Annotated in this window: 64 protein-coding genes (2 of these 64 only partly in view); 16 read left to right on the forward strand and 48 right to left on the reverse strand. The window is 66.3% G+C overall.

The window, feature by feature from the left end; genetic code table 11:
- From rplO to rpsL, 25 genes are all read right to left on the reverse strand, one after another.
- Nucleotides 1-438 carry the 5' portion of a 50S ribosomal protein L15 gene (gene rplO / locus AC3WT0_RS03735; protein WP_492751576.1) on the reverse strand. It extends 90 nt beyond the left edge of the window, so 438 of the gene's 528 nt are visible here — the first part of the coding sequence; its start codon is at nt 436-438; the stop codon falls past the left edge of the window.
- Nucleotides 439-483: 45 nt separating this feature from the next.
- Entirely contained in the window at nt 484-660 is a 177-nt protein-coding gene (gene rpmD, locus AC3WT0_RS03740) for a 50S ribosomal protein L30 (protein WP_492751579.1), read from the reverse strand.
- 6 nt (nt 661-666) lie between these two features.
- Nucleotides 667-1,368, reverse strand: a complete 702-nt coding sequence (rpsE, locus tag AC3WT0_RS03745; protein WP_492751580.1) for a 30S ribosomal protein S5 — start codon at nt 1,366-1,368, stop codon at nt 667-669.
- Nucleotides 1,369-1,370: 2 nt separating this feature from the next.
- Nucleotides 1,371-1,724, reverse strand: coding sequence for a 50S ribosomal protein L18 (rplR, locus tag AC3WT0_RS03750; RefSeq protein ID WP_492751581.1), 354 nt, complete (start codon nt 1,722-1,724; stop codon nt 1,371-1,373).
- Nucleotide 1,725: 1 nt separating this feature from the next.
- Complete coding sequence (gene rplF / locus AC3WT0_RS03755) at nt 1,726-2,259, reverse strand: 50S ribosomal protein L6 (RefSeq protein ID WP_492751583.1); 534 nt, start codon at nt 2,257-2,259, stop codon at nt 1,726-1,728.
- On the reverse strand, nt 2,259-2,654 hold the full coding sequence (gene rpsH / locus AC3WT0_RS03760; protein WP_492751585.1) for a 30S ribosomal protein S8: 396 nt from the start codon (nt 2,652-2,654) through the stop codon (nt 2,259-2,261). Before rpsH ends, rplF begins: the two co-directional genes overlap by 1 nt.
- A gap of 12 nt (nt 2,655-2,666) precedes the next feature.
- The gene (gene rpsN / locus AC3WT0_RS03765) at nt 2,667-2,972 is read right to left on the reverse strand and encodes a 30S ribosomal protein S14 (protein ID WP_492751587.1); all 306 of its coding nucleotides are present in this window, start codon (nt 2,970-2,972) and stop codon (nt 2,667-2,669) included.
- Between the two features lie 42 nt (nt 2,973-3,014).
- On the reverse strand, nt 3,015-3,596 hold the full coding sequence (rplE, locus tag AC3WT0_RS03770) for a 50S ribosomal protein L5 (RefSeq protein WP_492751589.1): 582 nt from the start codon (nt 3,594-3,596) through the stop codon (nt 3,015-3,017).
- On the reverse strand, nt 3,589-3,909 hold the full coding sequence (rplX, locus tag AC3WT0_RS03775; RefSeq protein WP_492751590.1) for a 50S ribosomal protein L24: 321 nt from the start codon (nt 3,907-3,909) through the stop codon (nt 3,589-3,591). Before rplX ends, rplE begins: the two co-directional genes overlap by 8 nt.
- A complete protein-coding gene (rplN, locus tag AC3WT0_RS03780; protein WP_492751592.1) occupies nt 3,909-4,277 on the reverse strand; it encodes a 50S ribosomal protein L14 in 369 nt (122 codons plus the stop codon). Before rplN ends, rplX begins: the two co-directional genes overlap by 1 nt.
- Before the next feature lie 51 nt (nt 4,278-4,328).
- Nucleotides 4,329-4,595 carry a 30S ribosomal protein S17 gene (gene rpsQ / locus AC3WT0_RS03785; protein ID WP_492751593.1) on the reverse strand — a complete coding sequence of 89 codons (267 nt, stop codon included), beginning with the start codon at nt 4,593-4,595 and terminating at the stop codon, nt 4,329-4,331.
- A gap of 12 nt (nt 4,596-4,607) precedes the next feature.
- The gene (gene rpmC / locus AC3WT0_RS03790; RefSeq protein ID WP_492751595.1) at nt 4,608-4,808 is read right to left on the reverse strand and encodes a 50S ribosomal protein L29; all 201 of its coding nucleotides are present in this window, start codon (nt 4,806-4,808) and stop codon (nt 4,608-4,610) included.
- Nucleotides 4,808-5,242: a 50S ribosomal protein L16 gene (gene rplP / locus AC3WT0_RS03795; protein WP_492751597.1), complete on the reverse strand. Its 435-nt coding sequence runs from the start codon at nt 5,240-5,242 to the stop codon at nt 4,808-4,810. The genes rpmC and rplP overlap by 1 nt, the downstream gene beginning before the upstream one ends.
- Nucleotides 5,243-5,254: 12 nt before the next feature.
- Nucleotides 5,255-5,950, reverse strand: coding sequence for a 30S ribosomal protein S3 (rpsC, locus tag AC3WT0_RS03800; protein WP_492751599.1), 696 nt, complete (start codon nt 5,948-5,950; stop codon nt 5,255-5,257).
- Nucleotides 5,951-5,953: 3 nt separating this feature from the next.
- Complete coding sequence (rplV, locus tag AC3WT0_RS03805; protein ID WP_492751601.1) at nt 5,954-6,331, reverse strand: 50S ribosomal protein L22; 378 nt, start codon at nt 6,329-6,331, stop codon at nt 5,954-5,956.
- Between the two features lies 1 nt (nt 6,332).
- Entirely contained in the window at nt 6,333-6,611 is a 279-nt protein-coding gene (gene rpsS, locus AC3WT0_RS03810; protein ID WP_492751602.1) for a 30S ribosomal protein S19, read from the reverse strand.
- Between the two features lie 3 nt (nt 6,612-6,614).
- Nucleotides 6,615-7,451, reverse strand: a complete 837-nt coding sequence (gene rplB / locus AC3WT0_RS03815; RefSeq protein WP_492751604.1) for a 50S ribosomal protein L2 — start codon at nt 7,449-7,451, stop codon at nt 6,615-6,617.
- A 4-nt stretch (nt 7,452-7,455) separates the two neighbouring features.
- The gene (locus AC3WT0_RS03820) at nt 7,456-7,773 is read right to left on the reverse strand and encodes a 50S ribosomal protein L23 (RefSeq protein WP_492751606.1); all 318 of its coding nucleotides are present in this window, start codon (nt 7,771-7,773) and stop codon (nt 7,456-7,458) included.
- On the reverse strand, nt 7,766-8,392 hold the full coding sequence (rplD, locus tag AC3WT0_RS03825) for a 50S ribosomal protein L4 (protein ID WP_492751608.1): 627 nt from the start codon (nt 8,390-8,392) through the stop codon (nt 7,766-7,768). Before rplD ends, AC3WT0_RS03820 begins: the two co-directional genes overlap by 8 nt.
- Nucleotides 8,393-8,394: 2 nt before the next feature.
- Nucleotides 8,395-9,150: a 50S ribosomal protein L3 gene (gene rplC, locus AC3WT0_RS03830; protein ID WP_492751610.1), complete on the reverse strand. Its 756-nt coding sequence runs from the start codon at nt 9,148-9,150 to the stop codon at nt 8,395-8,397.
- Nucleotides 9,151-9,402: 252 nt separating this feature from the next.
- Complete coding sequence (gene rpsJ / locus AC3WT0_RS03835) at nt 9,403-9,714, reverse strand: 30S ribosomal protein S10 (RefSeq protein WP_332706586.1); 312 nt, start codon at nt 9,712-9,714, stop codon at nt 9,403-9,405.
- 99 nt (nt 9,715-9,813) lie between these two features.
- The gene (tuf, locus tag AC3WT0_RS03840) at nt 9,814-11,004 is read right to left on the reverse strand and encodes an elongation factor Tu (protein WP_492751614.1); all 1,191 of its coding nucleotides are present in this window, start codon (nt 11,002-11,004) and stop codon (nt 9,814-9,816) included.
- 78 nt (nt 11,005-11,082) lie between these two features.
- Nucleotides 11,083-13,176: an elongation factor G gene (gene fusA, locus AC3WT0_RS03845; protein WP_492751616.1), complete on the reverse strand. Its 2,094-nt coding sequence runs from the start codon at nt 13,174-13,176 to the stop codon at nt 11,083-11,085.
- A 93-nt stretch (nt 13,177-13,269) separates the two neighbouring features.
- Nucleotides 13,270-13,740, reverse strand: a complete 471-nt coding sequence (gene rpsG / locus AC3WT0_RS03850) for a 30S ribosomal protein S7 (RefSeq protein ID WP_492751618.1) — start codon at nt 13,738-13,740, stop codon at nt 13,270-13,272.
- A 15-nt stretch (nt 13,741-13,755) separates the two neighbouring features.
- Entirely contained in the window at nt 13,756-14,127 is a 372-nt protein-coding gene (gene rpsL / locus AC3WT0_RS03855) for a 30S ribosomal protein S12 (RefSeq protein ID WP_492751620.1), read from the reverse strand.
- Nucleotides 14,128-14,402: 275 nt separating this feature from the next.
- Between rpsL and dctA the strand changes: the two genes are divergently transcribed.
- Complete coding sequence (dctA, locus tag AC3WT0_RS03860) at nt 14,403-15,710, forward strand: C4-dicarboxylate transporter DctA (protein WP_492751622.1); 1,308 nt, start codon at nt 14,403-14,405, stop codon at nt 15,708-15,710.
- Here dctA and AC3WT0_RS03865 read toward each other — a convergent pair.
- The 8 genes from AC3WT0_RS03865 to AC3WT0_RS03900 all read right to left on the reverse strand — a co-directional run bounded on the left by AC3WT0_RS03865 (nt 15,682) and on the right by AC3WT0_RS03900 (nt 24,122).
- On the reverse strand, nt 15,682-16,269 hold the full coding sequence (locus tag AC3WT0_RS03865) for a phosphatase PAP2 family protein (protein ID WP_492751623.1): 588 nt from the start codon (nt 16,267-16,269) through the stop codon (nt 15,682-15,684). The genes dctA and AC3WT0_RS03865 overlap by 29 nt on opposite strands.
- Nucleotide 16,270: 1 nt before the next feature.
- Entirely contained in the window at nt 16,271-17,548 is a 1,278-nt protein-coding gene (locus tag AC3WT0_RS03870) for a Xaa-Pro dipeptidase (RefSeq protein ID WP_492751625.1), read from the reverse strand.
- On the reverse strand, nt 17,545-18,282 hold the full coding sequence (locus tag AC3WT0_RS03875; protein WP_492751627.1) for a sulfotransferase-like domain-containing protein: 738 nt from the start codon (nt 18,280-18,282) through the stop codon (nt 17,545-17,547). Before AC3WT0_RS03875 ends, AC3WT0_RS03870 begins: the two co-directional genes overlap by 4 nt.
- A complete protein-coding gene (locus tag AC3WT0_RS03880) occupies nt 18,279-19,205 on the reverse strand; it encodes an aminotransferase class IV (protein WP_492751628.1) in 927 nt (308 codons plus the stop codon). The genes AC3WT0_RS03875 and AC3WT0_RS03880 overlap by 4 nt, the downstream gene beginning before the upstream one ends.
- Nucleotides 19,206-19,248: 43 nt before the next feature.
- Nucleotides 19,249-20,664, reverse strand: coding sequence for a hypothetical protein (locus tag AC3WT0_RS03885; RefSeq protein ID WP_492751630.1), 1,416 nt, complete (start codon nt 20,662-20,664; stop codon nt 19,249-19,251).
- Between the two features lie 95 nt (nt 20,665-20,759).
- Nucleotides 20,760-21,308, reverse strand: coding sequence for a hypothetical protein (locus AC3WT0_RS03890; RefSeq protein ID WP_492751632.1), 549 nt, complete (start codon nt 21,306-21,308; stop codon nt 20,760-20,762).
- A 76-nt stretch (nt 21,309-21,384) separates the two neighbouring features.
- Entirely contained in the window at nt 21,385-22,782 is a 1,398-nt protein-coding gene (gene lpdA, locus AC3WT0_RS03895; protein WP_492751634.1) for a dihydrolipoyl dehydrogenase, read from the reverse strand.
- A 35-nt stretch (nt 22,783-22,817) separates the two neighbouring features.
- Nucleotides 22,818-24,122, reverse strand: coding sequence for a pyruvate dehydrogenase complex dihydrolipoamide acetyltransferase (locus tag AC3WT0_RS03900; RefSeq protein WP_492751635.1), 1,305 nt, complete (start codon nt 24,120-24,122; stop codon nt 22,818-22,820).
- A 156-nt stretch (nt 24,123-24,278) separates the two neighbouring features.
- Here AC3WT0_RS03900 and AC3WT0_RS03905 point away from each other — a divergent pair, with 156 nt between their 5' ends.
- Nucleotides 24,279-24,734, forward strand: coding sequence for a universal stress protein (locus tag AC3WT0_RS03905; RefSeq protein WP_492751637.1), 456 nt, complete (start codon nt 24,279-24,281; stop codon nt 24,732-24,734).
- A 14-nt stretch (nt 24,735-24,748) separates the two neighbouring features.
- Here the strand turns inward: AC3WT0_RS03905 and AC3WT0_RS03910 are convergent, their stop codons facing one another.
- The 6 genes from AC3WT0_RS03910 to AC3WT0_RS03935 all read right to left on the reverse strand — a co-directional run bounded on the left by AC3WT0_RS03910 (nt 24,749) and on the right by AC3WT0_RS03935 (nt 28,905).
- Nucleotides 24,749-25,597 (reverse strand): RcnB family protein, encoded by an 849-nt coding sequence (locus tag AC3WT0_RS03910; protein WP_492751639.1) that lies wholly within the window; start codon nt 25,595-25,597, stop codon nt 24,749-24,751.
- Nucleotides 25,598-25,691: 94 nt separating this feature from the next.
- Complete coding sequence (locus AC3WT0_RS03915; RefSeq protein WP_492751641.1) at nt 25,692-26,192, reverse strand: GAF domain-containing protein; 501 nt, start codon at nt 26,190-26,192, stop codon at nt 25,692-25,694.
- 14 nt (nt 26,193-26,206) lie between these two features.
- Nucleotides 26,207-26,614 (reverse strand): alternative ribosome rescue aminoacyl-tRNA hydrolase ArfB, encoded by a 408-nt coding sequence (arfB, locus tag AC3WT0_RS03920; RefSeq protein ID WP_492751643.1) that lies wholly within the window; start codon nt 26,612-26,614, stop codon nt 26,207-26,209.
- Entirely contained in the window at nt 26,607-27,329 is a 723-nt protein-coding gene (locus AC3WT0_RS03925; protein ID WP_492751645.1) for an RluA family pseudouridine synthase, read from the reverse strand. Before AC3WT0_RS03925 ends, arfB begins: the two co-directional genes overlap by 8 nt.
- Nucleotides 27,330-27,504: 175 nt before the next feature.
- Nucleotides 27,505-28,107, reverse strand: coding sequence for an NAD(P)H:quinone oxidoreductase (gene wrbA / locus AC3WT0_RS03930; RefSeq protein WP_492751646.1), 603 nt, complete (start codon nt 28,105-28,107; stop codon nt 27,505-27,507).
- Between the two features lie 90 nt (nt 28,108-28,197).
- Entirely contained in the window at nt 28,198-28,905 is a 708-nt protein-coding gene (locus AC3WT0_RS03935) for a pirin family protein (RefSeq protein WP_492751648.1), read from the reverse strand.
- A gap of 107 nt (nt 28,906-29,012) precedes the next feature.
- On the opposite strand from AC3WT0_RS03935, the gene AC3WT0_RS03940 reads away from it, so the two are divergent.
- The 7 genes from AC3WT0_RS03940 (at nt 29,013) to AC3WT0_RS03970 (ending at nt 36,058) form a co-directional block, all read left to right on the forward strand.
- Nucleotides 29,013-29,915, forward strand: a complete 903-nt coding sequence (locus AC3WT0_RS03940; protein WP_492751649.1) for a LysR family transcriptional regulator — start codon at nt 29,013-29,015, stop codon at nt 29,913-29,915.
- 111 nt (nt 29,916-30,026) lie between these two features.
- Nucleotides 30,027-30,740, forward strand: coding sequence for a response regulator transcription factor CtrA (ctrA, locus tag AC3WT0_RS03945; protein WP_492751651.1), 714 nt, complete (start codon nt 30,027-30,029; stop codon nt 30,738-30,740).
- 123 nt (nt 30,741-30,863) lie between these two features.
- Entirely contained in the window at nt 30,864-31,895 is a 1,032-nt protein-coding gene (locus AC3WT0_RS03950; RefSeq protein ID WP_492751652.1) for a sterol desaturase family protein, read from the forward strand.
- Between the two features lie 84 nt (nt 31,896-31,979).
- A complete protein-coding gene (locus tag AC3WT0_RS03955) occupies nt 31,980-33,464 on the forward strand; it encodes a circularly permuted type 2 ATP-grasp protein (RefSeq protein ID WP_492751653.1) in 1,485 nt (494 codons plus the stop codon).
- Nucleotides 33,464-34,399, forward strand: coding sequence for an alpha-E domain-containing protein (locus tag AC3WT0_RS03960; protein WP_492751654.1), 936 nt, complete (start codon nt 33,464-33,466; stop codon nt 34,397-34,399). The genes AC3WT0_RS03955 and AC3WT0_RS03960 overlap by 1 nt, the downstream gene beginning before the upstream one ends.
- Entirely contained in the window at nt 34,399-35,199 is an 801-nt protein-coding gene (locus AC3WT0_RS03965) for a transglutaminase family protein (protein ID WP_492751655.1), read from the forward strand. The genes AC3WT0_RS03960 and AC3WT0_RS03965 overlap by 1 nt, the downstream gene beginning before the upstream one ends.
- A 112-nt stretch (nt 35,200-35,311) precedes the next feature.
- Nucleotides 35,312-36,058, forward strand: a complete 747-nt coding sequence (locus tag AC3WT0_RS03970; RefSeq protein WP_492751656.1) for a proteasome-type protease — start codon at nt 35,312-35,314, stop codon at nt 36,056-36,058.
- A gap of 21 nt (nt 36,059-36,079) precedes the next feature.
- Here the strand turns inward: AC3WT0_RS03970 and AC3WT0_RS03975 are convergent, their stop codons facing one another.
- The 3 genes from AC3WT0_RS03975 to AC3WT0_RS03985 form a co-directional block, all read right to left on the reverse strand.
- Nucleotides 36,080-36,607 carry a PEPxxWA-CTERM sorting domain-containing protein gene (locus AC3WT0_RS03975; protein WP_492751657.1) on the reverse strand — a complete coding sequence of 176 codons (528 nt, stop codon included), beginning with the start codon at nt 36,605-36,607 and terminating at the stop codon, nt 36,080-36,082.
- 123 nt (nt 36,608-36,730) lie between these two features.
- A complete protein-coding gene (locus AC3WT0_RS03980) occupies nt 36,731-37,516 on the reverse strand; it encodes an arginyltransferase (protein ID WP_492751658.1) in 786 nt (261 codons plus the stop codon).
- Nucleotides 37,517-37,643: 127 nt separating this feature from the next.
- Nucleotides 37,644-38,885 carry a threonine ammonia-lyase gene (locus AC3WT0_RS03985; RefSeq protein WP_492751660.1) on the reverse strand — a complete coding sequence of 414 codons (1,242 nt, stop codon included), beginning with the start codon at nt 38,883-38,885 and terminating at the stop codon, nt 37,644-37,646.
- 16 nt (nt 38,886-38,901) lie between these two features.
- Between AC3WT0_RS03985 and AC3WT0_RS03990 the strand changes: the two genes are divergently transcribed.
- The 3 genes from AC3WT0_RS03990 to AC3WT0_RS04000 are packed head-to-tail and all read left to right on the forward strand — an operon-like array spanning nt 38,902 to nt 42,282.
- Nucleotides 38,902-39,807, forward strand: coding sequence for an NAD(P)-dependent oxidoreductase (locus AC3WT0_RS03990; protein ID WP_492751853.1), 906 nt, complete (start codon nt 38,902-38,904; stop codon nt 39,805-39,807).
- Entirely contained in the window at nt 39,804-41,444 is a 1,641-nt protein-coding gene (locus tag AC3WT0_RS03995) for an amidohydrolase (protein ID WP_492751662.1), read from the forward strand. The genes AC3WT0_RS03990 and AC3WT0_RS03995 overlap by 4 nt, the downstream gene beginning before the upstream one ends.
- Nucleotides 41,431-42,282, forward strand: coding sequence for a copper resistance protein NlpE N-terminal domain-containing protein (locus AC3WT0_RS04000; RefSeq protein WP_492751854.1), 852 nt, complete (start codon nt 41,431-41,433; stop codon nt 42,280-42,282). Before AC3WT0_RS03995 ends, AC3WT0_RS04000 begins: the two co-directional genes overlap by 14 nt.
- Nucleotides 42,283-42,336: 54 nt before the next feature.
- On the opposite strand, the gene AC3WT0_RS04005 is transcribed toward AC3WT0_RS04000, so the two are convergent.
- Complete coding sequence (locus tag AC3WT0_RS04005) at nt 42,337-42,951, reverse strand: thioredoxin family protein (protein ID WP_492751663.1); 615 nt, start codon at nt 42,949-42,951, stop codon at nt 42,337-42,339.
- A 55-nt stretch (nt 42,952-43,006) separates the two neighbouring features.
- Nucleotides 43,007-45,073, reverse strand: coding sequence for a protein-disulfide reductase DsbD family protein (locus AC3WT0_RS04010; RefSeq protein ID WP_492751856.1), 2,067 nt, complete (start codon nt 45,071-45,073; stop codon nt 43,007-43,009).
- Between the two features lie 86 nt (nt 45,074-45,159).
- Here AC3WT0_RS04010 and AC3WT0_RS04015 point away from each other — a divergent pair, with 86 nt between their 5' ends.
- Nucleotides 45,160-46,818 carry an alkaline phosphatase family protein gene (locus AC3WT0_RS04015; RefSeq protein ID WP_492751857.1) on the forward strand — a complete coding sequence of 553 codons (1,659 nt, stop codon included), beginning with the start codon at nt 45,160-45,162 and terminating at the stop codon, nt 46,816-46,818.
- 40 nt (nt 46,819-46,858) lie between these two features.
- On the opposite strand, the gene AC3WT0_RS04020 is transcribed toward AC3WT0_RS04015, so the two are convergent.
- From AC3WT0_RS04020 to AC3WT0_RS04035, 4 genes are all read right to left on the reverse strand, one after another.
- Nucleotides 46,859-47,812 (reverse strand): right-handed parallel beta-helix repeat-containing protein, encoded by a 954-nt coding sequence (locus AC3WT0_RS04020; RefSeq protein WP_492751664.1) that lies wholly within the window; start codon nt 47,810-47,812, stop codon nt 46,859-46,861.
- Between the two features lie 325 nt (nt 47,813-48,137).
- On the reverse strand, nt 48,138-48,998 hold the full coding sequence (locus tag AC3WT0_RS04025) for a hypothetical protein (RefSeq protein ID WP_492751665.1): 861 nt from the start codon (nt 48,996-48,998) through the stop codon (nt 48,138-48,140).
- A 10-nt stretch (nt 48,999-49,008) separates the two neighbouring features.
- Nucleotides 49,009-49,971 (reverse strand): diacylglycerol/lipid kinase family protein, encoded by a 963-nt coding sequence (locus AC3WT0_RS04030; RefSeq protein WP_492751666.1) that lies wholly within the window; start codon nt 49,969-49,971, stop codon nt 49,009-49,011.
- Nucleotides 49,972-49,976: 5 nt separating this feature from the next.
- Nucleotides 49,977-50,489 (reverse strand): DUF2141 domain-containing protein, encoded by a 513-nt coding sequence (locus tag AC3WT0_RS04035; protein WP_492751668.1) that lies wholly within the window; start codon nt 50,487-50,489, stop codon nt 49,977-49,979.
- Nucleotides 50,490-50,611: 122 nt separating this feature from the next.
- Between AC3WT0_RS04035 and lptF the strand changes: the two genes are divergently transcribed.
- The 3 genes in view from lptF to AC3WT0_RS04050 are tightly spaced (at most 5 nt apart) and all read left to right on the forward strand, a layout consistent with a single transcriptional unit that may run on beyond the window.
- Entirely contained in the window at nt 50,612-51,817 is a 1,206-nt protein-coding gene (lptF, locus tag AC3WT0_RS04040; RefSeq protein ID WP_492751669.1) for an LPS export ABC transporter permease LptF, read from the forward strand.
- Nucleotides 51,818-51,822: 5 nt separating this feature from the next.
- A complete protein-coding gene (gene lptG, locus AC3WT0_RS04045; RefSeq protein ID WP_492751671.1) occupies nt 51,823-52,911 on the forward strand; it encodes an LPS export ABC transporter permease LptG in 1,089 nt (362 codons plus the stop codon).
- A protein-coding gene (locus AC3WT0_RS04050; protein WP_492751673.1) for a lipopolysaccharide biosynthesis protein crosses the window boundary here: on the forward strand, nt 52,908-53,893 show its 5' portion. The gene runs 520 nt beyond the window's last position; only the first 986 of its 1,506 coding nucleotides appear in the window; it begins with the start codon at nt 52,908-52,910; its stop codon lies beyond the right edge, outside the window. The genes lptG and AC3WT0_RS04050 overlap by 4 nt, the downstream gene beginning before the upstream one ends.

Below are 53,893 nucleotides of genomic sequence, written 5' to 3' on the forward strand. Positions count from 1 at the left end.
ACCGCCGGCCTTCTCGATCGCTTCGCGCGCCGACTTCGAAACGCCGGCGACATTGAACGAGAGCTTGGCCGAATAGTCGCCCTTGGCGAGGATGCGGACGCCGTCCTTGCCGCCACGCGCGACACCCGCCGCCTTCAGCGCGGCATGGTCGATCGTGCCCTTGGCATCCAGCTTGCCGGCGTCGACCAGCTTCTGGATCACGCCCAGGTTCACCTGCGCATAGTCCTTGGCGAAGATGTTGTTGAAGCCGCGCTTCGGCAGACGCATGTGGAGCGGCATCTGACCGCCCTCGAAGCCGTTGATCGAAACGCCTTCGCGGCTCTTCTGGCCCTTCTGGCCGCGGCCCGAAGTCTTGCCCTTGCCCGAGCCGATGCCCCGGCCGACGCGCATGCGGCCCTTACGGGCGCCGTCATTGTCGCGGATGTCGTTGAGTTTCATGTCAGTGCACTCGCTTTCGCTTTTGTCGCGCAGGGAGGGGTCGGCTTAGCCGACCACCTCGACCATGTGCTGAACTTTCTTGATCATGCCACGGACCTCGGGGCTGTCTTCCAGCTCCGAGACCTTGTGCATCTTGTTGAGGCCCAGGCCGACGAGCGTCGCGCGCTGGTCCTTGGTGCGGCGGATGGGCGAACCCGTCTGCTTGACCTTGATCTTCGCCATGATCGATTACTCCGCGATCGCTTCGGCTTCGGCCTGCGCCGCCGCCTTGTCGGCACCGCCACGGCCGAGCAGGTCGGCGATCTTCTTGCCGCGACGCTGCGCCACCGTCTTGGGGCTCGACTGATCCGTGAGCGCCTCGAAGGTCGCGCGGATCATGTTGTAGGGGTTCGACGTACCGGTCGACTTGGTGACGACGTCGGCCACGCCCAGGCTCTCGAACACCGCGCGCATCGGACCGCCGGCGATGATGCCGGTGCCCTGCGGGGCCGAACGGACATAGACCTTGCCGGCGCCGAAGTGGCCCGCACCGTCATGGTGCAGCGTCCGGCCCTCGCGCAGCGGCACGCGGACCATCTTCTTCTTGGCCGAGGCAGTCGCCTTCGAGATCGCCTCAGGCACCTCGCGCGCCTTGCCATGGCCGAAGCCGACACGGCCTTTGCCATCGCCGACCACGACGAGCGCGGCGAAACCGAAGCGCTTACCGCCCTTCACGGTCTTCGAGACGCGGTTGATGTGAACCAGCTTCTCGATCAGCTCTTCGCCGCCTTCCTCCTGGTTGGCGCCGCGACGATCGTCACGACGACCACGGCCGCCGCCTTCGCGACCGCCACGGCCACCGCGACCACCACGGCCGCCGCGCGGGCCACGGCCCTGGGCTTCACCACCCTCGGCGGCGACTTCCGGCTGGATTTCGATCCCGTCAGCCATAATCAGAACTCCAATCCGCCTTCACGCGCGGCATCCGCCAGCGCCTTGACGCGTCCGTGAAACAGGAAACCGCCGCGATCGAACACCACCTGGGTGACGCCCGCCTTCTTCGCGGCCTCAGCAACGCGCTTGCCGACTTCGGCAGCCGCGGCGGAGGTCGCGCCGCTCTGGCCGCGCACATCCTTCTCGAGGGTCGAAGCCGAAGCGACGGTCTTGCCCGCCGCATCGTCGATCACCTGAGCATAGATGTGACGACCCGAACGATGGATCGAAAGCCGGGGGCGACCGCCCGAACGCGCACGGAGCGCGGTGCGGACCCGCTGGCGACGCTTTTCGAAGAGAGACAGCTTTGCCATGTTACTTCTTCTTCCCTTCCTTGCGGAAGATGAACTCGCCGCGATACTTGATGCCCTTGCCCTTGTACGGCTCGGGCTTGCGCCAGCGACGGATCTCCGCGGCGACCTGGCCGACCTGCTGCTTGTCGATGCCGCTGATCTGGACCGTGGTCTGATCAGGGGTCACGATCGTGATGCCTTCCGGCACCGCGAAATCGACATCGTGGCTGTAGCCGAGCTGCAGCTTCAGGTTCTTGCCCTGAAGATTGGCGCGGTAGCCGACGCCGGTGATCTCGAGGGTCTTCGAGAAGCCCTCGGTCACACCGGTGACCAGGTTCTGCACCATCGTGCGCTGCATGCCCCAGAAGGAGCGCGCACGCTTGGTGGCGTTCGACGGCTGCACCGAGATGCTGCCATCCTCGATCGCATAGCTCACGTCGTCGGCGAGCGTCATGGTCAGCGTGCCCTTGGGGCCCTTGACCGACAGCGTACCCGACTCGATGGTGGCGGTGACGCCCGCCGGCACGACGACCGGCTTCTTACCGATGCGGCTCATCAGAAGACCTCCGCGAGAACCTCGCCGCCGACATTCTGCTCGCGCGCTTCCGCGTCGGAGAGAACGCCCTTGGGCGTGGAGACGATGGTGATGCCAAGGCCGTTGCGAACGCGCGGCAGTTCTTTGGAACCCGAATAGACGCGGCGGCCCGGCTTCGAGATGCGCGCGACATGCTGGATCGCGGGCTGGCCCTCGAAATATTTCAGCTCGATGCGAAGCCCGGCGTGGCCGGCCACTTCTTCCTCGCTGTAGCCACGGATGTAGCCTTCGCGCTGGAGCACGTCGAGCACGCGGACGCGCAGCTTCGAGCCCGGCGAAAGGACGCTGTCCTTGCGCGCGCGCTGGCCGTTGCGGATGCGGGTGAGCAGATCACCCAGGGGATCGGTCAATGCCATATCTTCTGACCCTTACCAGCTCGACTTCGTGACGCCGGGGATCAGGCCCTTGTTGGCCAGATCACGCAGCTGCACGCGGCAGAGACGGAACTTGCGGTAGTAAGCACGCGGACGGCCGGTGATCTCGCAACGATTGCGGATACGGGTCGGGTTCGCGTTGCGCGGCAGCTCGGCCATCTTCAGGCGCGCGATCAGGCGCTCGGTCTCGTCGAGCGACTTGTCCGCCGCGACCGCCTTCAGCTTGGCATACTTGCCGGCATACTGCTTAACGAGCTTCTTGCGACGCTCGTTCTTGTTGATCGAACTCAGTTTCGCCATGACTTAAGTTCTCTTTCCTTCAATCTCTACGGGCGCGGCCAATCAGGCCGCCTGCTTCTCGGCTTCACCTTCCTTGGGGAAGGGGAAACCGAAGAGGCGGAGCAGTTCGCGCGCCTCGTCGTCGGTCTTCGCAGTCGTGGTGACGATCACGTCCATGCCGCGGATCTGGTCGACCTGGTCATAGTTGATCTCGGGGAACACGAGCTGCTCCTTCAGACCGCAAGCATAGTTGCCACGGCCGTCGAAGGACTTCGGGTTCAGGCCGCGGAAGTCGCGAACGCGCGGAAGCGCGATCGTGATGAAGCGGTCCAGAAACTCGTACATACGCTCGCGACGCAGAGTCACCTTGGCGCCGATCGCCATGCCTTCACGCAGCTTGAACTGCGCGATCGACTTCTTGGCGCGGGTCACAACGGGCTTCTGGCCGGCGATGCGCTCCATCTCCGAAGCCGCGCTCTCGACCTTCTTGCGGTCCTGGGTGGCGTCGCCGACACCCATGTTGAGCACGATCTTCTCGATGCGCGGGATCTGCATGACGTTCGCATAACCGAACTTCTCGGTCATCGCCTTGGCGATGCGCTCGTCATACATCTTCTTCAGGCGGGGCACATAAGTGTCAGCCATTGATGGTCTCCCCGGACTTGACGGCCACGCGGACCTTCTTTCCGTCCTTGATCTCGAAGCGGACGCGGGTCGGCTTGCCGGTCTTCGGGTCGGCAACAGCCACCTTCGACACGTGCAGCGGCGCTTCGCGACGCTCGAGCCCGCCCTGCGGATTCGCCTGGTCGGGCTTGCGATGACGCACGGCCACGTTGATGCCCGAGACGATCACCTTGCCTTCCTTCGGCAGCGACTTGGTGACTTCGCCGGTGCGGCCCTTGTCCTTGCCGGACAGGACGACGACCTTGTCACCCTTCTTGATCTTCGCGGCAGCCATCACAGCACCTCCGGCGCGAGCGAAACGATCTTCATGTGCTTCTTGCCGCGCAGTTCGCGCACGACCGGCCCAAAGATACGGGTGCCGATCGGCTCCTCGTTCTTGTTCACCAGCACAGCCGCATTGGTGTCGAAACGGATGGTCGAACCGTCGGGACGATGAATGTCCTTCGCGGTGCGCACGATCACCGCACGGTGAACGTCACCCTTCTTCACCTTGCCGCGCGGGGCCGCTTCCTTGACGGAGACGACGATGATGTCGCCCACGCCAGCGAAACGGCGCTTCGAACCGCCCAGCACCTTGATGCACTGCACTCGCTTCGCGCCGCTGTTGTCGGCGACGTCGAGATTGGATTGCATCTGGATCATCGATCCAATTCCTTCTTCTCAAACATCAGCCCCGTCTCCGGGGAAGACGGGTTAAACCTCGACCGCTTCCGGGGTCTTGTGGGTATCGACGCGCTCGATGACCTTCCAGGTCTTCAGCTTCGAAATCGGGGCGGTCTCTTCGATCCGCACCGTATCGCCCGTGTGATAGGCATTGGCCTCGTCATGGGCGTGATACTTCTTCGAGCGGCGGATGATCTTGCCGTAGAGCGGGTGCTTGACCTTGCGCTCCACACGGACGACCACCGTCTTGTCGGTCTTGTCGGACACCACCTGTCCGGTCAGCACGCGCTTCGGCATGTCTCGTCTTCCTTACTTCGCGGCCGAGCGCGTGCGCTCGTTCTGCAGCGTCTTGATGCGGGCGATGGTGCGACGCACCTCACGGACCCGCGACGGCTTCTCGAGCTGGTTGGTCGCGGCCTGGAAGCGCAGGTTGAACGCCTCGCGCTTCAGCTCGCCCAGCTGCTCGTTCAGCTGATCGTCGGTCTTCACCTTCAGATCGTCCTTGGCCATCACTCGGCTCCCAGGTGCGAGGTGTCGCCAAGACGGGCGACGACCTTGGTCTTGATCGGCAGCTTCATCGCGGCGCGGGCGAAAGCCACGGCGGCGATCGGACCGGGAACCCCGTCCAGCTCGAACAGGATACGGCCAGGCTTCACGCGGGCGGCCCAATATTCGGGCGCGCCCTTGCCCGAACCCATGCGAACTTCGGCAGGCTTCGACGAAACCGGCACGTCCGGGAACACGCGGATCCACAAACGCCCCTGGCGCTTGATGTGACGCGTGATCGCGCGGCGCGCGGCCTCGATCTGGCGAGCGGTGATCCGCTCCGGTTCCATCGCCTTCAGCCCGTAGGAGCCGAAGTTGAGCGACGTGCCGCCCTTCGCATCGCCATGGATGCGGCCCTTGAAGGCCTTGCGGAATTTGGTGCGCTTCGGTTGCAGCATCTCTTTGGTTCCTTAACGCGCCGGACGGACGCCGGAGGTCTGAGCCTCCATCATCAGCCGGTCCTGCGCGAGCGGGTCATGACCCAGAATCTCGCCCTTGAAGATCCAGACCTTCACGCCGCACACGCCATAGGCGGTGTGGGCTTCGGCCTCGGCATAGTCGACGTTCGCGCGCAGCGTGTGCAGCGGAACGCGGCCTTCGCGATACCATTCGGTGCGCGCGATCTCGGCACCGCCGAGACGACCACCGCAGGTGATGCGGATGCCCTCGGCGCCAAGACGCAGAGCCGACTGAACCGCACGCTTCATCGCGCGACGGAAAGCGACGCGACGCTCAAGCTGATCGGCAACACCCTGCGCGACGAGCTTGGCGTCGATCTCGGGCTTGCGGATCTCGACGATGTTCAGCGAGACGTCCGAAGAGGTCATCGCGCCCAGCGTCTTGCGGAGCTTCTCGATGTCCGCGCCCTTCTTGCCGATGATCACGCCGGGGCGCGCGGCATAGATGGAGATGCGGCACAGCTTTGCCGGACGCTCGATCACGACCTTCGAGATCGCGGCCTGCGGCAGGTTCTTCATGATGTACTTGCGGATCTTCAGATCCTCGAGCAGCAGCCGGCCATAGTCATGGCCTTCGGCGAACCAGCGGCTGTCCCAGGTGCGGTTGATCTGCAGGCGCAGGCCGATCGGATTGGACTTCTGACCCATGACTTATGCCTCTTCCTGCTCGCGGACGACGATCCGAACCCGGCTGAACGGCTTCAGGATGCGCGTCGACTTGCCGCGGCCGCGGGTCGCGAAGCGCTTCATCGTGATCGACTTGCCGACCGAAGCCTCGGCGACGACGAGCGCGTCGACGTCGAGATTGTGGTTGTTTTCCGCGTTGGCGATGGCCGAGGCCAGAACCTTGCGGACGTCGACCGCCATCGCCTTCGTGGAGAAGGTGAGGATGTTGAGCGCGTCACCGGCCTTCTTGCCGCGGATCAGGCCCGCGACGAGGTTCAGCTTCTGCGCGCTGCCGCGCACCGAAGTGTTGACCGCGAGTGCTTCCTTGTCGCCGACGCGACGGGGTGCTGCTGGCTTGCCCATTTTAGCGCTTGCCCTTCTTGTCGGCGGCGTGACCCGGGAAATAGCGGGTCGGCGCGAACTCGCCGAGCTTCATGCCGACCATGTCCTCGTTCACCGAGACGGGAACGAACTTGCGGCCGTTATAGACGTTGAAGGTGAGACCCACGAACTGCGGCAGGATCGTCGAACGGCGCGACCAGGTCTTGATCGGCGCGGTGCGAGCACCGCCATCCTGTGCGGATTCGGCCTTCTTGAGCAGGTGGAGGTCCACGAACGGACCCTTCCAGACGGAGCGAGCCATCGTTTAGCCCTTCTTCTTCGCGTGACGCGACCGGATGATGAACTTGTCGGTCGACTTGTTGTGACGGGTGCGCGCACCCTTGGTCGGCTTGCCCCACGGGGTGACCGGATGACGGCCGCCCGAGGTCCGGCCTTCACCACCGCCGTGCGGGTGGTCGACCGGGTTCTTCGCGACACCGCGGGTCAGCGGGCGCTTGCCCATCCAACGGCTGCGGCCCGCCTTGGCGAAGTTCTGGTTCGCGTTGTCGGGGTTCGACACCGCGCCCACCGTCGCCATGCAATCCGAGCGGATGTAGCGCTGCTCGCCCGAGTTCAGGCGAACGATCACCATGCCGCGGTCACGGCCGACGACCTGCACATAAGTGCCCGCCGAACGCGCGATCTGGCCGCCCTTGCCCGGCTTCATCTCCACGTTGTGGACGATGGTGCCGACCGGCATCTGGCCCAGCTCCATGGCGTTGCCCGGCTTCACGTCGGTCTTCTTGCCCGCGACGACGCTGTCGCCGACGCCCAGACGCTGCGGCGCCAGGATGTAGGCCAACTCGCCGTCCTCATACTTGACGAGGGCGATGAACGCAGTGCGGTTGGGATCATATTCGATCCGCTCGACCACGGCCGGGGCGTCCCACTTGCGGCGCTTGAAATCGATGATGCGATAGCGCTGCTTGTGGCCACCGGCGATGCCGCGCGACGTGACGTGACCCTTGTTGTTGCGGCCACCGGTCTTGCGCTTGCCTTCGGTCAGAGCCTTGACGGGCTTGCCCTTGTGGAGCGCAGACTTGTCGACGAGGATCAGGCCGCGGCGGGCCGGGCTCGTCGGGTTGTAATGCTTGAGCGCCATCGGATCAGATTCCCGTCGTCACGTCGATGGACTGGCCTTCGGCCAGCGTCACGATCGCCTTCTTCACGTCCGAACGCGTGTAGGGCTTGCCCTTCCAGCGCTTGGTCTTGCCCTTCTGCACCAGCGTGTTCACGCCGGTGACAGTCACGCCGAACAGCGCTTCGATCGCAGCCTTGATCTGCGGCTTCGAAGCACCGCCGGCGACCTTGAAGACCACCGCATTATGCTCGGAGAGAAGGGTCGACTTCTCGGTGATGTGCGGCGCCACGACCACGTCATAATGACGGTTGTCGATCGCGGCCGCGTCCTTCTTCTTAGCCATTGAGGCGCGCCTCCAGCTTTTCGACAGCGGCGCGGGTGAGCACCAGCGTGTCATGCTTCAGGATGTCATAGACGTTGGCACCGACGGTCGGCAGCACGTTGATGCCGATCAGGTTGCCCGAGGCCAGCGCGAAGCTGGTCTCCACGACGTCGCCGTCGATGACCAGCGCGGTCTTGCCGAAGCCCAGCTTGGCGAGATCGGCCGCGAGCACCTTGGTCTTGCCGTCCTTCACGGTCAGCGTGTCCATGACGATCAGCGAACCGGCCTTGGCGTGGGTCGAGAGCGCCATCTTCAGGCCGAGCGCACGAACCTTCTTGTTCAGCGACGGGTTGAAGTCGCGAACGCGGGCGCCGTGAGCCTTACCACCGCCAATGAAGACGGGAGCGCGGCGATCGCCGTGACGAGCGGTGCCGCCGCCCTTCTGGCGACCGAACTTCTTGCCGGAGCGAGCGACATCGGCGCGCTCACGAGTGCCGCGAGCGGTGCCGCGACGCTTCTCGAGCTGCCAGGTGACGACGCGGTGAAGGATGTCGGCGCGGGGCTCGAGGCCGAAAATCTCGTCCTTGAGCTCAATGTCGCCGCTGCCCTTGGCGTCGAGGGTCTGAACCTTGACCTTCATGATCAGCCTTCCTGGGTCTCGGTGGTGGCGTCAGCCTGCACCTCGGCCGGAGCCGGAGTGTTGGCGGCGTCATTGCTGTTGGCAGCCTGCTTGATGCTGGCCGGGTACGGCGCGTCGGCATGGCGCGGCACCTTCACCGCATCCTTGACGATCAGCCAGGCACCCTTGTGACCGGGCACCGAACCCTTGACGAAGATCAGCCCGCGCTCGACGTCGGTGCGGACGACTTCCAGATTCTGCTGGGTGCGCTGACGGTCGCCCATGTGGCCGGCCATCTTCTTGTTCTTGAAAACGCGACCCGGATCCTGGCGGTTACCCGTCGAACCGTGCGAACGGTGCGAGACCGAGACGCCGTGGGTGGCACGCAGACCGCCGAAGTTCCAGCGCTTCATCGCGCCGGCAAAGCCCTTGCCCTGCGTCTGGCCCGAAATGTCGACCAGCTGGCCGGCGACGAAGTGGTCAGCGGCGATTTCCGCACCGACGTCGAGGAGCGCATCCTCGGCGACACGGAATTCGACGAGACGCGCCTTCGGCTCCACTTCGGCCTTGCCGAAGTGGCCGCGCTGCGGCTTGGCGACATTCTTAACCTTCGCGACGCCGGCGCCGAGCTGGACCGCGACATAACCGTCACGATCGACTTCCTTGCGCGCGACAACCTGGAGACCGTCAAGCTGCAGGACGGTGACCGGCACATGGCGGCCATCTTCCTGGAACAGGCGGGTCATGCCCATCTTCTTCGCGATCACGCCTGTGCGCATGATCAAATTCCTTCCAAACAGAGGCTCACGAACCAATCCGCGAGCGTGCCAACGAAAAAGGCCCCGGTCGAAAGACCAGAGCCAGCCCAATGTCCAAAGCCCCCGTCAGGGCCAGTTTTTCCGCTTCGTCATAAAGCGAAAGACGGGGACTCGGTCGCCAGCATGCTGGCCGGTATCCCTACTCTTTCCACCCCGGCCGAAGCCGGAATGAGAGCCGCGCAGCCGAATCAACCGCGCGGGGAAGGCGGCCTCTTAGGCCAGTTTGATCTCAACATCAACACCCGCTGCGAGATCGAGCTTCATCAGAGCATCGACCGTCTGCGGAGTCGGCTGAACGATGTCGAGCATGCGCTTGTAGGTACGCACCTCGAACTGCTCGCGCGACTTCTTGTCGACGTGGGGGCCACGGTTGACCGTGAACTTCTCGATGCGCGTCGGCAGCGGAATGGGGCCGCGAATGAGGGCGCCGGTACGACGGGCCGTGTCGGCGATGTCGCCGGTGGCCTGATCCAGCACACGATGATCGAACGCCTTGAGGCGAATCCGGATATTCTGCGTTTCCATGTCCACTACCGATGCGAAAGAGCCATGCCCGTATGGTCGGGCTTCACAAATTAAGGCCGCCCGACTCCCTTCCGGGAATCGGGCGGCCCAAACGCTATATTACTTCTGGATGCTCGCGACAACCCCGGCGCCGACGGTGCGGCCGCCTTCGCGGATCGCGAAGCGCAGGCCCTGATCCATCGCGATCGGGGCGATCAGCTTCACGCCGAGCTGAACGTTGTCGCCCGGCATCACCATCTCGGTGCCCTCGGGGAGGACGACCTCACCGGTGACGTCGGTGGTGCGGAAGTAGAACTGCGGGCGGTAGTTGGCGAAGAACGGCGTGTGACGGCCACCTTCGTCCTTCGACAGCACGTAGACTTCCGAGGTGAACTCGGTGTGCGGGGTGATCGAACCCGGCTTGCAGAGCACCTGGCCACGCTCGACCTCTTCACGGCCGACGCCGCGGATCAGCGCACCGATGTTGTCGCCGGCCTGGCCCTGATCGAGCAGCTTGCGGAACATTTCAACGCCGGTGACGGTCGTCTTCTTGGTGTCCTTGATGCCGACGATCTCGACTTCCTCGCCAACCTTGACGATGCCGGTCTCGACACGGCCGGTCACGACGGTGCCGCGGCCCGAGATCGAGAACACGTCTTCGATCGGCATCAGGAACGGACGGTCCAGCGGACGCTCCGGCTGCGGGATCCAGGTGTCGACGGCGCGCATCAGCTCGAGAACGGCGTCATGACCGATCGGCGGATCCTTGCCTTCGAGCGCGCAGAGGGCCGAACCCTTGACGATCGGAATATTGTCGCCGTCGAAGTCATACTTCGAGAGCAGTTCGCGGATCTCGAGCTCGACGAGCTCCAGGATCTCGGGATCGTCGACCTGGTCGACCTTGTTCATGAACACGACCATCTGCGGCACGCCGACCTGCTTCGCGAGCAGGATGTGCTCCTTGGTCTGCGGCATCGGGCCGTCGGTGGCCGACACGACGAGGATCGCACCGTCCATCTGCGCGGCGCCGGTGATCATGTTCTTCACATAGTCGGCGTGGCCCGGGCAATCGACGTGCGCATAGTGGCGGTCGGCGGTCTCATACTCGACGTGCGCGGTCGAGATGGTGATGCCGCGCTCGCGCTCTTCCGGCGCCTTGTCGATGTTGGCGTAGTCGACGAACGTCGCGCCGCCGGTCTCGGCCAGAACCTTGGTGATCGCGGCCGTCAGCGACGTCTTGCCGTGGTCGACGTGGCCGATGGTGCCGATGTTGCAGTGCGGCTTGTTCCGCTCGAACTTCGCTTTCGCCATTTTTCCTTACCTTCTTTCAGATCATTTTCTTCGAGCGCGCCGCCCGATGCGGACGCGCCCATAACCACAATTTTCGCGTTACGCCAGCTTCGCCTTCACTTCGTCAGCAACGTTCTGCGGCACTTCGTCATAGTGCGAGAACTGCATCGAGTATTGGGCGCGGCCCTGCGTGAACGAACGGAGCTGGTTAACATAGCCGAACATGTTCGCCAGCGGGACCATGGCCTCGACGGACTGCGCATTGCCGCGCGTGTCGGTGCCCTGGATCTGGCCACGACGGCTGTTCATGTCGCCGATGACGTCGCCCAGATAATCTTCCGGGGTGACGACCTCGACCTTCATGATCGGCTCGAGCAGCTTGATGCCGGCCTTCTGGGCCACTTCACGCATCGCGCCGCGGGCGCAGATTTCGAAGGCCAGCGCCGACGAGTCGACGTCGTGATAGGCGCCGTCCGTCAGGTGAACCTCGAAGTCGATGATCGGGAAGCCGATCAGCGAACCGGTCTCGGCGGTCTCGCGGAAGCCCTTCTCGACCGAGGGGATATATTCGCGCGGGATGTTGCCGCCCTTCACCTCGTCGAAGAACTGGAAGCCCGAACCACGCTCGCCGGGGACCACGGTCACCTTCACGCGGCCGAACTGGCCCGAGCCGCCCGACTGCTTCTTGTGGGTGTAGTCCACGTCCACCTTCTTCGCGAGATATTCGCGATAGGCGACCTGCGGAGCACCGACATTGGCCTCGACCTTGAACTCGCGACGCATGCGGTCGACGAGGATCTCGAGGTGGAGTTCGCCCATCCCCTTGATGATCGTCTGGCCCGATTCGTGATCGGTCGAAACGCGGAACGAGGGATCCTCGGCGGCCAGGCGGTTGAGCGCAATGCCCATCTTTTCCTGGTCGGCCTTGGTCTTCGGTTCCACCGACAGCTCGATGACGGGCTCGGGGAATTCCATGCGCTCGAGGATGATCGGGTTCGCCGGGTCGCACAGCGTGTCGCCCGTCGTCGTCTCCTTGAGGCCCGCGATGGCGACGATGTCGCCGGCGCGCGCTTCCTCGATGTCCTCACGCGAGTTCGCGTGCATCAGGAGCATACGGCCGATCTTCTCCTTCTTGTCCTTCACCGAGTTCAGATACTGGCCCTTGGTGAGGGTGCCCGAATAGATGCGGGCGAAGGTGAGCGAACCGACGAACGGATCGTTCATGATCTTGAACGCGAGCAGCGAAAGCGGCGCCGAGTCCGTGGCCGGACGCGAATCCGGGGTCTCGCCGTCGAGCTTCACGCCCTGCACGTCGGGAATGTCGAGCGGGCTCGGCAGATAGTCGACGACGGCGTCCAGCAGCGGCTGCACGCCCTTGTTCTTGAACGCCGAACCGCAGACGATCGGAACGAAGTCCATCGCCAGCGTGCCCTTGCGGATCAGCTTCTTCAGCGTCGCCGTGTCGGGCTCGTTGCCCTCAAGATACGCTTCCATCGCCTCGTCGTCCTGCTCGACGACAAGCTCGATCAGCTCGTTGCGATACTTGGCGGCCTTTTCCTTCAGGTCATCGGGGATGTCCTGATATTCGAACTTCGCGCCGAGGCTTTCTTCCAGCCAGATGATCGCGCGGTTCTCGACCAGATCGACCAGCCCCTTGAACCCGCCCTCAATACCGATCGGAAGATACAGCACCGCCGGCTTCGCACCCAAGCGCTCGACGATGGTATCGACGCAGTAGAAGAAGTCGGCGCCGGTGCGGTCGAGCTTGTTGATAAAGCACATGCGCGGCACGCCATACTTGTCGGCCTGGCGCCAAACCGTCTCCGACTGCGGCTCCACGCCGGCAACGCCATCGAAGCAAGCAACCGCACCGTCGAGCACGCGCAGCGAACGCTCGACTTCGATGGTGAAGTCGACGTGGCCGGGGGTGTCGATGATATTGATCAGATGCTCTTCACCCTTGCCCTCTTCCGCGCGCCACTTGCAGGTGGTCGCCGCCGAGGTGATGGTGATGCCGCGCTCCTGCTCCTGCTCCATCCAGTCCATCGTCGCCGTGCCCTCGTGCACTTCGCCGATCTTGTAGGACTTGCCGGTGTAATAGAGGATGCGCTCGGTCGTCGTCGTCTTGCCGGCGTCGATGTGCGCCATAATGCCGATGTTGCGATAGCGCTCGAGCGGATGGCTGCGGGCCATTTCGGGTTCCTTAGCGATGTGGGGAGCCGGACGATCCGGCTCCCCATTATGTAGGTAAGAAAATTACCAGCGCCAGCATTGCCAGCGCCGATATTACCAACGGTAGTGGCTGAACGCGCGGTTCGCTTCCGCCATGCGGTGCGTGTCCTCGCGCTTCTTCACCGCATTGCCGCGGTTGGCCGAGGCATCGAGCAGCTCGCCCGACAGACGCGCCGCCATGGTGTGCTCGCTGCGCGCACGGGCCGCATTGATCAGCCAGCGGATCGCGAGAGCCTGCGAACGCTCCGGACGGACTTCGACGGGGACCTGGTAGGTCGCACCGCCGACGCGGCGGCTGCGGACCTCGATGCCCGGCTTCACATTGTTCAGCGCGTCATGGAACACCTGAAGGGGATCCTTCTTGGCGCGGGTCTCGACGGTCTCGAGAGCGCCATAGACGATGCCTTCGGCGACGGCCTTCTTGCCGTCCAGCATCACGCTGTTCATGAACTTGGAAAGGACGATATCCCCGAACTTGGGATCAGGGAGGATTTCCCGCTTTTCGGGACGACGACGACGAGCCATTTCAGCTTATCCTTCTTACTTCGGACGCTTCGCGCCGTACTTCGAACGGCTCTGCTTGCGATCCTTGACGCCCTGCGTGTCGAGCACGCCGCGGAGAACATGGTAACGGACACCGGGAAGGTCGCGAACGCGGCCGCCACGGATCAGCACCACCGAGTGCTCCTGCAGGTTGTGCCCCTCGCCGGGGATGTAGCTGATGACTTCGCGCTGGTTGGTCAGGCGGACCTTCGCAACCTTGCGGAGAGCCGAGTTCGGCTTCTTCGGAGTCGTCGTGTAGACGCGAGTGCAAACGCCGCGCTTCTGCGGGTTCGCCTCCATCGCAGGGACCTTGGATTTGGTCTTCTGCGCTTCGCGGCCCTTGCGGACCAACTGATTGATCGTCGGCATGAAGCCTTCACCTTTTTCGTTACCAGATGATCTGGCGGTTACTTTGCTGGAGCCCGAATCGAACCAACACAAAAGAGCCACGGCGGCGCTCGGCCCCCTTGGCCCTGACATGCTTCCAGCAATGTTCAAGCTCACCCGCCGACTCCCGAGGGGGTCCGCGAGCGATGGCGGCCTATAGCTTTGGAGTCGCGCGGGGTCAACGGGCAGGCGAAGGAGTGGCGCGTCGATCGCACCGGGGCTTCCCATCCGCGCTCTGCTCTGCTCCAAGACAGGACATGTCGCAAGCCGCCGCAATCACTCCGTCCACGCCTGCCCCCCGCCTCCCCTGGTATCGCCATCTCTACGCGCAGGTGCTGATCGCGATCGCGCTCGGCGTGCTGCTCGGGGTGGTCGCCCCCGATACGGCGGCGGCGATGAAGCCGCTGGGCGACGGGTTCATCAAGCTGGTGAAGATGATCATCGCGCCGGTCATCTTCCTCACCATCGTCACCGGCCTTGCCGAGATGCGCGATCTGGGCGGGCTCGGACGGCTGACCGCCAAGGCCTTCGGCTATTTCCTCGTCATGTCGACCTTCGCGCTCGTCGTCGGCCTCGTCGTGGCCAACGTCGTGCGCCCCGGCCACGGCCTCAACATCGATCCGGCGACGCTCGATTCGGGCTCGGTCGCGACCTACGCCGCCAAGAGCCACGACGGCGGCGTGGTCCCGTTCGTCCTCAACGTCATTCCCGACACGCTCGTCGGCGCCTTCACCAGCGGTGAGATATTGCAGGTGCTGCTCGTCTCGGTGCTGTCGGGCATCGCGATGATCCTCGCAGGCGAACGCGCCGCCCCCGTCCGCGCGGGGCTGGAGGCGGTGTCGAAGGTCGTGTTCATCCTCGTCGACCTGCTGATGCGCGCGGCCCCGATCGGCGCGTTCGGCGGCATGGCCTTCACGATCGGCAAATATGGCATCCACGCGCTCGCCAACCTCGCCGGGCTGGTCGCAACCTTCTACGGCACCTCGCTGCTCTTCGTGCTCGGCGTTCTCGGCATCGTCGGCTGGCTGACCGGATTTTCGGTCGTCCGCCTGATCATCTACCTGAAGGACGAACTCCTCCTCGTCCTCGGCACATCCTCCTCGGAAGCCGCCCTCCCCCGCCTGATCGAGAAGATGGAGAAGGCCGGCTGCGATCGGTCGATCGTCGGCGTCGTCGTGCCCACCGGCTACAGCTTCAACCTAGACGGCACCAATATCTACATGACGCTCGCCGCCTTGTTCATCGCGCAGGCGCTGAACGTGCCCCTCACGCTCGAGCAGGAACTGCTGCTGCTCGGCGTCGCGATGCTGAGCTCGAAGGGCGCGGCGGGCGTGACCGGCGCGGGCTTCATCACGCTGGCCGCCACGCTTTCGATCGTCCCCGACGTGCCCGTCGCCGGCATGGCGCTGCTGCTCGGCGTCGATCGCTTCATGAGCGAATGCCGCAGCCTCACCAATTTCGTCGGCAATGCGGTGGCGACCGTCGTCGTCGCGCGCTGGGAAGGCGGGCTGGACCGCGAGAAGCTGAACGCCGCGCTCAGGCCGAAGCAGGCGCCCTCCGGCTAGCGATCGCCCAGCCGATCAGCGCGAAGCCCGTCCCTTCCATCCACCCGGCCAGCACGTCGCTTGGCCAGTGGACGCCCAGGATGATGCGCGACACGCCGACCATCAGCGTGAAGGGCACGGCGAAGATCAGCAGCCGGCGATCGAGCAGCAGCGCGATCGTCAGATAGACGACCGCGGTCTGCGAGGCGTGGCCGCTCGGGAAGCTCAGGTCGCTGACGCTGTCGAGCCAGGGCAATATGTCGGGCCGCGCGCGGGCGAACAGCGCCTTCAGGGCACTGTTCGCGCCGACCAGCGCCAGCACCGTCGCGAACAATATCGCCGCATCGCCCTTGCGCTGCCGCCAGACGAGATAGGCGACGACGGCAAGCGCCACCGGGAAGCGTACGTCGCCGTCGCCGACGGTGGTCACGCCCAGCCAGAAGCCGCTCCATTCGCGCTGCCCGGCAAGCGCACGGATGATCGCCGGGTCGAAACCCGGCGTCCCCGCCAGCGTCACCCAAAGCCCGATCGCCAGCGTCGCTGCGATCAGTGCCAGCCCTGTGACAATGCGACGATCCACCTCAGTCGGCCTGCTTGACCAGCACGCCCCCCTTGATGACCACCGTCACTTTCTCAAGCTGACGGACGTCGCGCAGCGGATCGCCATCGACCGCGATGATGTCGCCGTAACGCCCGGCCTCGATCGCGCCGACATCGTGCGTCTGACCCAGCGCCTCCGCCGCGCTCTTGGTCGCCGCCTGGATCGCCTGCATCGGCGTCATGCCCCATTCGACCATCTTGGCGAACTGCTTGCCATTGTCGCCGTGCGGATAGACGCCGGCATCGGTGCCGAAGAGCATCGGCACGCCGGCCTTCACCGCCTTGCGGAAGGTCTCGCGCTGGAGACGACCGATCATTTTCTCTTTGGCGAGGCTTTCGGGCGTGGTGCCGTTCGCCTCGCCGGTGGCGAGGATATAGTCGTCATTATAGATATCCATGTCGAACCAGACGCGCTTCTTCGCCGCGAGCGCGATCGTCTCGTCGTCGGCAAGGCTGCAATGCTCGATCGTGTCGATGCCCGCCTCGATCGCGGTGCGGATGCCTTCATTGCCGTGCGCATGCGCCGCCACCTTCATGCCCAGCATATGCGCTTCCTCGGCGATCGCCTTCATCTCCTCGAACGAAAGCTGCTGCGCGCCGACGGAATCGCCCATCGAGAAGACGCCGCCCGTCGCGCAGATCTTGATCACCTGCGCACCATATTTGCGCAGCCAGCGCACCTTGGCGCGCGCTTCCTCGGGATTGTCGACCACGGAGGGCGCCTTGCGGTCGAGGCTGGGGGGTAGCCCGGTCTCGTCGCAATGCCCGCCCGTCGCGCCGATCGCATAGGCCGCCGCCGTCATGCGCGGGCCCGGAATATAGCCCTCGTCGATCGCCTGTCGCAGGCCGACGTCCTGAAAGTCGCTCGATCCCACGTTGCGGACCGAGGTGAAGCCTGCATCCAGCGTCTTCTTCGCGTTGGCGACGCCCACCGCGCTCCAGAAGCTGTCGGTATATTGCAGCCCGCGATAGCCGCCGACCTCGGCAAGCCCGGTAAGGTGGACATGCATGTCGATCAGGCCGGGGAGGATCGTCTTGCCGGGCAGGTCGATCCGCTTCGCGCCCGCCGGAATCTGCGGCCTGCCGCCGCCGCGCCCGACGACCGATGCGATCCGCCCGTCGGTGATCACCACCACAGGCTCGTCCACCGTCTTGCCGCCGATCACGTCGATCATCTTCGCCGCCGTCACCACCACGGTCTCGGCCTGGGCCTGCGCGGCGCAGATCATCGCCGCCGCAGCCAACATCACGCGCTTCATTCCTGTCCCCTGCCCACCGCATGCACGGCCATTGCCTGATAGTCCGCCATGCACGCCTCGGCGACGGCCCGCAAGTCGGCGTCGAGCGCGGGCGGCGCGCCTTCCGCGCCTTCGAATCCGGTGCTTGCCTCGACCCTGCCATACCAGTGCGGCGCCCATATGCCGTCGGCGGCATGCCGCCCCGCCGGCCAGCGCAGCATCGCATCGGTCCAGCCAATGCCGAGCGCATCGCACAGCGCCGAAAGCGTCCCCGCCGGATCGCGCAGCACGTCGGCCGAATCGACAACCGCCGGCGCCTTGCCCAGCCGGTCGCACTCGCGCTCGAAGAAGGCGCGCTGGCGCGCCAGCCCCAGATCGTCGGGGCAGACGCTCTCGCGCTTGGCGGCATAGGACGCGACCATCCGCGCCGGATCGCGGATCAGGAAGGCGTGGGTGAAGCCCGGCAGATCATCGGGCACCACCGGACCGACCATATGGTGCGACATATGCTTCTGATACCAGACGGGCTTATCGTCCGGCGCGCCTTCGGACAGCGTCACCGCGACCGTCCACCAGTCGCAGTCCATGTCCGCGACGATCGCGTCGCGCATCGGATGATCGAGCCCGGTCTGCTCAAGGAAGCAGCCGTAGAAAGGCTCGTCGCTCACCGCCGTGTCGGGCCTGCTAGAAAAGCTGCGCATCATCGCCGTCGAGATATTGCGTGGCCCCGACCACATGGCGATGCGCAGCGTCATCGGCGGGATCGCCCCGCAACGTCGGCCGCGACACGTTGTCGGTACAACCCCTGCAGCCGCTCGACCATCGGGCCGCGCCCGTCGCTGATGTGGCGCCCGTCGATCGTCCCGACCGGCGCCAGTCCCGCGAAGGTACCGGTCACGAACGCCTCGTCGGCTCCATAGACGTCGGTCAGCGAGAAATTGCGCTCATGGACCGGGATGCCCGCCTCGCGGCACATCTCGATCACGTTGCGCCGCGTGATCCCGTCGAGGCAATAGTCGCCGGTCGAGGTCCACACCTCGCCCTTGCGGACGATGAAGAAATGCGTCGAGTTGCACGTCGCGACGAAGCCGTGGGGGTCGAGCATCAGCGCCTCGTCGGCCCCCGCCTCGATCGCCTGGATGCACGCGGTGATGCAGTTGAGCTTGCTGTGCGAATTGAGCTTGGGGTCCTGCACGTCGGGGAAGCCGCGCCGGACGTGGACGGTGAACAGCTTCATCCCGCGCGTCGCTGTTTCGGGCGCGGGCCGCTTCCATTCGGGGATGATGACGATCGTCGCGCCCGAGATGACGACGCGCGGATCCTGATAGGGCGTCGATCGCACTCCGCGCGTGACCATCAGTCGGATATGGACGCCCTCGCCGTCCATCGCGTTGGCGTCGAGCGTATCGTAGATGCGCGCCTCGAGCGCCGCCCGGTCGATCCCGATATCGAGCGCGATCGCCTTCGCGCCCTCGTAGAGCCGGTCCATATGCCGATCGAGGAAAGCGACGCGCCCGTCATGGACGCGCAACCCTTCCCACACCCCGTCGCCCAGCATGAATCCCGAATCGAAGACCGAGACGCTCGCCTGCGGACGCGGCACGAGATCGCCGTTGATATTGATGAGCACGCTTTCATTGCGCGGGTCGGGGGAGAAGCTGTGCGTGCCGAACGACATGCCTATCTGGTCGCATCCCCGACGGCCGGGCGCAAGATCATGCTCAACCAAGCATCGCGCGATAGCCCCCGACGATCGGCGGCAGTGTCATACGCGCAACAATCGCGATCGCCGCGACGGCCGATATGGCGACGACGGCGAACACAACCCGCCCGCGCGGCAAAGGCCCGGCGGATGCGAGCAGCACCCAGCCGATCGCCACCGCGATCATCGACCAGAGATGATAGCGCAGGTCCGAAGCGATGCTAACCACCACGAAGCTCGCCTCCAGCGCCAGCGCCGAGACGCCGAGCGCAATCGCCAATGCCCGCGCGGGCGATGCCGCCGTCGCTGCCGCCGTCCACAGCAGCCCCAATCCGGCAACCAGCCAGACCGCCGGCCAGCCCACCGGCGTTTCCGCCAGCCATGCCGCCGCCATCGTCACCAGCATCGCACGCCGGGTGGGGGAGACGAGCCCGATGTCATTGGGCTCGCTCCGTGCCGGCGGCGCCGCGCTCGGCAGCCCGCGCGGCGTCCACAGCCGCTCGCTCATGTTGAGATGCCCCAGCCGATGCCGCGCATAGGCGATCGGGTGCGTCGCGACCGCGACCAGCCAGCTCGCATAGAGATTGCCCCCCGACGCGGCGGGCAGCAGCCGCTGCGCCAGCCAGCCGCAGCGCCCGTCGTCACCCAGCGGATCCCAGTAGAAGGGCGTGTAGCATCGCCCCTCATGCACTTGGGCAAGCTCCGGGCGCGTCACGCCGGGGATGGCGACATCACCGCCATAATGGTCGATCCCGACCAGATCGTAGAGCGGCTGGACGCGGGCGACGCCGCTGCGTTCGGCCCCGATCCGGCCGATCGTCCCGCCGACGAGAATCGCCGCCGCCATCGCCGCAACCACCAGCGCGGCCCTCATCGGCAACGCGCGCGGCCCCGGCCACCCCGCCAGCGCGAAGGCCAGCGGCACGCTCGCAAAGGCGGCGTTCGCGCGCACCAGCGTCGCGTAGATGAGGAGGAGCACCACGATCGCCATTGCCCAGCACCCGATGCGCCGCCCGCCCAGCCGATGCCAGCCGACGATCCCCGTCGCCGCCAACATCGCGCCCAGCATCTGCGAATCCTTGAGCACCGCCGCCTGCCAGGCGAGGAACAGCGGGCAGGCGCCGATCGCCAGCAGCACGACAGCGGCCTTCATCGCCCCCCGCCGCGCCAGCCCCGCCGCGATCAGCCCGATCCCGCCCCAGTAGAGCAGCATCTGCAGCAGGAACATCGGCCCCGTCCCGCGCCAGCCCTGCGCAAAGACCGTCCACAGCCGCGCCATGGCGGGCGGATGCCAGTCGTCATAGCGCCCGCTCAGCACCTGCCCATATTGCGCAACGCTGTCGTAAAGCGCGACCCCGGGCCACCACAGGAAAAGCGCGATCAGGCACAGCAGAGCCGCTCCCGTGAGCACCTTTCCCTGCGTGACGTTCGACATGACAGCGTGATTGCACGCAAAGGGGTGAACGACAACAAGCGCCGCGCTTGCCTATGCGGTGGCTGGCCGGTCCGCTTTCTATGGTCTCGCAGATATCAGGCGTCGTCCCGATACTTGCCATGCTCCTCGGCGGCGGAAAGAAATCGCTCGACATCTCCGCGCCGCAAATTGGTCATCGGCAACGGCGCGCGTTTGATGCGATCGTTGACAACATATTCGACCAGAAGCGACTTGCTGCGCAATGGAAACAGGCTGCCATCCTGAATCGAGACAGCCTCGACGTCATTCCATGTCATCTTGGGCACCCACAGCGACCAATGCCCGCGGATAGCGTCGCCGGTGACGTTCCAGGCCGTTTCGTCCACCCAGCGCCTGATGCCGATGAAGATGCCGAAGCCACCGATCGCAGCGCCTAGAAGATAGGCCCACGCCATTCCGCCCCATGTGGTGGCGTTAACGGCATAGCCAAGCAGCGCGAATCTGAGGCCATAGGAATCGGGTGGCGGCGGATTGAGACCGATATAGCCCAACGCCAGCGTTGCCGCGGCGCTCATGACCACCATGTAGATCATCCAAATCCTGCTGAACCGTACGACGATTGCTTCGTCCGTTGCGCCAGCTTTGCCCTGCCCCTCTTGCGTCATGCCCGATCTGCTCGCACGTCGCCCCCGTAACGACAAGCCTGAACCGCGCTCCGGCTTTCGCCGGAGCGCGGCGCTATCAGATGTGCAGCGGGCGTCCGTAGGCGCTCAGCACGCTTTCGTGCATCGTCTCGCTCACCGTCGGGTGCGGGAAGACGGTGGCCATCAGATCGGCCTCGGTCGTCTCCAGCGTGCGCGCGATAGTGAAGCCCTGGATCAGCTCGGTCACTTCCGCGCCGATCATGTGTGCGCCCAGCAGCTCGCCCGTCTCGGCGTCGAAGATCGTCTTGGTGAAGCCCTCGGGCTCGCCCAGCGCGATCGCCTTGCCGTTGCCGATGAAAGGGAACTTGCCGACCTTGATCGCGCGGCCGCTTTCCTTGGCCTTGGCTTCGGTCATGCCGACCGACGCGATCTGCGGGCGCGAATAGGTGCAGCCCGGGATGCTGCCGGGCGCGATCGGGTGCGGATGCTGACCGGCGATCGCCTCGGCCGCGATCACCGCTTCGTGCATCGCCTTGTGCGCCAGCCAGGGCGCGCCGCACACGTCGCCGATCGCCCAGATGCCCTCGGCCGAGGTGCGGCAATAGCCGTCAATCTCGATATGGCCGTTCTTGGCCTGCTTCACGCCCACCGTCTCCAGCCCGACGCCCTCGACATTGGGGACGATGCCGATTGCGACGATCACATGACTGTATTCCTGCGCGGTGACCTTGCCGTCCTTGTCCTTGATCTCGGCGGTGACGCCCTTGGGCGTGACCTTGAGCGACTGGACCCCGGTCGAGGTCAGCACGGTCATGCCCTGCTTCTTCAGCGCCTTGGCCATGAAGTCCGACACGTCGGCATCCTCCACCGGCACCACGCGATCAAGCATCTCGACGATCGTCACTTCCGAACCCATGTCATTGTAGAAGCTGGCGAACTCGACGCCGATCGCGCCCGATCCGATGACCAGCAACTTGGTCGGCATTTCCTTGGGCGTCATCGCGTGGCGATAGGTCCAGATGCGCTCGCCGTCGGCCTTGGCGAAGGGCAGCTCGCGCGCCCGTGCACCCGTCGCGACGATGATGTTCTTCGCTTCCAGCTCCGCTGTCTTGCCGTCGTTGAGCTTGACCGAGAGCTTGCCCTTGCCGGTCAGCGTGCCCACGCCTTCATAGACCGCGACCTTGTGCTTCTTCATCAGGCCCTTGACGCCGCTGTTCAGCTGGCCCGCGACCTTGCGGCTGCGCTGGACGATCTTGTCGAGCTCGAAGCCCGGCGTCGCGGTCAGGCCGTAATCGGCCGCATGCGACATGTAATGATAGACTTCGGACGTGCGCAGCAGCGCCTTGGTCGGAATACAGCCCCAGTTGAGGCAGATGCCGCCCAGCAGCTCGCGCTCGACGATCGCGCATTTCAGCCCGAGCTGGCTCGCCCGGATCGCCGCGACATAGCCGCCCGGCCCCGAGCCGAGGACGATGAGGTCAAAAGTATCAGCCAAGGTTCCGATCCTTCAAATCCAGGAAACGCAGTGCGTCAGGCGATCATGCCCAGCGGCTTCTCGACGAGGTCGCGGAAGGCCTGCATGAGCTGGGCGCCGACCGCACCGTCGATCGCGCGATGGTCGAAGCTGCCCGTTGCGCTCATTACCGTCGCGATCGCCAGCGCATCGTCGACCACGAAGGGCCGCTTCTCGCCCGCGCCGACCGCAAGGATCATCGCCTGCGGCGGATTGATCACGGCGTCGAACTGCTTGATCCCGTACATGCCGAGGTTGGAGATCGATGCGGTGCCGCCCTGATACTCCTCGGGCTTCAGCTTGCCTTCGCGGGCGCGCAGCGCGAGATCCTTGGCCTCGGTCGCGATCCGCGACAGCGTCTTGGCGCCCGCGTCCTTGATCACCGGGGTGATGAGCCCGCCGTCGATCGCCACCGCCATCGAGATGTCGGCGCGGCTATATTTGATCAGCGTGTCGCCAGCGAAGCTGACATTGGCGTCGCCCACCTGCTCGAGGGCCACGGCCAGCGCCTTGATCAGCAGGTCGTTGACCGACAGCTTCACCCCGCGCGAGGCCAGCCCCGCGTTGAGCTCGCCGCGCAGCTTGAGCAGCGGATCGAGACTGACGTCGATCGTCAGATAATAATGCGGCACCTGCTGCTTGGACTCAGTCAGGCGGCGCGCGATCGTCTTGCGCATGTTCGAGAGCTTGATCGCCTCGTGCGGAATATCGGTCTCGAACGCGGCAGGCGCAGCAGCGGGGGCCGTGGCAGCAGCGGCCGGCGCGGCCACGGGCGCAGCGGCGGCAACGGCAGGCTTGGCGCCCGGCGTCGCACCCTCGACATCCGCCTTCACGATCCGTCCACCGGGGCCGGTGCCGGTCAGCGCGGCGATGTCGACGCCTTTCTGATCGGCGATGCGGCGCGCGAGCGGGCTCGCCTTCACGCGGTCGCCGCTCGCAACAGGAGCAGCGGCCGGTGCAGGCGCGGGGGTCGGAGCGGACGTCGGCGCGGCGGCCGGCACCTCGGCCTTGGGCTCCTCCCTGGCGGCGGGGGCGGCGGAAGGCGCAGGCGCGCTCGCAGACACGGCGGAGGCATCCTCGCCTTCCGCGCCGATCACCGCGATCACCGCGCCGACCTTCACATTGTCGGTGCCTTCCGGGACCAGAATCTTGAGCACGGTGCCTTCGTCGACCGCCTCGAACTCCATCGTCGCCTTGTCGGTCTCGATCTCGGCGAGCAGGTCGCCGGATTTCACGCTGTCGCCTTCCTTCACCAGCCACTTCGCCAGCGTCCCTTCCTCCATGGTCGGCGAAAGAGCGGGCATCTTGAGCTCGATGGGCATGTGTAGAGTCGTCCTCGATCAGATTCCGTAGGGTCGGGTTGCCTCTTCGTCGAAGCCCCCCGGCGGGTCAAGGCCGCCGCTTGCGCAAGTGGTCACGATGCCCCACCTTCGCTTCGCCGCCCGTTGGCAAAGCGGGCGGCTCAGGGGTCAAATGCCATGCGCACCTATCTGGTGGTGATCGACGAGACAGCCGAATCGGAAAGCGCGCTGCGCTTCGCCGCGCGCCGCGCCGCGAAGACCGGCGGCGGCGTCCAGATTCTCGCGGTCGTCGCGCAGTCCGAATTCGTCCAGTGGGGCGGCGTCCAGGCCACGATGGAAGAGGAGGCCCGCGCCCATGCCGAGGCGCTGGTCGCCAGCGCGGCCGGCACGCTCGTCGAGGAGGCGGGCGTCCGCCCCTCGATCACGGTCAGGACGGGCGATCCGGTCAAGCTGGTGCGCGAGGCGCTGGCCGCGAACCCCGAAGTCGCCGCGCTCGTCCTCGGCATCGCGGCAAGCGGCGGCCCCGGCCCCCTCGTTGCGCATTTCACCGGTGCGGAGGCCGCCAACCTCCCCTGCCCGCTCATGTTGATCCCCGGATCGCTGACACGCGAGGCGCTAGACCGGTTGAGCTGACCCCGGCTCGTCGCTCAGCAGCGACAGCGCGGCCGCCGGATCGCCTTGGGCTTGGCGCGCATCACCGGCCGCGCGACGACATATTCCACGACGCGCGTCGTGGTCGTCACCACCGGCTGCGACTGGATCACCACCGTCGTCACCGTCGGCGCAGGATAATACCAGCCGCCGGTATAGACATAGCTGCCGCCATAGCCCGGCGCCGGATAAGCCGGCCCGCCATAGACGGGCTGCGGCGGATAGGCCGGCTGGACAAAGGCAGGCGGAGCGGGCTCGTCATAGCCCGCGCCCGGAACGGGACCGTCATAGCCCCCGTCGAAACGCCCCTGATAGCGTTCGGGCGGCGCGCCGTCATAGCTGCCGGTCCACGTTCCTTCCCATGTGCCGTTATAGATATGCCCGCCCAGCGTGACGCCGTCATAATCATAGGCGTAGCGCTGCGGCGCGGGGCGCAGCGCATCCCAGCCGATCCGCTCCACCCAGTCATAGACGCGCCCCTCGCGGTCGATCAGCACCGCATCGTCATAATAGCGCGACCAGACATAGCCGGCAGGCGGCGGCGCGAGGCCATAGTCGGCGAAGTTGCCGACGATGAAATTGGGCGCGGTCCAATAGGCCGGCACGATCCACCCGCGCGACGGCCGGCGATAGGCCTGCGGGCGATTGCCCCCGTCCCACTGCGCCCCGTCCCAGCGCTGCGCGCGCGGCGGCGGCGCGCGGTCGGCGCCGACCTGCGTCACGATCGGCCCCGGCCCGGTCGCGATCATCGGATGATAAGGCAGGCTCGGCGGCGCCTGCGTCACGGCCCCCGCCGCGCCGCCGCTCGCCAATGCCAGTCCGGCGATCAGCCAGATCCTCCGCATGCGCACTCCCCTGTCGTCGCGCCGCCCGCTGGTCAGGGCGGTTAAAGCCCCATTTAGCATCGCGGGGCAGGCACGCCCAACGTGGAAAGCGGCCTCAGGCCGTCCCGTTACGGGTCACCCGGGACGCGATGAGCGCGACCAGCGCCTCGCAGCCGGCGGCGTCCTCGGCGTCGAAGCGCGCCAGGCTGGGGCTGTCGAGATCGAGCACGCCGACCAGCTCGCCTTCATGCACAATCGGCACGACGAGCTCGCTCGCCGAGGCCGAATCGCAGGCGATATGCCCGGGGAAGGCGTGGACGTCGGGCACCAGTTGCGTCTCGCGCGTCGCGGCCGCGGTGCCGCATACGCCCTCGCCGATCCCGATGCGGATGCACGCCACCTTGCCCTGGAACGGCCCAAGCACCAGTTCACCGTCGACCAGCCGATAAAAGCCCGCCCAGTTGAGGTCGGGCAGATATTCCCAGATCAGCGCCGCCGCGTTCGCCATGTTGGCGACGGGATCGGGCTCGCTCTCGGTCAGCGCGTCGAGCGCGCCGGCAAGCTCGCGATAAAGTTCGGCCTTCGCGCCGTCGGCCTTGATGTCGAACTGATACATGCCCGTGGCTCCATTCAATCCAGCGAGACCTTGCCGCGCCCCTTCTTCACCGAGGCGCGGATCGCCTTGCCTTCCATCCGTTTCTGCTTCGCCGATCGGCTCGGCTTGGTCTTGACCCTGCGGACCGGGGCAATGCGGGCCTTGCCCACCATCTCGGCCAGCCGCTCGCGCGCCTCGACCCGGTTCATGTCCTGCGTGCGGTGCGTGCGCGCGGTGACGACGATCTCGCCGTCCTGCGTCCACTTGCTCCCCGCGATCACCTTCAGCCGCGCATAGACGGGCGGCGGCAGGCGCAGCGCGAAGACGTCGAGGCGCAACTGCACCGCCGTCGCCACCTTGTTCACATTCTGCCCGCCCGGCCCCGAGGACGCGATGAAGCGTTCCTCGATCGCCTCTTCGGGCAGCGGCGGCCAGTCAGCCATCGGACTCGGCGGGGGCGGGCTCGACGCTAGTATCCACCGGCCCGTTCGCGCCTTCGACTGCATAGGCAAAGCCCGCTTTCGCAAAGCTCTCGGGCAGCGCCGCAGCGGCCTCGACCGGTTTCTTGCCTTCGCGCTCCATCCGGATGCGGCTGGCGTGGAGCAGCATCGGCTCGCCGCCCGTCCCGTATACCGGATCGCCAACGATCGGCATGCCCAGCCCCGATGCCGCATGGACGCGCAACTGGTGCGTGCGCCCCGTCTCGGGCCTGAACAGGATCAGCGATCGCCCGCCATGTTCGGCGATCCTGGTCCAGTGCGTCACTGCCGGCTGGCCCTTCTTGGCGAGGATGATCCGCCAGCCCTTCTCGCGCGTGCTGACCTTGGACAGCGACAGCGCGATCGTGCCTTCCGCCTCCGCCGGCACGCCTTCGACGACGGCCAGATATTCCTTCGTCACCAGCCCCGCCTCGAACGCCTGCGCAAAGCGCTTGTGCGCCTTGGGATTGCGCGCAAGCAGCAGGCAGCCGCTGGTGTCGCGATCGAGCCGGTGGACCGGCGTCGGCCAGCGCTGGAATCCGAAGGCCAGCGAGGCGAGGTGATTTTCGACGCTCAGCGATCCGTCGCGCGGCGGATCGACGGGCAGGCCCGAAGGCTTGTCCACCACGATCGCCTCGCCGTCGATGAAGATGACCCTGTCATTCAGCATGGCGCGCATATGGCGAATCCGGGGGACGATAAAAAGCCCTCACACTTCCGCAAACGCAAAGTGCTCCGGCTTTCGCCGGAGCACGGAACGAGATCGCCGTCATTGCGAGGCGGCGAAGCCGCCGAAGCAATCCAGCCGATACCGAACATCACACTGGATTGCTTCGCGTTGCTCGCAATGACGATCAGGCGAACAGCTTGGCCGCCGTGTTGGCGACGCGGGCGCCCAGATAGCGCGCGCCGTCCAGTTCCGATGCGCTCGGCTGGCGGCTGCCGTCGCCGTCGGCGATCGTGGTGGCGCCATAAGGCGCGCCGCCCTTCACGACATCGACGCCCATCTGGCCCTGGAAGCCATAGTCGAGGCCGACGATCGTCATGCCGAAGTGCAGCAGGTTGGTGATCAGCGAGAAGAGCGTGGTCTCCTGCCCGCCATGCTGGCTGGCGGTCGAGGTGAAGACCGCGCCGACCTTGCCGTTCAATGCGCCGCGGAACCACAGGCCGCCGGCCTGGTCGAGGAACGACGCCATCTGGCTCGAAAGGCGGCCGAAGCGCGTCGGCGAACCGACGATAATCGCGTCATATTCGGCGAGCTTCTCGACGCTTTCGATCGCGGGGTGCGCGGTGTCGGTCTTGAAGCCTGCGGCGGCGACCACCGCCTCGGGGGCGGTTTCGGGAACGCGGCGGATATCGACCTCGGCGCCGGCGCTCTTCGCGCCCTCGGCGATCGCGTCGGCCATCTGCTCGATATGGCCGTAGGACGAGTAATAGAGAACCAGAACCTTAGCCATTGTCAGTCTCCTTGGATGAACGGCTTGAGAAGAAGGGTGGCCCCGCGCGCCGGGAGGGGGGGACATCGCGCGCAGGGCCGGGGGAACTATTTATTCGGCGTCGACGAGCACCAGCTCGGCATCTTCATCGGCCTTGATCGTGACGGTACGACCGCCGCCAAGCGCCGCGCCGTCGCGGGCCTTGAACGCCTTGCCGTCGACCAGGATCTTGCCGGTCGCCGGAACGAGATAGGCATGGCGGCCCTCGCCGACTTCATAGTCGAGGGTCTCGCCCGCCTTCAGCGTCGCGCCCAGCACGCGGGCATCGGCGCGGATCGGGAGAGCGCCGCTCTGCTCGATGTCTTCCGAAAAGCCGCTCGCCAGCGTCACGAACTTGCCCGAACGGTCGCCCTTGGGGAAAGGCTTCGCGCCCCAGCTCGGCGAACCGCCACGACGCTTCGGCTCGATCCAGATCTGGAAGATTCGGGTAGTTTCCGGCTCCAGATTATATTCCGAGTGGCGAACGCCGGTGCCGGCGCTCATCACCTGAACATCGCCGGCCTCGGTGCGGCCCTTGTTGCCCATGCTGTCCTGGTGCGTGATCGCGCCGTCGCGGACATAGGTGATAATCTCCATGTCGGCGTGGGGGTGCGCCGGGAAACCGCTGTTCGGCGCGATCTCGTCGTCGTTCCAGACGCGGATCTTACCCCAGCCCATGCGGGCCGGATCATAATAGTTGGCGAACGAGAAATGGTGGCGGGCGTTGAGCCAGCCATGGTCGGCGTGGCCGAGGCTTTCGAAGCTGCGTTTCTCAACCATGTTCAATCTCCTGTGCGCGGCCGCTGCGGCCACCGCTTGCTTGAGACCTAGATAGCGCGCATGATCGAAACAGAAATAGAAACGTTGGAAACGGATCGTTTCACTTTATGCGACTTCCCGATCTCGAAGCCTGGGCGATTTTCGCCACCGTCGTCGAACAACGCAGCTTCACCGCCGCCGCCGATGCGCTCAGCCTATCCAAGGCAACTGTGTCCAAGGCGATAACCCGGCTGGAAACCCAGCTCGGCACACAGCTTTTTCACCGCACCTCGCGGACGCTGACGCTCACCGCCGCCGGCCGCGCCCTCGCCCCGCGCGCCGGCGGGATGCTGGCCGAGGCGCGCAATGCCGAGGAAGCGGCGCACGACGAGGCGGCGGCGCCCAGCGGCCTCGTCACCGTCGCCGCGCCGATGACTTTCGGCCTCCAGCGCGTCAGCCCCGCCATCGCCGAATTCCTGAAACTCCATCCCAACATCACGATCGACCTGCGCCTCAGCGACGCCAAGATCGATCTGGTCGCCGAGGGGATCGACGTCGCGCTGCGTATCGCGTCGCTGCCCGACAGCTCGCTGCGCGCACGCCGTGTCGGATCGGTGAAGGCCTATATCGCGGCCGCGCCCGCCTATCTCGATCGCAAGGGCCGCCCGCATCACCCTGCCGAACTGGGCGAGCATGATTGCCTTGGCTATTCGCTGCTCCCCACCCCCAATCTCTGGCGCTTCATTGGCCCCGGCGGCGCCGAAGCCGCCGTCCGCCCGCGCGGCCCGTTGATCGCGAACAGTGGAGAGGCGCTGCTTCCCTCGCTGCGCGCCGGACTGGGCATCGCGATCCTGCCCGACTTCATTATCGGCGAGGATATCGAGAAGGGCATTTTGGAGCCGATCCTGACCGACTGGTCGCCGCCGCCGGTCGCGCTTCACCTCGTCACGCCCCCCGGCGCGTTGCGCCCCGCGCGGGTCGAAGCGCTGATCGCCTATCTCCTCACGGCGTTTACCGACTGTCCGCGCTGACCCGCTGACTTAACACGATATTAACGTTTGTCGTTCACACGTCGAATGGTTAATGAATGTCCGGGGGCATCCGAGGGCGATCCGCCATGATGCCGTAGAGGGGGACTGCAAATGCGCGTGTTGCTGATCGAGGATGAGCCGACGACCGCCAAGGCGATCGAGCTGATGCTGTCCTCCGAGGGGTTCAACGTCTATACGACGGATCTGGGCGAGGAAGGCCTCGATCTGGGCAAGCTCTATGATTACGACATCATTCTGCTCGACCTGAACCTGCCCGACATGCACGGCTATGACGTGCTGAAGCGGCTTCGCACCGCGAAGGTTCAGACTCCGGTGCTGATCCTGTCGGGCATCAACGAGATGGACTCCAAGGTCCGCTCCTTCGGCTTCGGCGCCGACGATTACGTCACCAAGCCTTTCCACCGCGACGAGCTGGTCGCCCGCATCCACGCGGTCGTCCGCCGCTCGAAGGGCCATTCGCAGTCGGTCATCCGCACCGGCAAGCTGGCGGTGAACCTCGACGCCAAGACCGTCGAGGTCGACAGCGCCCGCGTGCACCTGACCGGCAAGGAATATGCGATGCTGGAGCTGCTTTCGCTCCGCAAGGGCACCACGCTCACCAAGGAAATGTTCCTCAACCACCTCTATGGCGGGATGGACGAGCCCGAGCTGAAGATCATCGACGTTTTCATCTGCAAACTCCGCAAGAAGCTGAGCCTCGCCTGCAGCGGCGACAATTATATCGAGACCGTCTGGGGCCGCGGCTATGTGCTGCGCGATCCGGACGAGGAGTTCGCGGCTGAGCCGATCGCGGCGGTCGCCTGATCCCCTGTCCAAAGCGTCCAAAGCAGGAGGCCGGCGAGAGATCGCCGGCCTTTTTGCATCCGCGCCGGCGCTTAACGCTTTGCTCAACCCTCCCCGCTAGGCTCCGCGCTTCAGACAAGCGCCATGCAGTTCCTGACCGCCTCTCCTCTCCACACCGCGCGGCTGATCGCCGAGGGTGCCGTCGCGCGGATCGCAGACAAGCTTCTGTCGCCGGCGTCGCTGCTGTCGGTTCAGGCGCTTGGCTGCGCGCTGCTGATCGCGCTGATCTTCACGCTCTCGCGCAGGCGGCGCGCGCGGCCGCTGCGCCCGCGCGTCATTCTCCGGGCGCTTTTTCCGCGCCGCCTGGTCACCAGCCGGTCGGCACAGGCAGATATCAAGCTGTTCCTGTTCAACGCCTTTGCCGCGACGAGCCTGTTCGGATGGGCGATCGTCTCGACCGCCGGCGTCTACAGCGCTGCCGGCGCGATACTGACGACGGCGTTTGGACAGATGCCCGCCGCCCCGATCCCGCACTGGTTGGGCATGGCGATCACGACCGTCCTGCTCTTCCTGGCCTATGAATTCGCCTATTGGCTCGATCATTTCCTGTCGCACAAGGTGCCGCTGCTCTGGCATTTCCATAAGGTGCATCACAGCGCGGAGTCGCTTTCGCCGCTCACCAACTACCGCATCCATCCGGTCAACAGCCTCATCTTCATCAATATCGTCGCACTGGTGACGGGGAGCACCGGGGCCGCGCTCGCTTTCCTTCTGGGCGGCGATCCCGGCCTGCTGACCATCGGCGGCGCAAACCTGCTGCTGGTCCTGTGCGGCTGGATGCTCACGCATCTGCTGCATACGCATTTGTGGATCGCGTTTCGCGGGATCGCGGGCCGGCTGCTTCAGAGCCCGGCGCACCATCAGCTTCACCATTCCTCGGCCCCCGCACATCGCGACTGCAATTTCGGCGCGAGCCTCGCGCTCTTCGACTGGCTGTTCGGCACGCTCGTCCTCCCGCCGCACAAGCGCCCCGCGCTCGCCTTTGGCGTCACGGGCGAGCCAGGCCGGCACGATCTGTCCGGCATCTTCCTCACGCCTTTCGCCGACGCCGCGCGCATGATCGCGCGCGCTTTGCCGCCCCCCGCCGCCGGACGCAAAAGCCGCCTCCAGCGCTGAAGCTGCCGCCCACGCCCCTTGTGCGCCGCAAAAAAACGTCGCAGTCTGGGGCCATTGGATGGTGCTGGTCGTTCGGGAGCGTGAATGGCGGGACGTAGGGCGTTCGACGAAATCTGGGGCTCGGGCAAAAGCGCGGCGCCCCGACCGCAATTCGCTTCGCTCGCGCGGTGGATGGAGGAAACCTCGACGACCGAGCTTCTCCGCCGCCAGCAATCCGCCGAGCAGACCTTCCGCCAGCTCGGCATCACCTTCGCCGTCTATGGCGATGCCGACGCCGCCGAGCGCATCATTCCCTTCGACATCGTCCCGCGCGTCTTCACCGCGTCCGAATGGGCGCGCCTTTCCGCCGGCCTCGTCCAGCGCGTCGAGGCGATCAACGCCTTCCTCGCCGACATCTACGGCCCGCGAAAGATCCTCGCCGACGGCGTCCTGCCGCCCGACCTGATCCTCGGCAATCCGCAGTTCCGGCCCGAGATCGCGGGCGCGCGCCCGCCGCACGGCATCTACGCGCATATCTGCGGCATCGATATGGTCCGCACCGGCCCCTACGACTTCTTCGTGCTCGAGGATAATGCGCGCACCCCCTCGGGCGTGTCCTACATGCTCGAGAATCGCGAGGCGATGATCCGCCTCTGTCCCGAGCTTTTCCGCCAATATCGCGTCGCCGCCGTCGACAGCTATCCCGATCTTCTGCTGGAGACGATGCGCTCGGTCGCGCCGCCGCACACCGGCGCCGATCCGGTCTGCGTCGTGCTCACCCCCGGCCATTTCAACTCGGCCTATTACGAGCACAGCTTCCTCGCCGACACGATGGGCGTCGAGCTTGTCGAGGCCGCCGACCTTGAGGTTGACGAGGACATGGTCTGGATGCGGACCATCTCGGGCCGGGTGAAGGTCGACGTCATCTATCGCCGCGTCGACGATGACTTCCTCGATCCGCTCGTCTTCCGCCCGGATTCGATGCTCGGCGTGCCGGGGCTGATCGCCGCCTATGCGGCGGGCAACGTCACGATCATCAACGCACCCGGCACCGGCATCGCCGATGACAAGGCGATCTACAGCTATATGCCCGAAATCGTGCGCTATTATTCGGGCGGGGACGCTGCGCTCCCCAATGTCGAGACATGGCGCTGCCGCGAGCCCGACGCGCTCAGATATGTGCTCGAACATCTGCCCGAGCTGGTGGTGAAGCTGGTCGACGGATCGGGCGGCTACGGCATGCTCGTCGGCCCCACCGCATCGAAGCAGGAGATCGAGGATTTCCGCGCCGCGCTGGTCGCCGAGCCGCAACGCTACATCGCCCAGCCCACTCTCGCCCTCTCGACCGTACCGACGCTGACGCAGGACGGCATCGCGCCGCGCCACGTCGATTTCCGACCCTTCGTCCTTACCGGATCGAAGGGCGTGAAGATCGTCCCCGGCGGTCTCACCCGCGTCGCGCTGCGCGAAGGGTCGCTGGTCGTCAATTCCAGCCAGGGCGGCGGCACCAAGGACAGCTTCGTGCTGCTCGACGAAGGCGAATGTCCGCCCACCTTGCCGCCCGACGCGCAGATGCAGGTGCAGCAATAATGCTCTCGCGCACCGCATCCTGCCTTTACTGGCTTGGCCGCTATGTCGAGCGCGCCGATTTCACCGCCCGCCTCGTCGAGGCGACCGTCCGGCTCGACGCCCTGTCCGCGCGCCCGGCCGGCGATGCCGCATGGCAAAGCGCGCTGATCGTCACGGGCGCCGACGAAGCCTTCGCCGCGACCGGCGAGACGCTGACCGCGCACAGCGTCGCCCGCTTCCTGACGCTGTCCGACACGCATCCGGGATCGATCGTCAGTTGCCTGTCGATGGCGCGCAACAATGCCCGCGCCGTCCGCACCGCGCTCACGCGCGAGGCGTGGACGGCGATCAACCGCGCCTGGCTGGTGTTCAGCAACCGGTCGAGCCCCGGCGGCGCGCAGGCGACGCTCAACCTCGTCGAGCAGACCAAGGCGGAGACGCGCGGCTTCGAAGGCGCGATCCACCGCATGATGCGCAATCAGGCGAGCTGGTTCGTCCAGCTCGGCTCGGCGATCGAGCGCGCCGACAACACTGCGCGTCTGCTCGACGTCAAATATCACTTGTTGCTGCCGGCGGGCGAGACGGTCGGCGGCACCGTCGACCGCGATCAATGGACGACGATCCTCCAGACCGTCTCGGCCGTCACCGCCTATCGCTGGCTCTACCGCGAGGGCCTGCGCCCGGCCGACGTCGTCGAGCTGCTCGTCGTCCGGCGCGAATTGCCGCGCTCGCTCGCCGCCGCCTGCGAGGAAGTCGTCAATCTGCTCAACGCCCTCGCCAAGCGCATGGGGCTGCAGGGGGAGGCCGACCGCATGGCGCGCGCGCGCCTCTCGCATTTCGCGCGGCTCACGGTCGACCATATCTTCGCGCAAGGCTTCCACGAATATCTCGGCGCGTTCATCGACGAGAATGCCGAGCTCGATGGTGCGATCGCCCGCCAGTTCCGGTTCTTCTGATGCGCATCGCGGTCGATCATCGCACGAGCTATTTCTTCACCGAGCCGCAGGCGCGCGTCGTCCAGTTGCTGCGCATGACGCCGCAGGATCATGAAGCGCAATCGGTGATCGACTGGCGGATCGACGTCGATTGCGACACGCGTCTGCGCGAGCATCTTGACGGCTACGGCAATGTCGTGACGATGCTCTATATCGACGGGCCGATCGATCGGCTCGACATCACCGTGCATGGCGAAGTGCTGACCGAGGATCGCAACGGCATCCTTGCCGACACATATGAACCACTGCCGCCCTCGCTTTATCTCCGTCTCACCCCGCTCACCACCTATAACGACCAGATCTGCGACTTCGCCCGCACTCATGCGCGCGGCGGCGACCGGATCGAGAAGCTCCACGCGCTCAACAGGGCGATCCGCGTCCACGCCGCCTTCGTAGATTGCCGCGTCGATCCCGACCGCACCGCCGCCGATGTTTTCCGTCAGCGCCGGGGCGTGGCGCGGGATTTCGCGCATCTCTTCGTCGCCGCCGCGCGCGGCATCGGGGTTCCGGCGCGCTATGTCTCGGGCCATTGCCTCAGCCTCGGCGCGCCCGCCCGCATGACCGCCCATGCCTGGGTCGAGGCCTATCTGGACGATCTCGGCTGGGTCGGGTTCGATCCGGCGGTCGGCCATAGCCCCGACGAGACCTATGTCCGCGTCGCCTGCGGGATCGACGCGACGCACGCCATGCCGATCAGCGGGTCGCGCATCGGCGGCGGCGCGGAGCTGCTCGACGTCGACGTGCGCGTCGAACCGGCTTAGTTCCCCGTTCGTGCTGGGCGCAGTCGAGACGCGTCTCCCGGCTTCGCTCGCGGCGAACGCTTCGCTATAGACGGCCCGTGATCGGGCAGCCGTCCATAATCGGGGAAAGCCAATGACCTATTGCGTCGGACTGCGCCCTGCCTCCGGGCTGGTGATGATCGCCGATACGCGCACCAATGCGGGCGTCGACAATATCTCCACCTATCGCAAGCTGCATGTCGTGGCGGAAGGCGAGGATCGGCTGATCGTGCTGGCCGCGGCGGGCAGCCTCTCGGTCACGCAGGCCATGCTGGCCTTGCTCGACGAAGGGCTGGCGCCCGAACATCCCGACGAGTGCCCGCGCACACTTGCCACCGTGCCGACCCTCTTCCGCGCCGCCCAGCTTGTCGGCGAAGCCGTCTCGCTCGCGCGCAAGCCCATCGACCTGACGCTCGAGGGCACCGGGATCAACGCCGATGTCACGCTGCTCCTCGGCGGCCGTATCGGCAATGCGCCGCTCGGCCTTTACCTCGTCTATGGCGAGGGGAATTTCATCGAGTACAGCGCCGACAGCCCCTTCCTCCAGATCGGCGAGCGCAAATATGGCAAGCCGATGCTCGATCGCGCGCTCGACTGGAATACGCCGCTGGACGAGGCGGTGAAGATCGGCCTCATCTCCTTCGACGCCGCGATGCGCTCAAACCTGTCGGTCGGCCGTCCGCTCGATCTCGTCGCCATCCCCGCCGATCGCGCCCGCCCCGTGGTGAAGCGCCGGATCGAGGAGGACGACGATTATTACAACCTGCTTTCGCACCGCTGGGGCGAACTGCTCAACGAAGCCCGCGACGCGATCCCCGACCCGCCTTTCATGAGGGGCTGAGGCGGGCGCACCGCGCGCGGGTCAGACCCATGCCACCTTGACCTTCACACGCCGCCGCATCGCAGCGCCAGCTAACCCAAACCCACCGATCATCATCGCCCAGGTCGCGGGCTCGGGCACGGCGGCATAGCCATCCTCCATCGAAATCACGATATTGCTGTAATAACCCGAAACTGGAACCCACGCGTCGGGGATCGCGGGGTTCGGCGTCGCAAGCTGCCAAATACCGAGCACCCAATAGCCGTAATCCCAATTCCACACTGCGAGATTGGGTTCGAAATGATAGGTTTGTGCTGCCTGCACCGTTTCGCCGGGCTGCGGCTGCCAGAAGAAATATCCAATGCTCATGCGTCCATCGATAATGGCAGTATAATCGAACGAGAGCAGTCGGACATTCTTGCCTGGTCTATAATTGGGCGTCCCCATTTCCACGACGCCGCCCAACAACGTCGGCGTATTATCGTAAAGGGTCAGAATAGTTGCTGCCGCACCAGCCGGTGAGGAAGTCGCAACTACGCCGGCGGCAAACACAGTAAATGCGAATCGCACCTTGCCTCTCCCCTGTTCCGAAGAGAATGATGTCATGACGTCATTACTGTCCGGAGACTCCAGCGCCCTATCTCCATTTCGGACAAGTCTCTGGCGGCGCTGATCGATTTCGGCTCGGGCCGTTCAGCCGACGCTGCTTGCGGCGAGCGCGACCCCGTCCTTTTCCTGCGCCTCGGGCGGCGTGAAGCGTTCCCATCCGCCGGCGTTCAGTCGCTCGATCGGCTGGAAGCGCGTCTTGTAGGCCATGCGCGGCGAGCCATCGACCCAATAGCCGAGATAGACATAGGGCAACCCCGCACGCCGCGCGCGGAAGATGTGATCCATGATGATCAGGTTGCCCATGCCGGGGCGCACATCGGCGTCAGGCTCGAAGAAGCTGTAGATCATCGACAGCCCGTCGCCCTGATGATCGGTGAGGCAGGCGCCGACCAGCCGGCCCTGCCGCCCGTTTTCCGCCGGCTCGCGATATTCCATCACATAGCTGCTGACCGGCGTCTGCTCGACCATGTCGGCATAATCCATCTCGTCCATGCCGGCCATGCCGCCACCCGGGTGCCGCGCATCGAGATAGCGGCGGAGCAGCGCGAACTGCTCTTCGGTCGACCAGGGCCGGCAGGCCGCGACCTCGAGATCGGCGTGGCGGCGGAGCAGCTTGCGCTGCGTCGCATTGGCGCGGAACTGGTTGGCCACCACGCGCACCGAGACGCAGGCCTGGCAATCGACGCAGCTCGGGCGATAGGCGACGCTCTGGCTGCGGCGGAATCCGATGCGCCCCAGCGCGTCGTTGAGCTCCGAGGCATGCGGCCCGCTCAGCTCCGTGAAAACCTTGCGCTCGTTGCGCCCCGGCAGATAGGGGCACGGCGCAGGGCTCGTCACGAAGAAGCGTGGAAATCGAAACGGCGCGGTCACCTGACGTCAAAGCCCCGAATGTCGCTCAACAGGAAGATGACTCCCTATGCGCGCGGCTTTCAAGGACGAAAAGCGGGTTTACCATCAAAGGAGGTTAAGAGGCGCGGTTACCCGCCCTCCGCCGCCCCTAGGCCAGCTCGACAAGGCTCACTTCATAGCCCGAATCGCGTAGCGCATCGATCAGTCGATTGAGATGCTCGCGGTCGCGCGTCTCGCATTCGATGTCGGTGATCAGGCCCTTTGCCGGCAGCGTGGTGAAGACGCGCTGGTGATAGACCTCGATGATGTTCACCTGCTGCTCGTGGAAGATGCGCGCAACATGATAGAGCGCGCCCGGCCGGTCCTGCAGGCGGACGCGCAGGCGCGCCAGCCGGCCCGATCGGGCGAGATCGCGCAGCAGCACGTTGGCGAGCAGCCGCGTATCGATATTGCCGCCGCACAGCACGATGCCGACCTTGCGCCCGACGAACCGCTCGGGATGCGCGAGCAGCGCGGCAAGCCCCGCCGCGCCCGCGCCTTCGACCACGGTCTTCTCGATCTGCAGCAGCAGCGCGACCGCCTTTTCCAGATGCCGCTCGCCGACCAGCACGATGTCGTCGGCCAAACGCCCAACGAACTGCGAGGTGATCGCCCCCGGCTGCTTCACCGCTATGCCTTCGGCCAGCGTGTCGCCCTCGCAGGGCAGCTCGATCTGCTTCAGCCGCGCATACATGGACGGGTAAAGCTCGGCCTGGACGCCGACCAGCCCGATATCGGGCTTCAGTCCGCGCGCCGCCGTGCCCATGCCCGAAAACAGGCCGCCGCCGCCGATCGGGATGATCAGCATGTCGAGATCGGGCGCGTCCTCGAGCATTTCGAGCGCGACCGTCCCCTGCCCCGCGATAATGTGCGGATGATCGAAGGGCGGCACATAGGTCAGCCCGCGCTCGACCTCCAGCTCGCGCGCATAGGCGTTGGCGGCGTCGAACGTCTCGCCGTGGAGGATCACGGTCGCGCCGTGGCTTTCGGTCTGCGTCACCTTCACCGTCGGCGTCGGGCGCGGCATCACGATCGTCACGGGGATGCCCAGCCGGTTGCCATGATAGGCAAGCCCCTGAGCATGATTGCCGGCCGATGCCGCGATCACGCCCTTGGCGCGCTGTTCGGCGGGCATCTGCAGCAGGGTGTTGAGCGCGCCGCGCTCCTTATAGGCGGCAGTGAACTGGTGATTCTCGAACTTCACCCACACTTCGGCGCCGGTCAGGTTCGAGAGCGTCTGGCTCCTGAACGTCGGCGTGCGCACCACCGCGCCCTCAATGCGCGCGGCGGCCGCGCGGACATCGTCGAGCGTGACGGGAAGGGGCGAGTCTGTTTTTACCGCGGTAGCCATGCCGCGCGCCTAGCGCATCTGGCGCTCGGGGGAAACACAGGTTAACCCGCTCGCCATGGCTCGCATCGCATTCATCGGCCTCGGCGTCATGGGCGCCCCCATGGCCCGCCACCTGGCCGCCGCCGGCAACGACCTCATCGTCTATAATCGCACGCGCGCCAAGGCGGATGCCTGGGTCGCGGCGCATGGCGGCCGGGCTGCCGCCACGCCGGCCGAGGCGGCGGAGGGTGCGGACGCGGTGATATCCTGCGTCGGCAATGACGATGACCTTGCCCAGGTCACGCTTGGCCGCGACGGCGCGTTCGGCGCGATGAGGAAAGGCGCGGTCTTCGTCGACCATACCACCGTTTCGGCGCGAATCGCCCGCCAGCTCGCCGTCGAGGCCAAGTCGCGCGATCTGCTTTGCGTCGACGCTCCGGTCTCGGGTGGGCAGGCCGGCGCGGAAAATGGCAAGCTCTCGATCATGTGCGGCGGGACAGAGGCGGCGATGGCAGCCGCGACGCCGCTGATCGGCGCCTATGCGCTCCGCATCGTCCATGTCGGCCCGGCGGGCGCGGGCCAGACCACCAAGATGGTCAACCAGATCGCGATCGCGGGCGTTGTTCAGGGCCTGTCGGAGGCGCTTCGCTTCGCGCAGGCCGCCGAGCTCGATCTCGACAAGGTGTTCGAGGCAGTTTCGGGCGGCGCGGCGTCGAGCTGGCAGATGCTCAACCGCTGGAAGACGATGGCCGACGACAGTTTCGACTTCGGCTTCGCGGTCGACTGGATGCGCAAGGACCTCGGCCTCGCCTTCGAGGAGGCACGCGCCAACGGCGCGACACTCCCCGTCGCCGCACTGGTCGATCAATTCTATGCCGACATTCAGGCGATGGGCGGCAACCGACAGGATACCAGCGCGCTGGTGCGGAGGCTGCCGCGTTGAAATCCTGGCTGCTGGCCGCATGCGCGCTGCTCGCCTCCCCCGCGCTCGCCGACGGGCTGATCGACAATGTCGATGGCGTGACGCTTGACGAGGTCGGCCATATCGTCCGGTTCAGCGGCCTGCTCGTGACCTCAGACGGCAAGGTCGCCAGGCTGCTCGATCGCGGCGAGAAGCGCCCCGAGAAGCTCGATTTCAAGCTCGATGCCGGCGGCAGGACGATGATCCCTGGGCTGATCGACGCGCACGGCCATGTCATGTCGCTCGGCTATCAGGCGTTGACGCTCGATCTGTCCGACACCAGTTCGCTCGACGAGGCCAAGGCGAAGATCGCTGCCTATGCCGCCGCCAACCCCGGCCGCTCGTGGATATTGGGCAGCGGCTGGAACCAGGAAAAGTGGAAGCTCGGCCGCTTCCCCACCGCCGCCGATCTCGACGCGGTCGTCGCCGACAAGCCGGTGTGGCTCGCGCGCGTCGACGGCCATGCCGGCTGGGCCAACAGCCTCGCCCTCAAGGCGGCCGGCGTCACCGCCAGGACGGCGACGCCCGCAGGCGGTCGGATCGAGAAGGTCGGCACGCTTCCCTCCGGCATATTCGTCGACAATGCGATGACCCTGATCGAGAAGGTCCTGCCCGCGCCCAATGCGCGCGACCGCGATCTCGCCTTCGCCAAGGCGCAGGCGATCCTGCTGTCCTTCGGCATCACCACCACCGAGGATATGGGCACCAGCCTGGAAGACTGGATGACCTTCCGCCGCGCGGGCGACGAGGGCAAGCTGAACATGCGGATCATCGCCTACGCCGCCGGCGTCGACGCGATGCAGATGATCGGCGGCCCCGGCCCGACGCCGTGGCTCTACGCCGATCATCTGCGCATGGCGGGCGTGAAGCTGCTCGCGGACGGTGCGCTCGGCTCGCGCGGGGCATGGCTCAAGAAACCCTATGCCGATGCGCCGACGCAGACCGGCCTCGGCTTCATGGACGATGCAAAGCTGCGCAATCTGATGAGCCGCGCGGCGATGGACAATTTCCAGGTCGCGGTCCACGCGATCGGCGACGCCGCCAACGCCCAGCTGCTCGGCGCGATCGAGGAATTGTCCGAAACCTACAAGGGCGACCGGCGCTGGCGCATCGAACATGCCCAGATCGTCGATCCGGTCGATATTGCGCGCTTCGGCAAGAACGGCATCGTCGCCTCGATGCAGCCTGTCCACGAAACGTCGGACCGGCTGATGGCCGAAGCGCGGCTGGGGCCCGATCGGCTCGCCGGCGCCTATGCATGGGCATCGATCCGCGCGACGGGCGCGCACCTCGCCTTCGGGTCGGACTTTCCGGTCGAATCGCCCGATCCCTTCCCCGGCATGGCTGCCGCGATCACGCGCGAGGGCGAGGACGGCGAACCGATCGGCGGCTGGCAGCCGCAGGAACGGGTGAGCCGCGAAGTCGCTTTCGCGGGTTATACGACCGAGGCGGCCTATGCGGGCTTCGCCGAGGATCGGCTGGGCAGGCTCGCGCCCGGCATGCGCGCCGATTTCCTGCTGCTCGATGCCGAGCCGCTCGAACTGCCGCCGGGCGAACTGCGCAGGCTTAGGGTCCGCGAGACCTGGGTTGGAGGTAAGCGTGTCTATGTTCGGAAATAAGGCCGCATTCGTCGCCATCGCGCTGTTCGCGCTGCTGTCGGGCTGCGAAAAGCCCAGCGTGCGCGGATCGGGCAATGTCTCGGCCGAGGATATGGGCAACACCGTCATCGTCCTCGACGACGGCAGCGGCAATCTGACCAACAGCAGCGAGCCGCCTCCGGGCGCCTGGACGATGAAGATCGATTCGGTCGCGCCCGTCGCGATATACGGCCCCTCCGACGCGCAGATCGATTTCGCGGTACGCTGCGATCCCAAGGCGCAGACCATCATCGTCCAGCGCCCCGGCCCGGGCTCGACCGTCACGATCGACGCGGGCGGCGGGCAGAGCCAGACCTTCCCCGGCCAGAATGTCGACGGCAAGGTCGATGCGCGCATCGCGCTCGCCGATCCCTTCCTCAACATACTGACCGGGCCGGCCGGGCGGATCAGCGTCTCGGCAGGCGGCGACGCGGTCGAGGTGCCCACGGGCCGCGCGATCCGCCGCGTGATCGAGGTCTGCCGCAATCCCGCCGCTGCGCCTGCCAATGGCGCGACCATCGCCGGCACCGTTCCATGCGCCGACTGCGACGGCATCGACGTGACGCTGACCTTCGCGGGTGAACCCGGCGCAGGCCGCTACCGGCTGGTGCAGGATTTCCGCGGCAAGGGCACCGTCACACTGGACGGGCTGGCCAGCGTCACCGATGCGGCCGGCAAGGTGCTGCGCCTCCAGCCCGATACGCAGGGCCCGCCCGTCATGTATATCGAGCGTATCGGCGCCGACAGCTGGGTATTCCGCACGACCGACAACAAGCCCAACGACGCGCTCAAGGCCTATCCGCTGACGCGCCAGCCCTGATCTGCGACCTGATCGAAGGGCGACGCCGGTTCGCGCCGCCCTTCGCCTCAGCTCTCAATCCGCATCGGCATATTTGACCGAGCAACCATAGGGCCGCGATTCCGCGACCGCGACGGGCTTGCCCGCCTTCATGTCGGCCAGCGCGGCGAGGACATAATTGTTCGCCGTCGCGATATCCGCCTTGTCGGCCGTCGGCTTGTCGTCGATCCCGCCTTGATAGACGAGCTTGCCGTCAGGGGCGATCACATACATGTGCGGCGTCGTCTTGGCGGCATAGGTCTTGCCAACCACGCCTTTGACGTCGAGCAGATAGTCAGTCGGCTGCGCCTTCTGCGCGACGACGAAGGCCTTGGCCTGCGGGCCGGTCATATAGCCCTGCTTGCCCGGCGCGCCTGAGTTGATCGTCAGCCACACCACCCCGTCGCGCTGCGCGGCGGCCTGCGTCTTCTGCATGTTGCCGCTCTCATAATGCTTCTTCACGAAGGGGCAGCCGGGGTTGTTCCACTCGAGAACCACCGTTTTGCCCTTATATTGCGAAAGCTGGACGACCTGCCCGTTCATGTCGGTCAGCTTGAAATCGCGCGCCGGCGCACCCGTCGCCTGCTGCGCCAGCACCGGTGCCGCCATCAGCAGCGCCAGCGCCAAACCTGCCTCGATCCGCATTGCCATCGTCTCCTCCTGCGATGTCACGCCCCTCCGCAAGCAAGCATAACGCGCGAGAGGATCAGGAAGCCAGCCCCGCCAGCAATCCCGGCGTCAGCACCTGTGGCAACACCTGTGGCGCGGCCGCGCCGGGCGCGTAATAGAGGTAGAGCGGCACGCCCGAGCGGCCATGCTCCTCGATGAAGCGGCCGAGCTTGGGGTCGCCGTCGGTCCAGTCGCCGACGAGCACCGCCACTTTCTTCGCCGCAAAGGCCTGCCGGGCGGTCGCGCTGTCGATCGCGACCTTCTCGTTGACCTTGCACGACAGGCACCAGTCGGCAGTGAAATAGGCGAAGACCGGCCGCCCTTCGGCGCGCAGCGCGGCAAGCCGTTCCTCGCTGAAGGCCTCATGGCCGTCGGCCGATGCGGCCTGCGCTGCGGCAGGCGCGTCGCGCGGCAGCGTCACCGCGATCGCCAACCCCGCCGCCAGTGCGGGCAGCAGCACCGGCCACAGCGGCTTGCCGCCGATCTGCCGCCGCCCCGCCCACCACAGGCCGAGCGCGAGGATCAGCGCCGCGACAAGGCCCAGCGTCATCGCATTGACCCCCGCCTGCCGCCCGAGAATCCAGGCAAGCCCGATCGAGGTCAGGAACATCGGCACCGACAGCACGCGCCGGAACAGGTCCATCCAGGCCCCCGGCTTGGGCAGCAGCCGCCTCAGCGCGGGCACGAAGCCGAGCAGCAGGAACGGCAGCGCCAGCCCTAGCCCGAGCCCCGCGAAAATCGCGATCGCGGCCGCCGCGGGCAGCACCAGCGCCGCGCCCAGTGCCACGCCCATGAACGGCCCGGTGCAAGGCGTGGCGATGAAGGCCGCAAGTGCGCCCGTCCAGAACGCCCCCGCCGCGCCCTTCTTCGCCGCCAGCCCGCCGCCGACATTGATCACGCCCAGCTCGAACAGCCCGGCAAGATTGAGCGCGATCGCAGTCACCAGCAGCAGCAACACGGTGATGACGCGCGGATCCTGCAACTGGAAGGCCCAGCCCGCCGCAACGCCCCCGGCACGCAGCGCCAGCAATATCCCGCCCAGCACGACGCAGACGAGGATGACCCCGGCGGTATAGGCCAGCCCCTCGCGCCGCGCCGCCTGTTCGTCGACCCCCGCCTTGGCAAGACTCAGCGCCTTCAGGCTCAGGATCGGGAAGACGCAGGGCATGATGTTGAGCACCAGCCCGCCGAGGATCGCGCCACCCAGCGCGATCAGGATCGTCGCGGCCATGCCCTGCGGCGCGGCGCTCCCCTCCGCCCCCGCCGTTTCGCCCGCCGCCGGCACCGCGCCGGGCGTGGCGTTGAGCGAAAGGCCGACATTGGGCCCGATCGCCAGCACGCCGTCGATGCTCTCAGGCTTCTTCGCGCCCGCCGCCGCCTTGGTCTCGACGATCAGCATGTCGCCCGTCCGCGAAACGCTTTGCGGCGCGGCATAGTCGATCGCGTCCAGCGTCTGCGGATAGAAATAGGGGGCCTTCGCCGCCGCGCTCGCAGGCAGCGGGATCGCGATGCGCAGCTTGTCTCCCACACGCTCGAAATGCGCGGCGCTCCCCAGCGGACGCGGCAGCCTCGCGCGCCAGCCGTCGAACGTCGCGCGCCGCGCGGGGTCCACCGCGCCGTCGCCGACCACGAGGTCGATCGACAGCGTCGCCTTCGCCGGCACGCAGATTTCCCTGGTGCATTCCAGCCAGTCGGCGAGCAGCTTGACGGGCAGCTTCGTGCCCGGCGCGATCCCCGCCGGGATCTTCAGCTCGACGAGCTGGGCATAGTCGCCTTCATAGACATATTGCATCAACCCGGCGAGCAGCAGCTGGCCCGGCACCGGATAGCGCAGCTCGCCGGCCGTCACGCCTGCGGGCAGCGTCCATGTCAGCCGCGTCTCGACGCCTGCGTCGCCCGGATTCTTCCAATAGCCGTGCCAGCCGGGCGTCGGCTTCATCGCCAGCGCAAGCGTGACGCTGCTTCCCGCCGCCGGCCGGTCGCTCTCTGCGACCAACGACGGCGTGATGTGCGGCGCGTCCCCGCCCTGCGCGCGGCCGGTCGCCGGCATGATTGCCAACAGCAAAGCCGTGATTGCCATGATAACGTAACGCTGGGCTTGCATCGGCACCGTCTGTCCTGAAAGGGATTGATCCTCATTGCCGCACGGGGGCGGCCGCCGACAAGGAGACATATGTGTTTCGCTCGCTGATGGTTACAGCCCTCGCCGCGCTTTCGTCCACTGCGCTTGCCCAGCCTGCGGCGCCCGCGCCTCAGGCCGCTGCCGTCCAGGCCACTTTTCCCGCCAAGGCCCCGACGCTGATCGTCGCGATTTCGGTGGACCAGTTCTCGGCCAATCTCTTCGCCGAATATCGCACCATCTTCGACGGCGGCTTCAAGCGCCTCGAACAGGGCGCGGTCTTCCCTTCGGGCTACCAGACCCACGCCGCGACCGAAACCTGCCCCGGCCATTCGACGATCCTGACCGGCAGCCACCCGAGCCGCACCGGGATCATCGCCAACAGCTGGGTCGATCAGTCGGCAAAGCGCGCAGACAAGATGATCTACTGCGCCGAGGACGAAACGCTCCCCGGCAGCGATTCGAGCAACTATACGGCCAGCAACGTCCATCTCCTCGTCCCCACGCTCGGCGAGCGGATGAAGACCGCCAATCCGGCGACGCGCGTCGTCTCGGTCGCGGGCAAGGATCGCGCGGCGATCATGATGGGCGGCCACAAGGTCGACCAGCTCTGGTACTGGGATGCGCGCGCGAAGGACTATATCGCCCCCGCCGGGCAGAAGGCCGATCCGGTCGTGGCGCAGGTCCGCGCCGCCGTCGCCGCCGCGATCGCCAAGCCGCGCGATGCGATGCCGCTCCCCGCGCCCTGCGTGCCCAAGGCGATCCCGGTCAAGATCGGCGATTTCACCGTCGGCGACGGCCGCTTCGGCCGCAAGGCCGGCGACTATAACGCCTTCCGCTACTCGCCCGAGTTCGACGCCGCGACGCTCACGCTCGCCGAGGCGCTCATCGAAAGCATGAAGCTGGGCAAGGGCCCGGCCCCCGACATCATCTCGATCGGCCTGTCGGCGACCGACTATGTCGGCCATGCCTATGGCACCGAAGGCAGCGAGATGTGCCTCCAGCTCACCACGCTCGATTCGGATCTCGGCGCCTTCTTCGACCGGCTCGATGCGACGGGCGTCGACTATGTCGTCGTGCTCACCGCCGATCATGGCGGGCTCGACGTGCCCGAGCGCAACCGCGAGCATGCGATGCCCGACGCCGTGCGCGTCGAGCCGCGCCTGCTTCCCGCCAATATGGGCAAGGCGATCGGCGAGAAGCTCGGTGTCGCGGGCCCAGTGCTGCTCGGCGACGGCCCCTTTGGTGACATGTATGTCGACAAGGCGATCACCGGCGACCAGCGCAAGCGCGTGCTCGACGCCGCCGTCGCCGCCTATCGCGCCGATCCGCAGGTCGCCGCCGTCTTCACCGCCGACGAGATCGCCGCCGGCAAGTCGCCCGCCGGCCATCCCGAGCTATGGACCCTGCTCGATCGCGCGCGCGGCTCCTTCAAGGCCGGGCGCTCGGGCGATTTCGTCGTGATGCTCAAGCCGCTCGTCACGCCGATCGCGACCCCGCGCATCGGCGGCACCGCGACTCACGGCAGCGTCTGGGATTATGACCGCCGCGTCCCCATCGCCTTCTGGCGCAAGGGCATGACCGGTTTCGAGCAGCCCGGCCCAATCGAGACGGTCGATATCCTGCCGACCCTCGCCGCGCTGATCGGCCTGCCCGTCCCCGCGAACGAGATTGACGGCCGCTGCCTCGATCTCGACGCCGGCCCCGGCTCGACCTGCCCGGCGCAATAAGCGCCGCATCGCACGCTCCATCCGCCGGGGTGGAGCGTGCTCAGCGCGTCGCGAAGCTCGCTATCCCCGGCCCCAGCCGGTTGACGCCGATCTTCAGCGCCTCGTGGCTCCAGTCGACGATGAAGGTCGTGCGCCGCTCCACCCCCGGCGCGATCGTCGCGACATTGTCGGTGATCGTCAGCCCGGCCGAACTGTTCTCGCGCGCTTCCGCCGCCACCGCGATCAGCGCGGAGTAATTCTCCTTGTCACGCCCCTGGACGAAGACGTTGCGCGCGATCGTTCCCGTCGCCCCGGCGGGCAGGTCGATCATGTAATTGGTCGTCCGCCCGGCGCTGTCGTCAAAACTCGAATCGCTCACCGCCACGATCGGCGCGCGGCTCTTCACATAATGGCCGCCCCGCCCCCGCTCGAAGCGCGACGCGGTGACGCTCAGCGCGCCATAATGGCCGATATAGATGGAATGGGCACAGCTCAGCCCCCGGTCACAGCGCCCCAGCCCCGCAAAGGTCGATCGATCGATGCTGATCGTCGCGCCGGGATCGTCGGCCGACAAAATCCCTTCCTCGCTGTCGAGGAACATCGCGTTGGAAACGGAAAGGTCGCCCTTCTCGATCCTGATCCCCGCGCCATTCGCGTCGGGGACGCTGATCCCGCGGAAGACGATACCCTCGACGCGCGCCGATCGCCCGCGCAGCACCAGCACCGCCTTGCCCTCGCACGCCACGCCCTCGAAGATCGCCTTGCCCGGCACGGCAGCGCGATAGGTGATACGCCCCGCTTCCTGCACCGCGCACATCCGGTAGCTGCCCGGCGCGATTAGGATCGTCCCCTCGCCTCCGCCGATCGCTGCGACCGCCTCGGCCAGCGTTGGATAGCTGCGCCCGCTCTCCGCGACACGGAACGGTCCGTCATGCTGCGCGACCAGCGGCGACGCGAGAAAGGCCGTCACGGCCCCCAGGGCGACCAGCGAAATACGGGCGGCATGCGCGATCATCGCGCCGACGCTGGAACGCGCGCACGCGCGGGTCGAGTGCGGAACGGGGTTAACGCGCGCCCGTCCCTTTCCGGGACAAGCCCCCGAAATGTCGATTCTTTGCAATCGCGACTCGGCCCGATGTGTCAATCAGGCGCGCATCAGGGGGATGGGGTACGGGCGATCGGCGGCCTTTCATGGCGCGTCCGTCGTCCGCCGGGCACCGTCCGCGATTGCGACCGCGCGGAAACGGCCTCGGAAAACCGGAAGGCCCCGGCAGCAATGCCGGGGCCTTCGCTCGTTATGGGGTTTGATCCGGTTTTGCCCGATCGGGTTCGCCCCCGTGTCAGCGCACCGATCCCGAGCGCAGCAGCCTCGGCAGCAGCACCGCGGCGCCCAGGATCGGCCAGCGCCGCTGCCAAGGCCTGATCTCGATCCGCGCGCCCGAATGGCGGCTGATCTTCCAGGCCAGATAGTCGATGCCGCCGGCGAAGGTGAAGCTCGCCTTGGCCAGCCGCGCCAGCGTCAGCCGCTTGCCGCGCCGCGTCAGCCGCCGCCAGCGCGCGTCGAGATCGGGGAGCGGCGGAACCTCGCCCAATACCTCGCCCAGCGCGCGATACCAGTCGGGCGCGAAATCGACGATCGACCCCGGCCGATCGCCGCGCTCGGCACGCAGCTCGGCGCCATAGGTCAGGGTGAAGCCGCGCCGCCAGCGATCGAGCACATCTTCCCCCGCCACCGGCGCGGTGTGCGCGAGCAGGGTCGCCGGGGCCTGCGCCACCGCCGCGATCACGCGCGCGGCCGCCGCCATATCGCTTTGCCAGACGAGGCGAATCGGCTGGGCGAAACGCGCCCAGACCGAGACATTGTCCGCCCCCACCCCACACAGCCGGTGCAGGTCGGCCTCGCTCAGCACCGCATATTTGGCAGCCACGCCATCCTTCTCGAAGGGAAAGACGTTGGGCGGCAGCAGGCGATTGGCCCGCGCCAGCCATCCCTTACCATAGGCCGCGTCATAATCGCTGACGATCAGGTAGAAATCGAGCATCTGCCCTTCGACGACGGTGCTGCGCAGCACCGATCCATAGAAGAGCACCGCACGCGCCGCCTCGCCATAGGGCGCCGCGATCGCGGCGGCGGCGGCCGCCGCGCGCGGATCGACAGGCTTGGCGAGTTCGGCGGCGAAGAGCCCGGCGACGCCGGTCATGCCTCGATCCTCAGGCGGCAAGCCGCAGGAAGGGCACCGGCGAGGTCTTCTGCAGCAGGATCGGCCGGCCGGTCCGCGTCTCGAAAATCTCGCCGTCGAGGATCACGCTTGAACGCTCGCCGTCGATCTGGATCTGGTCGCCGCGCTCGATATGCACGCCCTGCATCCGGTCCCGCCCCAGCCGGCCGAAGATGCTGGCGAGCAGCGCGCGTGCAAGCGCGATCGGGCTCTGGTCGACCGCCATCAGCTTCAGCTGCCCGCCATGCTCGGTCTTGCTGCCCAGCAGCATGCGTTCGAGCGTGGTGACGATCAGCAGCGTGAAGCGCCCGCTAATCTCGTTGTCGCGTACCAGCGAGACGCTGACCGGGCTGGGCCGCGGCGGCAGGAAGCTCGCCCGGATGCCGAAGATCAGCGACGCCAGCACCGCCAGGAAGGCGATGAAATGGCTCAGGCTGTTGGGCAGGCCGAGCGGATAGATCTTGTTGCGGCAATAAAGGATGATGTCGGCCAGCCCGGCGCCGCCAAGGAACATGCCCAGCACCGGCTTCGCGCCCTCGCTGCCGCCGGTCAGCGCGATCAGCTCGCGGCGGACGATGTGCGGCGCCATGTCGGACTTGGCGATATCGACGATCTGGTCGAGTGCTGCGAGCGGATCGCCCTGCGCGCCCAGATCGAGCGCGATCAGGTTGGTCTTGCCGTTGGGCAGCACCGCGACCGGGGGCGGCGCGTCGCCGAAATGACCGCCCAGATGCAATTCGGTCAGCGCCGCCTGCACCGTGCCGTCGCCGCCGTTGACGACGAGCACCTTGGGGCTGACGCAGGCGATCGACCGCATCGCATCGGCGATCTGATCGACATGCTCGACTTCATAATGGAAAATATCGGGGTGGTTCGCGCAATAGGCGCGGACGCGCGGCAGCAGCGCCCGGTTGCCCGTCGATTTCGGATTGGACAGCAGCGCGACGCTCACCATTCAGTTCACCGGCTTCCCTTCACGGGGCCGATCGACAGGCCCTGCTTGTAGTTGAGAACCACATCCACGGCGCGCGCATCCTGCCCCACCGCGATCACCACGTCCCTGTAATCAGGCTTGTAGCTGAAGATGGTCAGGTGCGGATTGCGGGAAAAACCGCCGCCGTCGCTCCAGCCCGACTTGCCGTCGCCGTCGAGATCGTGGCGCACCGCCACCGCATAATTACCCGCCTTGGGCAGGCCGACGCACACTTCCATCGGTCCGCCCGACGCGACGGGCAGGTCGATACGCTTCAGCTTGCGGCCCTTGGCAAGGAAGTCCGCCGGATTGTCGCCATAAATCTGAACGCGGAGCACGCCCGAGCGCTGCTTGAACCCGTCGACGCGCACCAGCACGGCCGGCTCACCGCCGCGATCGCAGATCGCCGCGTCCGGCCCGATGGGCCGCGCATAAGCGCCGGCGGCCGACGCGGCGAGCGTCAGCGCGAGCGATGCGGCGGCAATAGCGAATTTCGACATGACCAAGCGACTCCTGGAAGCTATAGCCGAGCCACGGCCCGGCGCTATACGCGCCCCCATGCCGTGCTAGATCGGCTGCGTTTGCGGCCAAAACATGGTCGCGAGGCGTCGAAATCCTGAAAATGCTGACTGCGACCGACCGCTACCTCGCCAGATTGATCGCGCTGCCCCTTTTGGGGACGCTGACCGTGTCGGCGATGCTGCTGCTTCTGGAAAAGATGCTCCGCCTGTTCGATTTCGTCGCGCAGGAAGGCGGGCCGGTCAGCGTCGTCTGGAAAATGCTCGCCAATCTGCTCCCCGAATATCTTTCGCTCGGCATCCCGATCGGCCTGATGCTGGGCATTTTGCTGGCTTTCCGCCAGATCGCACTGTCGTCGGAGCTGGACGTGATGCGCGCGCTGGGGCTCAGCTACAACCGGCTGCTCCGCGTGCCCTATCTCTTCGCGATCGGGCTGGCGCTGGTCAATCTCGCGATCGTCGGCTTCATCCAGCCCTATGCCCGCTACAAATATGAAGGGCTGCAGTTCGAGCTGCGGTCGGGCGCGCTCGGCGCGTCGATCAAGGTCGGCGAATTCGCCAAGCTGGGCAGCAAGATGACGATGCGTGTCGAACAGAGCCGCGACAACGGCACGATGCTGACCGGCGTGTTCGTGCGCGCCAAGGGCAATGACGGCAAGCAACTGGCGGTCACTGCCGAGCATGGTCGCTTCCTTGCCACCGACGATCCCGACACGATCATCCTGCGCCTTGCCAACGGCACGCTCGTCCACGACGCGCCGGGCTTCAAGACTCCCCGAATCCTGAGCTTCACCTCGCACGACCTGCCGATCGACCTGCCCAAGATCGAGGCATTCCGCAGACGCGGGCAAGGCGACCGCGAGCTGACCATTCCGGAGCTCGCGCGCATCGGCCATGCGCCAGAAGCGTCGGTCGAGACGCGCAACGAAAGCCGCGCCAATTTCCATTTCCGCATCGTCGAGGTGGCGATGATGCTGCTGTTGCCGCTCCTCGCGGTCGCGCTCGCCATTCCGCCCAAGCGATCGGCGTCGGCGCTCGGCGTCTTCCTGTCGATCGTGATGGTGGTGACTTATCACAAGGTCAACGAATATGGCGAAGCCGTGGGCTCGCTCGGCCGCATCGACCCGATCGTCGCGCTGTGGGGACCGTTCCTCATCTTCGCCGCGATCATCCTGTGGATGTATTATCAGGTCGCCTTCGTCCCCGGCGGCCAGCCGATCGGCGCGCTCGAACGCGTCTTCGCCAAGGCCGGCGCCGCCGTCCGTCGCTGGCTGAAGATCGGCCGCCGCAAGACCCCCGCAACGGCCTGACGCAGATGCAGTTCTTCGCTTCCCGCACCGCCACTTTCTACATGGGGCGCCTGTTCCTCACCCGCACCTTCGCGGTGCTGGCGGCGCTCGTCCTCGTCCTGCTCGCGCTCGACCTGCTTGGCGAATCGGGCGACATCCTTGCCTACAAGGGCAATGGCGAGGCGCAGCTCTGGTACTATGCCAGCCTGCGCGCGCCGCAGATCGTGGCGCGCTTCCTGCCTTTCTCGGTGCTGCTCGGCACGCTGATCACGCTGACCACGCTCAACCAGAATAGCGAGATCATCGCGATGAAGGCGTCGGGCATGTCCGCTCACCAGATTCTCGCGCCGCTGATCGTCGCGAGCCTTGGCGTCGCTGCCGTCTCCTTCACCTTCAACGATCGCATCGTCTCGCGCGCCACGGCGACGCTGACGCGCTGGCAGGGCGTTGATTATGGGCCGCTGCCCCGAGGCGAAGGCGTGCTCACCAACATATGGGCGCGGCAGGGCGACGACCTGATCCACGCCGACATCGTCTCAGGCCGGGGCAGCGCGACGCATCTGCAGGAAGTCACCGTCTATGACCGTAACGGCGGCGTGCTGCGCAGCATCGTGTCGGGCAAGGATGCGCGGCCGGCCGGCGGCGCCTGGCAGCTGACCGAGGCCAGCCGCTTCGACGTCGCAAGCGGGACGGTCAGCGATCTGGGCACCACCAGCGTCGCACAGGGCGTGCGCCCCGATCAGTTCACCCTCGCCGATGTCGATGCCGACAGCCTGTCCTTCGCCGGCCTCAAGTCGGCGATCGACGATCTCAAGGCGGCCGGGCGTCCCACCTCTTCGCTTGAGGCCGGATTGTGGCACAAGATATCCGGTCCGCTCTCGTCGGTGTTGATGCCGCTGCTCGGCGCGGTCGCGGGCTTCGGCCTCGCACGATCGGGCAAGCTGTTCGTCCGTGCGGTCACCGGCATGATGCTGGGCTTCGCCTATTTCGTCGCTGACAATTTCGCGCTCGCCATGGGCAATCTTGGCGCTTACCCGCCGCTGCTCGCCGCCTGGGCGCCTTTCCTGCTCTTCCTGCTGATCGGCGAGACCGTGCTCGTCCGCACCGAGGAATGAGCGAACCCCATATCGCCCGCAAGGATGTCGCCAAGGGCGCCGGCCTCGCCGCGCTCTCGCGCATGGGTGCGCTGATCGAGGTCGTCTCGCAGCCCGCCTATACGTGGATGTTCGGCATCGCGACCTATGGCGTCTACACGGTGCTCTGGGCGCTGGTGAACATCATCGAGAATGTCATCGACCTGTCGATGACGCAGGCGCTGCAGCGCGTCGTGCCGCAATGGAGCAACGAGCAGGCCCATGCCGCCGTCCGCTTCTCGCTGATGGTCTCGGTGCTGCCCGCCTGCGGACTCGCCCTGCTCGCGACGATCTTCGCCGGCCAGCTCGCGCCTTTCATCCATGCCGATGCGGCGGACCGCCACACGCTGGAAACCGCGATCGCGCTTTTCGCCTGGGCGCTGCCGCTGTGGACCTTCGTCGAGGTCGCGACATCGGCCGCGCGCGCCAAGCGCGCCTTCGGCCCGGAGATTCGCCTGCGCATCTTCTGGGAACAGGTGGCGCGCCTGATCTTCGCGACGATCCTGTTCTTCGCGGGGATGCACAGCCTCGGCCTGCTCGTCGCGCATCTCGCCTCGCTCACCGTCACGGCCCTGCTCTCGATGCGGCTGCTGGCGCGCTATTATGATCCGAAGCTGCTGCTCACCGCGCCGGCCGACGCCAAGCTCCGCCGCGAGCTGCTGATCACCGGCTTCGCGCTGCTGCCCACCGCGATCGCGCGGCGGCTGTTCATCGATCTGCCGCCGATCATCCTCAACATGATGCTGCCCGGCGCGCGCGGCGCGACTGCGGCCGGCCTGTTCGGCATCGCGCGCAAGATCGGTACGATCCCGCTGATCGTGCGCCAGGCGTTCCAATATGTGCTCGCCCCCCTCGCCTCGGCGCAGGCGGCGGCGGACCGCGCCGGGATCGCGCCGCTCTACGCCTTCGCCACCCGGCTTTCGGTCGCGGTCGTCGTGCCCCTGTCGGCGCTGCTCATCCTGAT

Source organism: Sphingomonas sp. EU05-FHT14C10 (assembly GCF_058790595.1).

Coding starts and splice junctions, on each gene's coding strand:
- AC3WT0_RS03880 (WP_492751628.1), bottom strand. CDS start 19,205: ATGTCGTTCGGCACGCACAGCTTCTCCCCCGACCCGCGCAATGAAAGC.
- rplD (WP_492751608.1), bottom strand. CDS start 8,392: ATGAAGGTCAAGGTTCAGACCCTCGACGCCAAGGGCAGCGGCGACATT.
- rpsL (WP_492751620.1), bottom strand. CDS start 14,127: ATGCCGACGATCAATCAGTTGGTCCGCAAGGGCCGCGAAGCGCAGAAG.
- arfB (WP_492751643.1), bottom strand. CDS start 26,614: ATGGCTGACTGGCCGCCGCTGCCCGAAGAGGCGATCGAGGAACGCTTC.
- AC3WT0_RS04005 (WP_492751663.1), bottom strand. CDS start 42,951: ATGGCAATGCGGATCGAGGCAGGTTTGGCGCTGGCGCTGCTGATGGCG.
- AC3WT0_RS04030 (WP_492751666.1), bottom strand. CDS start 49,971: ATGGTGAGCGTCGCGCTGCTGTCCAATCCGAAATCGACGGGCAACCGG.
- AC3WT0_RS03885 (WP_492751630.1), bottom strand. CDS start 20,664: ATGTCGAACGTCACGCAGGGAAAGGTGCTCACGGGAGCGGCTCTGCTG.
- rplP (WP_492751597.1), bottom strand. CDS start 5,242: ATGCTGCAACCGAAGCGCACCAAATTCCGCAAGGCCTTCAAGGGCCGC.
- AC3WT0_RS03965 (WP_492751655.1), top strand. CDS start 34,399: ATGCGCATCGCGGTCGATCATCGCACGAGCTATTTCTTCACCGAGCCG.
- ctrA (WP_492751651.1), top strand. CDS start 30,027: ATGCGCGTGTTGCTGATCGAGGATGAGCCGACGACCGCCAAGGCGATC.
- rpsG (WP_492751618.1), bottom strand. CDS start 13,740: ATGGCTCGTCGTCGTCGTCCCGAAAAGCGGGAAATCCTCCCTGATCCC.
- AC3WT0_RS04035 (WP_492751668.1), bottom strand. CDS start 50,489: ATGTCGAAATTCGCTATTGCCGCCGCATCGCTCGCGCTGACGCTCGCC.
- rpsC (WP_492751599.1), bottom strand. CDS start 5,950: ATGGGTCAGAAGTCCAATCCGATCGGCCTGCGCCTGCAGATCAACCGC.
- rpmC (WP_492751595.1), bottom strand. CDS start 4,808: ATGGCCAAGGACGATCTGAAGGTGAAGACCGACGATCAGCTGAACGAG.
- AC3WT0_RS04015 (WP_492751857.1), top strand. CDS start 45,160: ATGGTTACAGCCCTCGCCGCGCTTTCGTCCACTGCGCTTGCCCAGCCT.
- AC3WT0_RS03910 (WP_492751639.1), bottom strand. CDS start 25,597: ATGCGGAGGATCTGGCTGATCGCCGGACTGGCATTGGCGAGCGGCGGC.
- tuf (WP_492751614.1), bottom strand. CDS start 11,004: ATGGCGAAAGCGAAGTTCGAGCGGAACAAGCCGCACTGCAACATCGGC.
- rplV (WP_492751601.1), bottom strand. CDS start 6,331: ATGGGCAAGCCAGCAGCACCCCGTCGCGTCGGCGACAAGGAAGCACTC.
- AC3WT0_RS03985 (WP_492751660.1), bottom strand. CDS start 38,885: ATGGCTACCGCGGTAAAAACAGACTCGCCCCTTCCCGTCACGCTCGAC.
- wrbA (WP_492751646.1), bottom strand. CDS start 28,107: ATGGCTAAGGTTCTGGTTCTCTATTACTCGTCCTACGGCCATATCGAG.
- AC3WT0_RS03875 (WP_492751627.1), bottom strand. CDS start 18,282: ATGACGCTGCGCATCGCCATGTGGTCGGGGCCACGCAATATCTCGACG.
- rpmD (WP_492751579.1), bottom strand. CDS start 660: ATGGCGAAGATCAAGGTCAAGCAGACGGGTTCGCCCATCCGCCGCACC.
- rplR (WP_492751581.1), bottom strand. CDS start 1,724: ATGGCAAAGCTGTCTCTCTTCGAAAAGCGTCGCCAGCGGGTCCGCACC.
- AC3WT0_RS03935 (WP_492751648.1), bottom strand. CDS start 28,905: ATGGTTGAGAAACGCAGCTTCGAAAGCCTCGGCCACGCCGACCATGGC.
- rplE (WP_492751589.1), bottom strand. CDS start 3,596: ATGGCTGACACTTATGTGCCCCGCCTGAAGAAGATGTATGACGAGCGC.
- AC3WT0_RS03905 (WP_492751637.1), top strand. CDS start 24,279: ATGCGCACCTATCTGGTGGTGATCGACGAGACAGCCGAATCGGAAAGC.
- AC3WT0_RS03950 (WP_492751652.1), top strand. CDS start 30,864: ATGCAGTTCCTGACCGCCTCTCCTCTCCACACCGCGCGGCTGATCGCC.
- AC3WT0_RS03820 (WP_492751606.1), bottom strand. CDS start 7,773: ATGGCTAAGAAGAAGGACGCGGCCGCGATCGACAACCGTCATTATGAC.
- rpsN (WP_492751587.1), bottom strand. CDS start 2,972: ATGGCGAAACTGAGTTCGATCAACAAGAACGAGCGTCGCAAGAAGCTC.
- AC3WT0_RS03970 (WP_492751656.1), top strand. CDS start 35,312: ATGACCTATTGCGTCGGACTGCGCCCTGCCTCCGGGCTGGTGATGATC.
- lptG (WP_492751671.1), top strand. CDS start 51,823: ATGCAGTTCTTCGCTTCCCGCACCGCCACTTTCTACATGGGGCGCCTG.
- AC3WT0_RS03900 (WP_492751635.1), bottom strand. CDS start 24,122: ATGCCCATCGAGCTCAAGATGCCCGCTCTTTCGCCGACCATGGAGGAA.
- AC3WT0_RS03960 (WP_492751654.1), top strand. CDS start 33,464: ATGCTCTCGCGCACCGCATCCTGCCTTTACTGGCTTGGCCGCTATGTC.
- AC3WT0_RS03925 (WP_492751645.1), bottom strand. CDS start 27,329: ATGCGCGCCATGCTGAATGACAGGGTCATCTTCATCGACGGCGAGGCG.
- rplC (WP_492751610.1), bottom strand. CDS start 9,150: ATGCGCACAGGCGTGATCGCGAAGAAGATGGGCATGACCCGCCTGTTC.
- rpsJ (WP_332706586.1), bottom strand. CDS start 9,714: ATGGAAACGCAGAATATCCGGATTCGCCTCAAGGCGTTCGATCATCGT.
- AC3WT0_RS03870 (WP_492751625.1), bottom strand. CDS start 17,548: ATGAAGCGCGTGATGTTGGCTGCGGCGGCGATGATCTGCGCCGCGCAG.
- lptF (WP_492751669.1), top strand. CDS start 50,612: ATGCTGACTGCGACCGACCGCTACCTCGCCAGATTGATCGCGCTGCCC.
- AC3WT0_RS03915 (WP_492751641.1), bottom strand. CDS start 26,192: ATGTATCAGTTCGACATCAAGGCCGACGGCGCGAAGGCCGAACTTTAT.
- AC3WT0_RS04025 (WP_492751665.1), bottom strand. CDS start 48,998: ATGACCGGCGTCGCCGGGCTCTTCGCCGCCGAACTCGCCAAGCCTGTC.
- AC3WT0_RS04010 (WP_492751856.1), bottom strand. CDS start 45,073: ATGCAAGCCCAGCGTTACGTTATCATGGCAATCACGGCTTTGCTGTTG.
- AC3WT0_RS04020 (WP_492751664.1), bottom strand. CDS start 47,812: ATGATCGCGCATGCCGCCCGTATTTCGCTGGTCGCCCTGGGGGCCGTG.
- rplX (WP_492751590.1), bottom strand. CDS start 3,909: ATGGCTGCCGCGAAGATCAAGAAGGGTGACAAGGTCGTCGTCCTGTCC.
- rplB (WP_492751604.1), bottom strand. CDS start 7,451: ATGGCGCTCAAGCATTACAACCCGACGAGCCCGGCCCGCCGCGGCCTG.
- fusA (WP_492751616.1), bottom strand. CDS start 13,176: ATGGCCCGCAGCCATCCGCTCGAGCGCTATCGCAACATCGGCATTATG.
- rpsH (WP_492751585.1), bottom strand. CDS start 2,654: ATGGCATTGACCGATCCCCTGGGTGATCTGCTCACCCGCATCCGCAAC.
- AC3WT0_RS03940 (WP_492751649.1), top strand. CDS start 29,013: ATGCGACTTCCCGATCTCGAAGCCTGGGCGATTTTCGCCACCGTCGTC.
- AC3WT0_RS04000 (WP_492751854.1), top strand. CDS start 41,431: ATGTTCGGAAATAAGGCCGCATTCGTCGCCATCGCGCTGTTCGCGCTG.
- AC3WT0_RS03955 (WP_492751653.1), top strand. CDS start 31,980: ATGGCGGGACGTAGGGCGTTCGACGAAATCTGGGGCTCGGGCAAAAGC.
- rpsQ (WP_492751593.1), bottom strand. CDS start 4,595: ATGCCGAAGCGCGTGCTGACCGGACAGGTGGTGTCCGACAAGACCGAC.
- dctA (WP_492751622.1), top strand. CDS start 14,403: ATGTCGCAAGCCGCCGCAATCACTCCGTCCACGCCTGCCCCCCGCCTC.
- rplN (WP_492751592.1), bottom strand. CDS start 4,277: ATGATCCAGATGCAATCCAATCTCGACGTCGCCGACAACAGCGGCGCG.
- rpsE (WP_492751580.1), bottom strand. CDS start 1,368: ATGGCTGACGGGATCGAAATCCAGCCGGAAGTCGCCGCCGAGGGTGGT.
- rpsS (WP_492751602.1), bottom strand. CDS start 6,611: ATGGCTCGCTCCGTCTGGAAGGGTCCGTTCGTGGACCTCCACCTGCTC.
- rplF (WP_492751583.1), bottom strand. CDS start 2,259: ATGAGCCGCATCGGTAAGAAGCCGGTCGTCGTGCCGGCGGGCGTCACC.
- AC3WT0_RS03890 (WP_492751632.1), bottom strand. CDS start 21,308: ATGACGCAAGAGGGGCAGGGCAAAGCTGGCGCAACGGACGAAGCAATC.